Genomic DNA, 57,671 nt, shown 5'->3' with positions numbered 1-57,671 from the left:
TACCCGCATATACCTGCTGGGTATTGTGCATTAAGGGTTCTGAGGTATCCTGCTTTGCGACCTCGCAGAAGGCCTGATACAAACCTCTCAGAACTCTTTTTGCATGGGCAATGCCGTCACCGTTCTGCTGATACATACTGCGCATCAGCTCTCTTCTGCAATAGGAATAAAGCGGATAGAGCTGTGGGGAAAGTTCATATTGAAAATTCAATGCCGCCTGAAGTTCTCCAATCACTGCATCAGCTTTCCGGACGGCTTCTTTGTATACATCAAAATCTTTTTCCTTCAGATTTTTTTCTGCTTCCTCAAGGTAAGAAAAACAGATATCATATAAAACCACTACCAGTTCACTGCGATTACTCTGGGTAATCCTTCTGGTAAAGTCCTGCTTTGTTCTACTATCCATGACAGTCTCCTTTGATTACTGAAGTAACTGCAATACCTGCTGTGGAATGTCATTTGCCTGGGACAATACGGAAATTGCTGCCTGGGACAATACATTCTGCTGTGTATAATTGGTCATTTCCTCTGCCATATCTACATCTGAAATACGGGAAAGTGCAGATGTCATATCCTCGCTGGTCTCATCAAGACTTCCTACAGTAGAATCCAGACGGTTCTCACAGGCTCCAATGGCAGAACGTACGGAAGATACTCTTGCCAGTGCATTATCTAATGCAACGATTGCCCGGTCTGCTCCGGTTACAGTTGTTACATCTAAATCATCCAGATATAAGGTCTCGGTATCAATCTCCGGAATATCTACTTTAATGGTCTGGTTTTCATTGGCTCCTACCTGAAGATCCATGGTTCCAATGTCGGTCACTTCTAATTTAGCAGTACTTCCTGCGGCAAGTCCGCTCTTGGTAAGAAAAGACATTTCAAATCCATCACGGTCTGTAATAGTTACTTTATTGCCATCGACTGCGGCAGTTGCAGTGGTTGAAAATCCGCTTCCTGCAGCATGAATATCTACCTCAGCATTGGTTCCGTAAGATACTGCCGGTGTCATGGAATTAAATCCAAGCTGTGCTGCCAACGCAGCATCGCTGATTGTGATTTCTACTTTGCCTGTCTCTCCATATGCAGTGGATTCAAAGGAAAGCTTACCGCCATCTGCTTTTACGGTAGTCTCGCCTAACTCACCGGCTGTTCTGATTTTCTCAAAGACCTGCTCATAGGTATCGGTTGCTTCTATTTCTACGGATGAACTGTTAATTTTCATTTTACCGGACGCTCCGATTGTTGCTGTCATATCATTAAATGCAACGGTATCTGCATCCTTCTTTGCAGTCTCAGCTGCCTGATTGATGGTTACGGTATAATCTGCTGCGGTTACATTACTGGATACTGCCATTCTTGTAGCGTTGGTTCCATATACTCTTCGCTGGATGCTGCCATCCAGTAAGGATTTGGTATTGAACTCGGTATCCTTGCTGACACGGTTAATTTCTTTCTTTAATTCTTCTACTTCCTGCTGAATTGCTTTCTTATCATCCGGTGTATTGGAATCACTGGCTGCCTGTACAGAAAGCTCACGCATTCTCTGTATCAGGGAAGTCACTTCATTTAAGGCTCCATCGGTTGTCTGTAATACGGAAATACCATCAGACGCATTCTGGGATGCCTGGTCAAGTCCTTCAATCTGTAAATTTAATTTATTGGAAATTGCCATACCTGCCGGATTATCTTTGGAATGATTAATCTTTAATCCGGAGGACAGACGCTCCATTGCCTCGGTTACTTTATTTTCTGTACGCAATAACTGTTTATTTGTAATTACCGCTGACATGTTATGGTTTACTTTCATTTATCTTAATTCCTTTCTTCCATTCATGCCCGCATCCTTGCGGTCTATTGACGTTCCATGTCTTATGTATTGTATATCGGACTACCTTTCTAAGGACTTAACCGCTTTTAGGAAACTTTCTGCCATTCCATAAAGCGTCTTTGTCTGGATTTCCATATCCGAAGGATTTTTTTCTTCCGGCTTGTCTGGATTTTTAGAAAAAGCTTCTGTGTTGTGACGGATTCCGTCTTTCTTTATTTCTCCGGTCATATAGCTGATGCTGACTTCCTGTCCCGGCTCCTGTGCAAAAAGATTTTCCCACTCTTTCGCATGGCTTTCAAATAATGCCGTTGTCTCTTTGGATTCTGCTGCAATATAACCGGAAATCTTTTCCTTGCCGGCACGAAGCTGCGCTGCCACTCTTCCCAACCGGTCTGTCTCAAAAACAACATCCACCAGACCTTTCTTTTCTTCACCACGGACAATCTTAAGCGAAACGTTGCAGGTCTCGCCCTGTACCAGTACCGGAACTGCATATTCTTCTTTCTTTGCCGCCGCACTTCCCAATGCAATCTGGGTATGCATCATTTTCAGTTCCTGCAAATCAAGGCTTGTAAGATTATCCTCCGACATCATCATGGTCTTCATGACATTCTCTGCGGTATCCGCCAGCTTCCGCTGGGCCTCTGCCATTTCCTTCGGTGTCTTAACTGCCTCTGCAAAATCAGAAAATATTTTTTCTTTGATATTTTCCAGTTCCTCTGACAGATTTTCGCTCCGGTCTGCCATCTTAAACAGACGGTTAAATACCTGATTCCGGTTATTCATATAATCTGCCGCTGCAAGCACCCGGTTGACGGTTGCCGGCATATCAAGCTGTTCTAACCACTCATAGACTTCCTGTGGTGCTGCTGCTGCCCGGGACAGCTCCTGTACCTGTTCCTTCCGGTAAGCTGCCTCTGTTTCTTCTTTCTGCTCCACTTCTTTCATGGCATCTGCAAGTTCTTCCGGTGTCATGGAAAGCCATTTTTCATCTTCCATAAATGGTGCAATCTTCTCCGGTACCAGTCCATCTTTCACATCAGAAATCCTATTCTTCTGGTACGCTCCCTCAATCTGTTCCGTAATGGAAATGCCGGCTCCTTCTTTGGTCTGTACGCCTCCAAAATCATCATCTACCTGATAATCCATTGCACCGTGCTTTGCGGAACGAACCTGGGTCAGAAGTCCACGCAATGTAATATCTCCGCCCTGCTGCAGCAAGGCTCCGATTGCTGCGCCGTCTGTCTTTTCTACCTGACGGATCAGCCGGTATACACCGATATAAGCACTTCGTTCTTCTTCGCTGATTTCCTTATTCTGCTCTAATTTATAAAGGTATTTACTGAATTTTTCCTCTTCGGTAATGCCCTGTTCTTCCTGAATCTGCTCAGATACGGTATTTATCTCTTCAAAGCTCATATCCAGTGGATTCATGCCTTCTTTTATCATGGTACGAACAACTGCCGGTTTTAAATGGTCAAATGCCCGCTGCACTTCTTCATCCGCAGCTTTCATTTCCGCAATATTTTCCGGTGTCAGCTCCATCTGGTTATAAGCTAAGATTCTGACGGCACGCTGATTTCCATAGCTTGTTTCCAGGTCTAAATCCTTTAAAATATCATCCACATTGCGGAATGCCTTGGAAATGGAATCTCCCATGTCCTGACGTGGTGCTGTCATCATGGTCTCATATCGTTCCCCTGCCTTTTCAAAGGTATCCTTTAAGGCAGCTCCATCTTCATAAAGACTCTGCAATGTTGTTTCATCTACCGGATGGATTCCAAGGGCATATGCCGGCATCGCTTTTAAAGCTTCAGATGTGTCCATGACATTCCGGAACAATGCCACATCCGCTTCCTTTGGTGCAATGCCATCCCCGGAAAGGAGTCTGCTGTAATATTCATTTTCCTGTGTTTTCAGTTCTTCCACCAGCTGGGACAATTCCATGGTATCAATGGAAATTCCTTTTTTCAGTAAAGAAAGGTTCGCTTCACTGGTCATTTTCAGTCTGGTTTCCTCTAACTGTCTTCTTGCAGTCAGAAGGTCTAAGCCGCTTTTCGTATAAGCTGTTTTATCCGCTGCCGCTGAAACTTTTGTGTCCTTGTTCTTTATCTCATCCGCAGCTTTTTTCAGATTCTCAATAGTAAGCGGTTCTCCGGAATTTACCACATAGGCAAGTTCATCATCCGTTACATTGGTAATGACGTCCAATGCATCCTGTGCCTGATCCTTGAAATCATTTCCGGAAAGTACGACATCCTGCGGACGGATTCCATCGGAAATTGCCTCTGCCGATACCGTTATGATTTCTTCTTCGCCAAGCGGAAGCTGTAACTGCTGTAAAGTGGATAACTTTTCCAAATTCTCTGCAGTCAGTGGAATACCATTTTCAATGAGCCATCTGCCATCTGCCATATTCTGCTCATTGACATCCATGCCGCTTTCGGATATTACGGCTTCTATCTGCTGCTTTAACGCATCATAATCAAGGTCTGTCATCTGCTGGATTCCGGCATAGGTTGCACTTCCGGAAAATTCTGCTTTGTACAAATTGGCAGTGGTAACCGGCAGTTCATTATCCAGTATATATTTCATGCTTCCTTCATCCGGTGTATGAAGTTCTTCCATCATATTGGCAGTCTCTGTAATATCTTTTACATTATTCTCTGTCACCGGGATATTTACGGTATTCAGGGCTGATTCTATATGCTGTGCCATTGCAGTGCTTCCTGCCATCGCTTCAATCTGGGCATCACTGAGTCCGTCCCCGAAATAGCTGATGTCTTCTCCTGACTTTGCCAGACGCATCTTCATCTTATCGGTCTCGGTTACTACCGTTGGAATCTCCGTATCCGTCAGGGAAAATCCATCTTCTTCCATTGCTTTTACATCTTTTCCCGTAGTATGGTCTGATGCAAAAAGCATCTCATTTTTCATCTGGGTTGCGTCCAGATTGGATGCCTGCTCCTTAATCTTCTCTAAGGCATTTCCCTCTTTTTCCGGCTTGCCATAAGTCGGCTGCTCTAACAGACGATCTGCCTTTCTGTCTTTTTCTATTCTTACAATGGATGCGTCCTTCTTCGCAGCTGCCACATTGTCCTGTCTAGCGTTTCCTGTCACCACTACATTGGCATCCATTTTCTGATTCTGTTCTATCCGCATGAAGTTCCTCCATTTTCACGGTCTTATCAAATGTCCTGCTATTTTATTATGTCGGCTGATTGAGCGAAAAACTTAAGTAGGCAGTGAAAAACCAAATGTCATTAAGTTAAGACCACTTACAGGTCTTGACAGCTAAAATGATATTGCTATCAACTAAATCTCTATTTAGTTAAGACAGTCTAAAAATTAAAAATACCTATCACAAGAGAAATTCTTCGGTAGGTATTTTATTTTGCCTAAATATAGGCATGACAATAAAAAAGACCGTCACTTTTTCTTAAATGTGAACGGTCATCTTTTTATTTAGACATCAGTTTTATCATATCCATAATGCATTTCTGTTGTTCTATGTCCATATGATTTATCATTTCCTGTAATTCAGGTATTAAGTTAAGCTCACTATATCCTAAAATATCGTTTGGAGTAATTCCAATCTTCTCACAATAGCCAAGCAGCATACGGATGCTTGCTTTTGACACACCACGCTCCACAGCCGAAATGTGATTTTTAGTAAGCCCTGTTGCTTCACATAATTCTGACTGTAAAACCCCATGGCTTTCTCTTGCATTTTGTAATAATCTGCCTATCTTTACATTTTCCTCATCTATGATTCGATTTGCCATGACAACCACCTTTTCATTCATAGTAAATCCATTATAAATGCTGTCGTTACAAGGTTCAACACAAGTCGACAAAAATAATGGCAATTCATTATTTTCATGTCGAAAAGTAACGACAATAACGATATAATATATGTAGGCAGTAAATCAGTTATTTACGCATTTTGAAATTAGATATATGGTATATATATATTATACAGGTATTGAATATATAAGGAAAGAGGTGTGTTACTTGAAAGCTGTATCGAAATCTGCAAAGGTAAGTCCTGATGCAAAGCGTATTATTAAGGAATTGAAAAGCGGAGAATTGGAAGTGAGAAATGTTCCAGAAGAATTTGCTTTAGATTCTAATGTTGTAAAAGCAGAACGAAAATTGGGACTGAGAAAAAGTGGTCATCGAGGTTTTGATGTAATCACACAAACATTTTTTGTAGAAGAAGATTGGTTTCATAAAGATTTGTCAGGTAATCTTGTTTCAAGATTGCATAAGATGACATTTGATTCTTTTGAGGAATATTATGGATTTTTGGATGGTGATATATACGAAGATGCTTGCTATTATCAGTATGCATTTGAAGATGAATTTTCCAAAAATCTTAATCTTGATATAGACCGATTGAAAAAAGTGAAAAGTTTTGTGACAGAAACTGTAGATGATTATTCGTGTGAACGGTCACAGGATGAAATTGAATTATATGAGCATTGTGAAAAAACAAATAAGAAATGTGTAAAACAGTGGTTGGATAAATTCATTGCTTGTGATACATATGAACAATTCAGAAAGGTGTGCAGTAATTATGAAAAATCAACGGTCTCACAATATAAACGTGTAGAATTTTTCTTTTTCCAGTATGCTTTTGATGCTCAGTGTCACAAAAAGCATTTGGATGTGCTTATGGAATATTTGTCAAAAGACTATTATTTCGGTGGTAATGCTGTACAGGGATTATGCTTGATTCATACACCAGAAGTCATTCTTGATAAATATGATTTTTCACAAGCATCTGTTGCAACCAATAGGAAGCGAAAAAAAGAAGTAAAAGATTTTGTGGAAGACTTGAAAAATCAGGATATTGAGATGACTGTAGTAGGTTATTTTGATAAAGTGACACATTTTTATTGTGAAGAAACAAAAGTGTATCGCTATTATAACAATCAAGGAAGAAAGACTTTGAATCGCTGGGGTAGTGTATATGTATGTCGAGCTTTTGAGACATTTGATGAATTTATCAAGTATAGAAATGGTAATTTGAAAAATTGTGACTTATCAGGAGCCATTGATTTGGATGTTGATTTTTCAAAATATATGACAGATGATACGACAAAATTACCGATTAGAGAAGATGAAAATCTGAGTTGCAAGGTGTTGAAAGTATATAAGAATGGTAAATTTGCAGTATGTCAATTTTGGAGTAATGAAGATAAAGAAATTGTAAAACAGCAGGTACATAGATTTTCATATTTCTTTGATTTCGTGGCATTTTTGAAAGGGGATTTATCTGGTGCAGATTTATTATTCTGTACTGGCATGAAAAATCTTTCCAACATAGACGGAATCAATTTGAATGACGTGAAAATGACCAGTGAAGTATGCGAACAATTTAATGTTCAATATAAATCGTATGATTATGATAAAAAACTCATTGGTGAGTTTCCAGTAGTTGAAAAGAATGAAGAAGAAACAGCATTGATATTACAATCGTCAAGGGAAATTGTTTCATCTGATAGCAGTATGCTTTTCGGAAGTTTTGGAAATATGTTTTTATGGGATTCTAATAGAATTAGCTATATTTCTGATTTACATTTAATGCATAGAATTAAAAATGCAGGATGTAAATCAAAAGAAGATGTCATTTTTACAATACACAAAATCATTGATGACATTTTAGCTGAAAGTACGAGTTTGACACTTATCGGTGGAGATGTGTCATCAGAATTTTCAATATTTGAACTGTTTGTGAAAATGCTTAGAAAGTTAGCAGGCTCAGGAAGACGGGATTTTGTATTTGTTCTTGGTAATCATGAACTTTGGGATTTTCCAGGATTGTCCGTGGATGAGATTGTTGATAAATACAGAACTGTATTAAAGGAAAATGGAATGTATTTATTGCATAATGATTTGTTTTATAGAAATGAATCTGATGACATGGGAATTATTCCATATGATGAATTGATACAGTCAGATAATCAGGCTATTCTTGAAAAATTAAGATGTACAAGATTGGTGATTTTGGGCGGTCTTGGATTCTCAGGTTACAATGAAGAATTCAATGCAAATGACGGTGTGTATCGAGCAACTGTTGATAGAAATACAGAGATTCAAGAGAGTAAAAAGTTTGAACAGCTGTATGATAAATTGACAGATGTATTGGCAAAGAAACATACAATCATCTTTACGCATACACAAAAAAAAGATTGGTGTGTGAATGCAAATTGTCATGATAATTTTGTGTATGTTAGTGGTCATACGCATAGGAATATGTTTTTTGATGATGGTGTAAAAAGAATATATGCTGATAATCAGATTGGTTATAGAAACGAAAGTCCGCATCTGAAAAGTTTTCTGATGGATGGAGAATATGATTATTTTGAGGACTATGAAGATGGCATATATGAAATTACATCTCAGGAATATCAAGATTTTTCTCGTGGAAAGAACATATCAATGGCTTTCAATAGGCAGGTTAATATTCTTTATATGTTGAAAAAGAATGGGTATTACTGTTTTATTCATAAAACAAAGACAGGTTCGCTGTCGATGTTGAATGGTGGAGCATTGAAAAAATTAAATGCAAAAGATGTGAATTATTATTATGATAATATGGATTCAATGATTGCATCTATTGAAACACCTTTGAAAAAATATACAGCTTATCAGGAAAGCATTGCCGATGAAATTAGCAAAATTGGTGGAAGTGGAAGGATTCATGGCTGTATCATTGACATTGATTATTATAATCATGTATATGTGAATCCAGTAGATATGACAGTACGAAGTTATTGGGCATCTGATATTATTAACAAGCTTGTATATCCAAATGTACCGGCATTGTTGAAAAATGAATGCCCGGAATTATATGCTAACTATTTAAAGCTAATTGAAGGTGAAAAATCAAATCCTTTAGCGGTGAAACAGACAAAGAATGAAGTATCATTGTTGCCACAAGAATATTTGGAAACAGACATTTACAAAGCATCTCGTGAGATAAAAAAGATGCAGAAATTGAATTCAAATGTGCTGACAACATGGTATGATATTATTCCAGAGAGGAATGAATTGCCATATAAAAATTAGTATCTAATAAGGAGTGACGATTATGGCAAATAAAGCATACAAGAACCTGAACTGTAAGATTGATAAGTCGGTATCAGATAAGCTGGAGAAATTCATTGCTGATACCAAACTTTCAAAGACGGCTACAGTAGAGAAAGCATTGGAAGAATATATCAACAAGTACTATAAAACTGGTAAAAGATTTAATAAAAAAAGACAGCCACTTTTCCGTTTTAATTTGAAAGGGAGCTGTCTTTTAATTTGTGCTGTCAAATTCTTAACTTAATGACATTGGAGAAAACCAGATAGCCATTTCTTATGAAAGAACTATCTGGTTTTATATATTTTTTTATTACTATTTTTCTATAAATTACTTTTGATTTACAACTCTTCTGGCCTTGTCACTTCATGGTCAGACCAGTTAGCAAGTGTGCCTGCTCCGGACATGTCTGCGCTGTCATTGTAATTTTCTACTGTGATGGTATAGGAACTGGTTCCTTTTACATATACGGTTCCGTCCTCACCCCGAATGGTGACGGTATTTCCATCTTCATCTACAATTGTTCCTGCATTGGAAAGGGTGGTCAATGTACTGTCACCGGTTACAATCCAGGTGCTTCCTTTTTCAATGAAAAGAGTACAATAACCGTCGCCGCCATTTCCGGCATAGGTCCCATCATCTATAATTGCGCCGGTTAAGGTACTATTATCCATCATATAGAAATCAAGCTGGCTGATGCTGTCCCAGATGATATCGCCTTCCATTTCCTGGCTGCTGGCAGTAAAGAGACAGTCCGCTCCGTTTGCACCGCTTTCTCCCCAGCCACGCTGGTTATTATTTCCGGTACATCTTAAGAAGAAATCATTGTCCAATGCATAAGTGATATCCACATCGGAAAGTGTAATGGTAGATTCTGTATTGGTAGTATAGAACATACCGCCATTTTTTGCGGTAAGGCTGCCGCCCTGCATTTCAAAAGTGCTGTTACCTACTTCAGAATCACCGGACATGCTCTGGTATAAAATCACATTCCAGGTGCAGTCATTCTGATCATCATCACTCATACTTCCTTTCTGTGTGCTCTTCTTTGTTTCTGTACACAGTATAGGAAACGAACTTTAGTTATACCTTAGTTTTCCTAAGGAAATTTGTGAAGTTTCTGTGTCTTTTATTTTTTTATGGAAGTTCCAATCTTAAAATTCTACGATTACAGTCTCGCTCTGTACTGCATCCATTCCGGTATGAAGCTTCATATCCGGGTACTCATCTCCGTTGGTAAATACCAGAATGCAGGTTTTCTCATATCCCTGGACTTTGATTTTCTCCGGGTCAAATTCTAAGAGCTTGTCTCCCGCTTTTACTTTCTGTCCCTGTTTTACAAAGTAGCGGAAACCATCGCCCTGCATATTTACGGTATCGATTCCTTCATGAATCAGGACTTCTGCTCCGTTTGATAAGGTTAATCCAACCGCATGTCTGGAATCATCCATTAATAAGGATACTGTTGCGGCACATGGAGCGGTAACAATATTTCCTTCCGGCTCAATTGCCAGTCCAGCACCTAACGCCTTTGAGGAAAATACCTCATCCTTTACTTCTTCAATCGGAATTACTTTTCCCGACAGATATGCTTTCAGAACCGGTGTCTGGTTCTCTTCTGCAGAATTTTCTTTATTTTTAAAAATGGAAAACATCTCTATTTCCCGCCTTTCTTTTCTTTTTTCACTTCTATGCTGCCAAGCCTGGTTGGTTTACATAACTATAGACAACATCCTTGTCTTTCTACTGCTCTTTGCTTTCTTTTATGAAATACGCCTTTTCCTTTGTCTCCTTTTCATTGCTTTCATAATCAAGCTGATACAAAAATGAAAACATGCAATCCAATATAAAATGGAATGCGCTATATACCGCAAACGTATCTATTTTCTCTTCATAAGAGCCCTGCTCCTGGATGTCCACCAGAATGACTTCCTGACACATTTTCGCCACGGAGCTGTCCGGAGTTGCCGTAATTCCTACGCAGTATCGTTTATTCTTTTTCAAAAGCTTTAAGCTTTCTACCACATCCCGGTTTTCGCCGGACTGGGAAATTGCAAGATTGATGGTGTGCTCCGTTGCTGTCAGCGCATAGCCCGGCAGGAAACAGGAACTCATCGTCAAGTTTACTATTTTACCAAAACGCAGCATTTTCTGTTGAAATTCCAGTGCTACGGTAGCAGATGTACCCACACTGAAAACATTAATCATATCAGCTCTGCTCATCCGCTGTACAATGCGGTGCAGCTGGTTATAATCAAATCCAGACACTGTTTTTCTTATAGTCTCCTTATTTAATTTTGCAAGTTTCCTTGCTATCTGTTCAAAAGAGTCATTCCCTGAAAAAGGATAGTTTGCATCTACTACGCCCTGATTTGCAAATGCTTCATATTCTGAATAAAACAGAATCTGAAATTTTTTATATCCATCCAGTCCCAGCTTTCTACAAAATCTTGTAATAGTAGACGGCGACGAAAAAGTCGCACGTGCCAAGGACTGAATGGACATATTCTTTACATCAAACCCATTTTTCATCAAATAAGCCGCAATACTTTTTTCAACATCTGTAAAGTCTGCCTGCTTCATCAGTTTTTCTATAATCATAGCATTTCCCTTTCTTCCGGCAGCCTTTGCCAAATAATTTTACATTTATTTTAGCAGAGAATCCACCGGAAAAAAAGGGAAGATATTGTAAATTACCAGGAATATGCTTTGCGGGTTCCCCGCATCAATTATATTCTAGTCATATTCTTTTACTTTACCGCTCTTAAGCAGGAATGCTGTAATTCCGAATCCCAAAACAATGGATACGATAATTCCTACGCAGTACATCGGGAAGTTGACACATCCAAACCAGCCACTGAAAGCAAGCAGTCCTGAAAAGGAGAAGTTTGTTGCTGCAACACCGCCGATTCCAAGAACTAATCCTGCTGCTGCACCGGAAACAATCATTGTTCCAAGCAACCATTTGCTTCTTAAAATGATACCGTAAAGTCCAGGCTCTGTAATACCGCAAAGTGCATTGGTAAATGCTGCTGAACCTGCAGTTGTCTTGTCTCCTGCATTTTTTGCAAATACTGCCACTGCAAGGCAGATTCCAAGTGCTGCGTAGTTACCCATTCCACCTGCTGCCAGCGCCGGCTCAAAGCCCTGCTCTGCCATAATTCCAAGGAGAATCGGAGTAACTGCCCAGTGCATACCAAGAAGGATTACCAAGGAGAATAATCCACCAAATACAATGCCTACAAGAATCTTGCTTGCGCTTACTACACCGTATACGGCATTAATTCCGTTTGCAACAAGTCCGCCCAGCGGTCAAAATACAAGAATGCTAAGTGGAACAAATACAATCAAACATAAGAATGGAACAAGGATAAACTGCACTACCTGTGGCAAAATCTTTTTCAGCCATTTTTCAAAATAACTCATGCAGAATATTGCCAGTAAAATCGGGATAAAGGAACCGCTGAAATTATATGCGGTAAAGTTAATTCCCAATAAGGAAGCTTTCTCACCGGTTACCAGAAGGTCTGCTACGCCAGGATACATAATGGATGCACCCAGTGTTACGGCTACATAAGGATTACATTTAAAATGCTTTCCTGCTGTAAATGCCAACAGAATCGGGAAGAAATAAATCAGCGAATAAAAAATAGAATAAAAGGTCTGGTAAGTAAGACCTGTGCTGTCTACTACGCCAAAGTTTGCCAGTAATCCAATTAATCCGGATGCGATACCACCGGTTGCCAGAATCGGAATATACGGTGCATATACATCGGACATCATTTTTGTAAATCTGTCTAAAAGTCCGACTTTCTTCTTCCCTTCATCCACAGCTTCTGCTGGATTTTCTGCTTTTAATTTGGATTTCAGTGCCGGAACTTCTGCAAGCTGTGCATAAACATCACCTACATTTGGTCCGATTAATACCTGATAATATCCGGAGCCGATTAAGGTTCCCAGTACACCTTTTACTTTCTTTAAGGAAGCCTGATCAAATTTTGCTCCATCCTTTAATGTAAAACGGAGTCTTGTTGCACAGTGAATACAACTTTCAATATTATCTGTGCCACCCACGCCGGCGATAACCGCCTGAATTAATTCTGAGTAGTCTTTCATTCGTATTACCCCTTTCTTTTGTGTAATTCACATTTTTCTTATATATTTAATCCTGCTGCAAACCCTTCAAAATTTGCATTCATAATGTTCGATGGACTGATACAGTCCCCAATTGCTATGGTATCTTTACAAATTCCGTAAAATGCTTCTACAAGCTTTTTCTGTGCCGAAAGTCCGGTAGAAAGAATCAGGTTGTCATAGGAAATACTCTTCTCTTCTCCCTTTTCATCCTTATAAACAACAACATCTTCTTCGATTCTGCTGCAACCGCATTTTAACAGGCTGTGAAGATTCTCATACTGCAAAAACTTTTGACGTAATGCTTCCCGGTATAAAGAGTTGGCATTTGCTGCCAGTGTATCGGTCAGTTCCAGAATGGAAACATTCTTTCCCTGCTCGGCAAGTTCCAATCCTATCTCGCATCCAATACTTCCTCCACCGAGGATTACTATCTCCTGTCCTAGCTGTTCCGGATATGCAATTGCTTTTGTTGCAAGCTGTACCTTGGAACCGTCAATTCCCGGAATCGGAAGAATCCTCTCTACGGCACCAAGGGCAACTATCAATGAATCCGGCTGAAGCTCTTTTATAGACTCCGGTGTTGCTTCTGTGTTCAGACGAACCTCTATCTTTCTTTTTGCCATCTGAGTCCGATAGTAATTTAACAGCCGCTTAATTTCTTCCTTGTGTGCTTCCTTTTCAATGAAACGAAGCATGCCGCCCAGTTCACTTTCCTTTTCCAGTAATGTAACCTGATGTCCCCGGTCATATGCTGTCATAGCAGCTTTCATGCCTGCCGGTCCTCCGCCAACGATTACCACATGCTTTTTCTCTTTTACTTCCGGCAAATCCAGTCCCGATGGAACAAATTCCTCATTGTGATATCTTGGATTTACGGAGCAGCCTACATTCCAGTGGTCTGTGGAAATGTGATAACAGTTGGAGCATCTGAGACACGGAACAATGTCTTCCGGATGCCCCTCCAATGCTTTCTTCGGCCAGTATGGATCAGCCAGAAGTGTTCTTCCAAATGCCACCATATCCACATAACCCTTTGCAATAATTTCATCTGCCATTTCCGGCGTCATAACGGCGCTGACCACAGAAACCGGAATCTTAAGCTCCTGTTTTGCAATTTTTGCCCATTTGAGATTCGGCATTTCTTCTTCCAGATTGGTTGTGATGCAATGCACATTTGCTTCAAACACTTTATCAATTCCAGATGAAATCTGAACGGTATCCACATACTGCTCTGCCTGCTTCAGGAAGTACATCACATCCTCAAAGCTTATGGAATCTTCAATCCATTCATAGGCACTGACACGCATATCAATCGGATAATCTTTTCCAACTGCTTTCCGGACGGTTTCTAATATCCGAAGTGGAAAACGGCTGCGGTTTTCGATGCTTCCGCCGTAGGAATCTGTCCGGTGATTGTAATGTGGGGAAAGGAACTGTGCCGGAAGCCAGCCATGTCCGAAGTGAAGAAAAATGGAATCGAAACCAATTTTTCTTGCACTTGCTGCGGTCTCGGCATACCACTGCAACGTTTCTTCCATCAACGCTTCATCCATTTCCTTTACTTCCACTCCATCCGGGCGGATAAATCCAGACGGTCCTTTCGCATAATCCACCGTTCTTGCATCCTGTCCTGCGTGAAAGATTTCGATAGAAGCTTTCGCTCCGCCTTTGTGAATCTTCAACACTTTCTTTCTGGTGGCTTCTCTTTCATACTTGGCAAATGGATACGGTTCTTCCGGACTTGCAAAACTGGAACGTCCCGGTTCTACTATTGCATGTCCCGCAATTACAAGTGCTGCACCGCCCAATGCTTTTTCTTCAAAATCATCACCTGTCGGTGTTGCCACAATTCTATTTTTTAATATCATTCCATTAATAGAAATTGGCTGAAATAAATGATTATACACGTTCTTCTCCTTTCTGCTGTATTTTATTTACCTTCATCTTAAGGCACTTAAACCGCAGAAACAAGCCACTGAAAACAACTGGAAAATATTTTTCACAATCTCTATTTTTCATCATTTATTTATGAAATTTATTATCTTTTTATAATTTAGGGCTTCACTTTTTGTTTTTTTTGTTTTTTAAGTCAAAAAAGCACGTTAACCAACCTGGCTAACGTGCTGCTTTGTTTTCTTATTATTCTTTGCTTCCTACATTACCCGGAATACTGCGACGCCAAACGGTGGCAGCGGATAGGAAATGGAATATTCTCTTCCATCACATTCCGACTTCACCGCCTTATAGCTTGCCGGTCTGCTCTTATCTGCTTCTGTTCCGCCGAAACGCTCTTCATTGCTGTTCAGCAGAAGGTGATAGGTGCCTTTCTTCGGTACACCCACACGGTAATCATCTCTGGCTACCGGAGTCATGTTACAGACAAAGAGAAGTGAGTTCTTGCCATTCTTGCTCTTGCGGACAAAGCTGTAGATGCTTCTGTCTGCATCATCTGCATTAATCCACTCGAAACCGTTCCAGTCGCTATCCTGCTCATACATTGCCGGATATTTGCGGTAAATATGGAGCAGTTCACGGAAGTATTCATTCATCTGTCTGTGACGTGGTTCTTCCATAAGATACCAGTCTAATTCCCGTTCTTCACTCCATTCACGAAGCTGTCCGAAATCCTGTCCCATAAAGAGAAGCTTCTTACCCGGATGTCCCATCATAAAGGAGTATGCGCTCTTTAAATTGCGGAACTTGTCTTCCTCATCACCTGGCATCTTCTCCCACATGGATTTCTTCAGATGCACAACCTCATCATGAGACAGCACCAGTATGTATTTTTCAGAGCTGTTATAGCTCATGGCGAAAGTCATCTTGTGATGATTATTTTTACGGAAATACGGGTCTAAAGACATATAATCCAGGAAATCATGCATCCATCCCATATTCCATTTGTATGTGAAATTCAATCCACCCTTGTCTGCCGGTCCGGTTACCATCGGCCAGGCGGTAGATTCCTCTGCAATCATGACAGTACCGTGATTTCTTCCGGTGATTAAGGTATTGATATGGCGGAAGAATTCGATGGCTTCTAAGTTCTTGTTCTCACCATATTTATTGGCAATCCACTGTCCGTCTTTCTTGCCATAGTCAAGATATAACATGGATGCCACCGCATCTACACGGAGTCCGTCAATGTGATAATGTTCAATCCACATTAAGGCACTTCCGATTAAGAAGTTCTTTACTTCGGATTTGCCATAATCAAAAATCTTAGTACCCCACTCCGGATGTTCACCCATCCGTGGGTCAGAATATTCATATAACGGGCAGCCGTCAAAATCAGCCAGTCCGTGGGCATCCTTCGGGAAATGTGCCGGTACCCAGTCTAAGATAACGCCAATGCCATGCTTATGCAGGTAGTTTACCAGATAAACAAAATCCTCCGGCGTTCCATACCGTGAAGTTGGTGCATAGTAGCCGGTTACCTGATAGCCCCAGGAACCATCGTATGGATATTCGGAAATTCCCATTAATTCTACATGGGAATATCCCATGCCTTTAACATATTTTGTCAGTGCTTCTGCCATTTCACGGTAGGAATAGAATCCCTCATCTTCTCTTCCCGGATGGCGCATCCAGGAACCCAGATGTACCTCGTAAATTGCCATCGGCTCTGCATAGACATCTTCTGTCTGTTTCCGTTTGTCCATCCACTTATCATCTGTCCATTTGAAATGCTCAATATCAGCAATACGGGAAGCTGTTCCCGGGCGTACCTCTGCATAATTGGCGTATGGATCGGCTTTATACAATTTCCGTCCATCTGGTGTGATAATCAGATATTTGTATAGGTCTCCTAATTTTGCCTTTGGAATAAATGTTTCATAAATTCCAATTCCTGACGGCTCTAACCGCCGCATCGGATTTGCTGTCTCATCCCAGTCATTAAAAGTTCCAATGACATAGACTTCTGCAGCATGTGGTGCCCAGACATCGAAAAGAATCCCCTTTTTCTTCCTTATCTCTGCCGGATGAGCTCCCAGTTTCTTATAAATGTCATAGTGTGTTGCCTGGCCAAATAAATACATATCCAGTTCTGTGAAGTTCCCCATTTATACTACACCTCATTTCTTTCTTTCCTATTCTTCGAAATCCTTTTCATGAAGGATGACATAATCATCATCTTTGTATTTCTTTGAGAAAAATACCTTCTTAATGCTGAATTTCTCGGAATTGGCAATTGCTTCGTCCACGATTTCTTTCACCTCGGTCAGTGTGGTCGCTCTGTCTAAGCGTTGAATGTTACTAATTCTGTTGTATAGAGCAAGAACTGCCATCTCATCTATTTCATAGGTCAGTTCGTGGGCATACGATTTTGCAAAGGATACCAGCTCATCACTGGTAAATATCGGAAGTGTAATCTTCTCGGTAAATCTTTTTGCAAAAGATTCATCCCGTCCCATTGCTTTGGTGATACCCTCTCTGGTATCTTCCGCGATTACAAGGATTCCGGTGTCATCCGCTTCTAATGCCAGTGATAATTTCACAGCTGTCTCCCGGCTGATTCCTCCGATTTTTTCTATAATAAGACATCCACCGGCAACTTTCTTTAAAAGCTCCGGGATATTTTTCTGATTTAATGAAACGGCATCTATCTTTCCGACACGCTTGCCCGGCTTTCCGATTTCATTCTGGATTGCCTTCACCAGTGCGGTGGCAAGTACGGTCTTACCGCTTCCTCTTGCTCCCTGAATCAGGATGTTGCCACCTTTAATTCCCTTTTCTAAATGTTCAATGGATCCTTCCATTGCCTGACAAATCTGCGGCTCCATTCCGGATACCGGAACAAAATAAGTAAAGATAGCTTTCTGTTCCTTGGAAAGATGGGTAATCGGTTTTCTCTCTCCGATGTTATCCTCATCTAAATCCGGCTCTGCAATCTCCGGAAGTTTCTCCTCCGGCTTTGCATCCTCTGTCTCAGCTTCCGGTTCTAACTGTATATTCGGTAAGACTTCTTCTGCAGCATCGGATACTTCCTCTGCTTCTGTTGCTGCCACTTCTTCTGCTATATCGTCCGGCAGTGCAATCTCTGGGAGTTCTTCTTCCGGAGAAAGTTCTGTCATTTCTTCTGTGCCAGCCGGTTCTTCTTCATCGGCAACTGCAATACCTTCTCCTTCCGGAATCTCCATCGCATCTGCTGCATCTACAGCCAGCTCTCCGTTTTGTCCCGGTACACCGGCAGCTAGGAATTCATCGATTTTCGCATTTGCCTGGCTGATAGAATCAATCTGCTGCTGCAAAATATCATTCATATTGGCAACAAGCTGTCCGGCTTCTTCCTCCGGCAGCTTGCCTAAGTATTCTTTTTCTAATAATTCTTTGGAGGTAAGTCCTGCATCCAGCTGCGGAATTACATCTGCAAGACGTTCCATGATATCTCCGGCTTCTGCTAATGCCTTTGCCTTGGCAGATTCTAACTTCTGCTGCTCCGCTTCCTGTAATGCTTTCTCTGCGGCACGCTTGGTCTTCTCCCACTCCTCTAAAATATCCTGTATGCTCATCTGTCCGGTAATCTGTGCTTCTAATGCACTCTTCTCCGGGACTACCATACGCATCTGACCATCATAATCTTCGCCTAACATCTCCTGGAAATTAATTTTCAGGGAGCCATCGATTTCTTCATCGGTTGGGATATCCGCAAAACGCTCTTTCTGTGCTTCTTCATCCTGTGGGAGCTGTAAATAAGGAATCTCTTCTACAATTTTCTTGATGCCCTGCATGGTATCTGCCACTTCTTCCTTCTCTGTGGCATTCATAATCTGCTGCATGCTGCGGGCTAATTCTTCCTGCAGGTTTACCGTATTAAACTTCTCTGCATTGGTGGTTACCGGTTTAATCTGTACTGGCTCCTTGATAATCTCACCGGATTCCAGATAATCCTCCGGCCGCACTTCCACGATTCCGTCCTTACGCTGTTTAAACTGGCGGTACTTGTCCTCCTGTGCCCGGTTTAATGGCTGATAAAGCATCTTTAATTCCAGTGCTTTCTCTACATATGGACCATCGCCAAACCAGAGAATCAGTTCATCACAGGCATTGATACATTCTTCGCTGCGTCCCGCCTGATGATATAAATATGCCAATTCAAATGCCCATTTCTCGGTATATTCCTGTTCCTTTAATTCTTCGAGAATCTGAATTAAAACATCCAGTCCTGCACCCTTTGCTTTATTCATCTCATAACGGAGAATATATTTCAAATTATCATGGGGTGCAATCTCTACAAACTCATCATAATATTCCTGTGCTTCATCAAATTCCTTGGTTTTAATGGCAATCTCTGCCAGCTTATAGATAATCATTCGTCCGATAGGAGAACGGTCATATGCCATCAGAAGGATCTCTTTTGCTTCATCATAACGACCAATCTGTGCATAAATATCTCCGGCTTTCATCAGTGCGTTGACATTACGGACCTTTCGCCAGTTGATACTGTCAGCAATTTCAGCAGCTTCTGTATACTGCTTCTTCGCCATCAGATTTTTTATTTCATCTAGTTTTAATTTGTATTCATATTTATCCAAAATATGTCACCTCAATATCTATTTCAAGTAAACTTAAATTCATCTTTTTTCGTCAGGGTATACTGACCCCAATTATTGTTTTAAGTGTACCATAAGGGGTGCCTTCTGTCAAAAATAATCGAACCGGCACGACGGACTTTTTCATGTTTAAAAAAGAATGTGCCTTGCACATTCTCGCGCCTGCGGCGGTCGCTTGCGACATCTACCTTATACGCCGCAGTGCTCAGCCTTGCGGAGCGTTTTTTACTTTACAGGAAAGCAATTTCCTATAAAGTAAAAAATCCGAAGAATCATAACATTTTATCTGCTATGATTCTCCGGATTATTTATTTCCTTACCAGAATTTACTTTTTCTCTTTTTTCTTTAAGGATGGAATATGAAGTTCCTTTTTCTCAGAGGCTTCCTCTACCGGCCCCTCCAGATGTACGATTTCATTGGTCTTTTCATCGACTTTTTCCAGGCGGATATACTCATCCGTATCCTCCGGCAGTTTTCGTTTCCGCAGACAATAATCCACGGTCTTATCGATAATATAATAGATGACCGCAAAGGTCGGAACGCCCAGTATCATTCCGCCGATTCCAAAGAGTCCGCCGCCTACCATGATGGCAAATACCACCCAGAAGGAATTCAGTCCGGTGGAATCTCCTAAAATCTTCGGTCCGATAATATTTCCATCTACCTGCTGCAAAATAAATATAAATATCAGGAAATAGATTCCCTTAATCGGATCTGCCAGTGCGATGATAATAACGCTCGGTATTGCTCCGATAAAAGGGCCAAAAAACGGAATAATGTTGGTCAATCCCACGAATACGGAAACCAGCAGGGTATATGGCATCTTCATAATCAGAAGACAGATATAACATAATACGCCGATAATGGCGGAATCCAATAATTTACCGGAAATAAATCCACCGAATATTTCATTGCTCTTCCGGAATGTGTCAATAATTACATTGCCCCGCACCGGTTTGAAAATGGCATATACAATCTTTTTGGACTGACCGATAAATTTCTCCTTCGTCATCAGCACATAAACGGATACGATAAGTCCGATGATTGCATTCATCAGCACCTTAACCATATTGATTACACCACTGGTAATGGATGTAATGTAGGTCTGGATGTTTGGCAGGAAAGACTCCTTTACCCAGTTTTCAAGGTACGTTACCATATCCATCATGTTCGTTTCTAAGGACTGTATGATTTCATTATCTGAATTTGTCAGTCCATTGAACCAGTCAATAAATGAATCCACCTGCTTTGGCAGGGAATTTACCATTCCAGAAATACTGCTGATTAACTGCGGAATCATCATGGCAAACAGCAGGATTACAATTAATACAAAGACAACTACCGCTCCACCGGTTGCAATACTCCTTGCAATCTTCCTGCACTTCTTCTCTTTCTGCACTCTTGGTTCTAAGAAATGCAGCAAATGCTTTTCAAAGAATTTCATAATTGGATTAATGAGGTATGCAATCACAAGTCCGAAGGTAATCGGCTGTAATACCCTCATTATAGTGTCCCAGCCCTTTGAGACACCATTGTACCGGTATATCATAAAGAAAAACATTGTGCAGCAGCAGAACAGTACAAATACCAGCACTGCAAGGCTGATGTACCAGCGCATCCCATGTTCTGTTTTCCCGCTCTTTTTCTTATCTTCTTCCATTCCGTTCTCCTTCTTTTTCCGGAATTTTATTTCCGGTTATAGTTAATGAGGCATCCTTTACGGATAATCTCTCTCTCCTCGTCAGTAAGGTCACCCAAGGTTAATGAGAACTCGGTTAACTGTCCGTCTTTTACGGCATACGCTTTTACTTCCGGAGCTTTCTCTTCTACTGCTTTGCGGATTTCCGGTACAAAGAGATAGTCTCCGTTGGCAAATGGCAGTTCTCCTTCTTTGATGATAAATGGAAGCATACCCCAGTTAATCAGGTTGGAACGATAACGCTTGGTTGCATATTCGTTGGCAATGTTTGCCCAGCCGCCTAATACTTTCTGGCAGGATGCTGCCTGCTCACGGGCAGAACCGTCGCCTGGTTTTACTGCAAAAATGGTACTTCCGATTCCGGTATTCTCTTCATTGATATCCGGGAACTGTGTACGGATTGCATCTACAGCTGCCTTTAATTCCGGCAGCACTGCGTATGGCTCTTCGCCTGCTTCTCTTGCCGCTTCTGCCTTCTGTACTTCTTTCGCACGTCCAACGTATGCAGGGTCTTTTCTGGAAAGTGTGAACTCTGCCAGTCCCAGCGGGTTAGAACGGTAAGAAGATGTCTCTCCGGAAGGAATCAGCTCATCGGTTGTAGTTACCGGATCATGAATCTCGGATACTACCTTTAAGATGAGGTTATCGGTTAATGCTACCATCTTTGGCCAGTCTTTGATGTTTGGTCCCATCTGGATTTCTACAGATGGATCTGCTACACCATGGCTGTCAAAGACACGGTTCTCATATATGGTCTTATCAAAGAAATATTTCGGCTTGCTGAAGTTTACATCCACATCAGTTGCTGCGGTTAAATATCCCTTGTTTGCTGCGGTTGCTGCAATAGAACGGGCATCCATCAATGCTACGGATGCAATCTGGCCGTTCTGTACCTTGGAACCTTCACGATTCGGGAAGTTTCTGGTAGAGTGACGGATGGAGAATGCATTGTTAGCAGGTGTATCTCCTGCGCCGAAACATGGTCCGCAGAATGCAGTCTTAACGATTGCTCCTGTCTCCATTAATTTCGCTACAGCTCCGTTTTTCACCAGTTCCATGTAAATCGGGGTACTTGCCGGATATACGCTTAGGGTAAATTCATCCGGTCCGATGCTGCTTCCCGCTAAGATGTCTGCTGCATCACAGATATTTTCAAATCCACCACCGGCACAGCCTGCGATGATTCCCTGGTCTACATATAGTTTTCCATTGCGGACTTTATCCTTAAGATTTAAGTCTACTGCTCCATTGAAGCTTACCTGTGCTTTCTTCTCGCAGTCATCCAAGATGTCCATAAGGTTTGCATTCAGTTCTTCAATGGTATAGGTATTGCTTGGGTGGAATGGCATTGCAATCATTGGACGGATGGTGCTTAAGTCAATTTCAATCATGCCATCATAGTAAGCAACCTGTCCCGGATTTAATTCTTTGTATTCTTCTACTCTTCCGTGAATGTCATAGAATTCTTTCACTTTCTCATCAGTTGCCCAGATAGAGGAAAGACAGGTAGTCTCTGTGGTCATTACGTCTACGCCGATACGGTAATCTACGCTTAAGTTTGCAACACCAGGTCCTACGAATTCCATTACTTTATTCTTTACATAGCCATTGGCAAATACTTCACCGATGATTGCCAGTGCGATATCCTGCGGCCCAACGCCTTTTACCGGTTCTCCGGTTAAATATACGGCTACAACGCCCGGCATATTGATATCATAAGTCTGCTCTAAAAGCTGTTTTACAAGCTCCGGTCCACCTTCGCCCATTGCCATGGTTCCCAGTGCTCCGTAACGGGTATGGGAATCAGAACCAAGAATCATTTTTCCGCCGCCTGCAAGCATTTCACGGGCAAACTGGTGAATAACTGCCTGATGAGGTGGTACATAGATTCCGCCGTATTTCTTTGCACAGGTCAGTCCAAACATGTGGTCATCTTCGTTGATGGTTCCACCTACTGCACAAAGGCTGTTATGACAGTTGGTCAGTACATAAGGAATTGGAAACTTTTCCAGTCCGGATGCTCTGGCTGTCTGGATAATTCCAACATATGTAATGTCATGGGAAGTCAGCTTATCAAATTTGATTTTCAGCTTCTCCATGCTGCCAGATGTGTTGTGGTCCTTTAAAATACCGTATGCAATGGTATTTTTTGCTGCTTCTTCTTTGCTTACCGCAGTGCCTGTCATGGATGCAATAGCTGCGGATGCTTCGCTATTGTCTTCTACTACGGTACATCCGTTTACGAGATATGCCCCTGTCTCATGTAACTTCATGAATGTTTCCTCCTGTTTTCTGAACTGATTACTATTTTATACCTCTTCCTATATAGGAAGAAATCGGCGGGGAAAAAGCCACCGCCGATACTCTTTTTCTAATTCGTTATTATAAAGAAACGTCTGTTAAAAATCAACCCTTTTCAAGGATTCCCCACGGTTTGCAAGGTTCCTTATTATGCCAGCGGAAAGGTAATGGTAACAGAGAATAAATCACCGTCCAGAGTTACTTCAAAGGTTCCGCCCATAATCGTGGTAAGATTCTGGGCAATGGAAAGTCCCAGTCCGCTTCCTTCCGTGGTTCTGGATTCGTCTCCTCTTGCAAAACGCTCCGTCAGCTCTGCCGCACTTCCATGCAGTGGCTGCTCGGAAATATTTTTAATAGAGAAGATTACCTTCTGCTCTGATGTCTCCATGGTCACATAGACTCTGGTGTGTGCCATGGCATATTTTGCCACGTTGTTATAAAGATTCTCTACCACGCGCCAGATTCGTCTGCCGTCCGCCATAATGACAACGGATTCCTTCGGCAGCTTTGTAATCGTAGTCAAGTCCTTCGTTTCAAACTTCTCATTAAATTCACCTGCAGTCTGGTAAATCAGTTCCACAAAATTAATTCTTGTCATCTGAAGTGTTATATTTCCAGAGCTGATTCGCGATGCCTCTACCAGATCTTCTGTAAGCTGCCTTAACCGCTGGGATTTTTCTTCCAGTACATTCAGATAATTCTGCATCCGCTCACTTTCCGGCTTCTCCATTTTCATGAGGTTTACATAATTCAAAATAGAAGTCAGCGGTGTCTTGATATCATGGGATACATTGGTGATTAAGTCTGCCTTCATACGCTCGTTTTTGGTATTCTCTTCCACCACAAGATGCAGGCTGTCTCCAATGCTGTTTACTGCCTCTGCCAGCTTTTTGCTGTCGCTGTGAAGATTCTCTAACGGAATCTTATAGGATAAATCTCCTTCCGTAATCTGTCTGATTCCCTTCATGATTTCCTGCTTCTGTACTACATCCCGGAGATAGATTACACCGATAACAATAATCTGAAGTGCCAGAAGAATTCCACCTAACAAATGTCTTCTTGTAAAGAACTGATACGCCAAAAACAAAAATAACAACGCATTAAATACAAAGGTAACAATGACACGCACCGATGCTTTCCATGTTCCAAGTACTCGCAAAGTGCTGACATATACCCAGTTGGTAAAGCTGTATTCCCAGAACACGCCGGCTTTCATACGCCTTATAACACTGGTATAGAAAATCTGGAACACGCCGTCATAGATAAAGGAAATCACTCCTACTACCACAAGCATTCCCGGAATATCCCACTCATAGGATGCCGCAGAAAAGCTTAAAACCAATATCAGCACAGAAAATACAATAAATATCAAAAAGAAAAATTCCGTCTTAATATGGTCAATCCAGTTTAAATGAATCTTATCATCCTTATGATTACGTCCTGCTGCAAGAGTCAGATAAACCAGTGTTACAATCCAGCCCAAAAGACTTACCACAATGGTTACAATCGAAATCATGCCCCAGGGATGCAGCGTCATAAATTCCGATTTTGCTATTGTAAATCCATCTTCATTTGGGAATGTGGTATCTACTGCCACCAGAAAGACTGCATTATTTCCTATGCCGGACATGGTTCCATCAATGTATTTGTAATAATAATCTTCCATTCCCTTTACATTGCTGCGGAATTTCAAATCTTTATCATTACAGTAGAGATAGCTTCCCTTTTCTTTTCCGTAATCCAAAAGGTTATGTGCTTTGTCTCCGAATACATAAGAGGTAATATCTTCTTCCGTATCCTCTAACATATTTGTGTAGATAACCTGCTCATTTTCAATAAAGACATAAGATAAATTCGTCTCAGAATCATCAAATTCATTCAGTGCTTTCCGGTAGGCAGTTTCTTCCTGGCCGATACGATCCAAGGTCTTTGCCAGTGCCTGATACAGCTCCTGGCCTTCCTCTTCCGTAAGCCTGCCCTCCTGTATGCCCTGGGCAATGGAAATACCGCTCTGTGGCAGGTATTTTTCCTCGATTTTATCGGCATACTGCACATATCCTTCCTTCGACCATGCCACCAGGTCACTTAAGGTATAATTTTCAAACTGTGCCTTGTCATTTTCCCCGTCATATTCTTCTGTGCCGGAGATACTGCTGTCATCATACATCCAGTATGCTGAAGCACCATTCCTCACCAGTGTCATGGTATAGCTTTCTTCTGTATCGTTACGGATAATGCCGCTTCTTGCGTATTTGATAACATTGACCGGTTTCTCTGAATCGTATTCCCCGTTGGTCTCAAAATTTTTCCGGGTCATTAAGAAATTAGTCAGTTCCGTTACCTTCTGCTCATAGACATAGCTGTAGTAACTGGAATCCACATAGCTCTGATTCGTCAGATTATCCATGTCTATCATGTGCTTTCCGTTTAATGCCGCTACCATAAAGACGGACATCAGCAGCAGGACAGAAAACAGTAACTGCAGGAGAATAATGGTATTTTTCCATACATTTCCATAGTGTCTGTTCTTCATATTTGCTTTCCTTCGTTAATTCTTCTCAACTTTATATCCAACGCCCCATACTACTTTTAAGTATCTTGGCTCCTTCGGATTAATTTCAATCTTTTCACGGATATGACGGATATGAACAGCAACGGTGTTATCTGCACCAATTGCATCTTCATTCCAGATATTTTCATAAATTTGTTCAATAGAAAATACTTTACCCTGATTCTTTACCAGAAGCAGAAGAATATTATATTCAATCGGAGTAAGCTTCACTAATTCACCATCCACGGTGACTTCTTTCAAATCATCATTAATCATAAGACCGCCAACCTGATATACTGTCTCATTGCTTTCGCTGACATTGCCAAGCTGGGTATAACGGCGAAGCTGTGATTTTACTCTTGCTACCAGTTCCAGCGGGTTAAATGGCTTGGTCACATAATCATCAGCACCGATGTTAAGTCCTAAGATTTTATCAGAATCCTCGGATTTTGCTGATAAAATAATAATTGGAATGCTGCTTTCCTCCCGAATCTTTAAAGTTGCCCGGATACCATCCAGTTTCGGCATCATGACATCAATAATCAAAAGATGCACCTCATTTTTCTTAAGCATATCCAGTGCCTGTTCTCCATCATATGCTTTCAAGACATGATAGCCTTCCTGTTGCAAGTAAATCTCGATTGCTTCTACAATTTCTTTATCATCATCACATACCAGTATATTCATTTCGTCCTCCTGTCCTCATGCTCTATCTTTACTGATTTTTGAATACTTCATACTGCGAACACATAAACTACCTCATAATTATCTATAGCGTATCAGATTTTTCTTAATAGGAAAAGCGTACTTTTCTTAAAAAACATTTAAAATTGTGTTATACTATATTAAATTCGTATCTTTCATAGCATTTTGTTGTGAAAATATCTGTTTTATGATTGATTATTTTTGAAAGGATTGTTTATGAAGAAGCATTATACCTTTATTCCTTTAAAGGAAAAAGATTTATCCTCCTTCCGGAAAGCATTAATCAGCAGCCTGTGGTTCCGCCCCTGTGCCTGCCTGCTTGCCCTGATTGTCATTGGCATTATCGGTTACCGGAAGCTTGCGGTGCTCACCAGTGAGATGTATTTTCTCATTCTCTATGGAATTGCTGCCGGTTTCATTCTCTACCGCATGATACGAGAACTTGCCAATCTGCATCAGGTCAGCACCCTGCGTAAATCCAGCCTGCTTCCTTTTATTCATACTGCCAAAGAAGACGATACCTTCTATTCGGAGGAATTATCCGGCGGGTTTATTATCCAGACCGAGCCAATTAATCTGGTAGAGTTATCTACCAGCAAAGAAGTACTCGCTGAACTTGCCGCCAACTGCGAAACTCAGAATCCACTCTTTGCTTATCTGGAATCCTGCATCAACAGCGGTGATGAAAAATTAATAAACAAAGGCGTCATCTATATTGAGATTATTAAAAAACAATTGGAAAAAGGAAATGTGGATATTCTTGCCACATATGACAAATTAAAAAATTGCAGGGAGGAACTTCTCTAAAGTCCTTCCTGCAATTTGGTTTACGTAGTTCTATTTCTTTTTGTTATCTTTTTCTTTTGCTTTCCACTTGAAGTACTCTGCATCCAGATCCACCGTAACTTCCGGAATCTCTTTCTTTCCTTCGGCCGCATCTTCCTCCGGTTCTTCATCCTCTAAAGGAATTCCGGCTTTCTTAAAGTATTCCGGATTAATCCGGATTTCCGGCTTGATTGCCTGATATGAGGATTTCTTTTCTTCCCTCGGCTCTTTCTTCTCTTTTTCACGTTCCTTTTCCAGTTCGTGGTTACGTTCTTCGATTAATTTCAGATACTTTTCGGTATCTACCATATCCTGAAGCTGGCTCTTAAGCTCTGACTGGTTCTCCCGGATAACCACCTTCTGGGTCTTCATATCATCCTGGGCCTTCTTCAGAATATCCTGAAGGGCATCTGTTGTATCCTGCATAATATGCTGTACCCGCTGAAGGGCATCATCGGTATACAACACAGCGGCTGCATAGACATCTTCAGCATTCCGGCTTGCTTTAAAAATCATGGCATCGCCTTTTTTGCGTGCCTCCCGTTCTGCCTTGTCCCTGCTCTGCTGCGTCACTTCATATTCATCCATCATCTCGTAAATACAGGCATTCAGATGATTGAGATATTCAAACATTTTCTTCTTCTCAACAATAATCTTCTCACCGGTATTGTCATAAAGTTCACTTCTGGATATTAATACATGTATATCCCGTAATACCCTCTCCAGTTTGTCCTGTGTACTCATGATATTCTCCCTTCACCTTGGCTATATATATCGTACAATGTCCGAGCCTGTCTCTGCAAGACCTAATTCCACCGGTTCTTCTCCCGCTGCTTCTAACAGTTCTACCACCCGGTCTGTATCTTCTTCTGCCACCAGTATCAGCATTCCAATTCCCATATTAAAAATATTTCTCATCTGCTCTTTGCTGATATTACCATCTTTATGCAGCATATCGTAAAGTGGTGGAATATCTTCTTCCCGCTGCTTTATCACTGCACCGGCAGCATTATGCATCAGAGTATGTACTGCCTTATCAATACCTCCATGAGCCACCTGTACGCAGGATTTGATTTCTATCTCACTCTGAAGCAATGCTTCCATGGCATCCCGGTACATACGGGTCGGTGCCAGAAGCAGATCTCCTAACGTAGAACCCAATGATTCATAATAGATTTCCATAGAAGTCTTCGTCAGATATAATTTTCTCCTGGCTGCCACATAGCCGTTATTATGAAGTCCATTGGATGGAAGTCCAATAATAACATCTCCAGCTTTCACCGGTGCTATTCCTATTTTCTTCTTTTTCTCTACAACTCCGGCAATAAAGCCAACCAGATCATACTGGTCATAGGAGAAAATATCGGAAAGCTCCTTAATTTCACTTCCGGCATAAGTCACATTTCCCTGCCGGCAGCCATTTTCCATACCCTCTTCCATGTCCCGGATATATTCAAACTTGGGACGGGCACAGGAAATATTGTCATAAAAAAGAAGCGGTTTTGCTCCCATGGCATACATATCATTGATACAGACAGCTGCACAATCATAACCTACCGTGTTAAATCTCGACATTTCCGAAGCCAGCAGCAATTTTCCACTTACCGCATTAGTTCTTGATACCAGAATCGGCTCATCATATTTTAAGAACTCTCCCAAAGGTATTTCATTTGTCAATTCTTTTAAGTCAAACTTATCTCGCACTCTCTAACTACTCCAAACTTTTTTCATCTGTTCTATAGCATACCACACTTCCACTCATGTGTTAACTTTTTTTCAATTTTCTTCTGCGGATGCGGCGTATGACCTTGACAATCAATACAATTATGAAAATCAGAACAAGGAGTACCACAAGAACAACTCCCACAATCATTGCTGCATATTTATTCGGATTTTTCAGTCTTGCGCCAAGGCTCTTATCATCATCTACCACCTTGCGGTCATGAAGTCCGTTATAATATTCCGGCATCTCTGCAATACCATTTTCTCCTTCTTCAAAGGATTCCATATAGCGGGCAATGGATACCCATGCCTTTAATTCCTGGTCACCATCATAAATAATGCAGTCTTCAAAATCTTCTACTTTACTTCCATCTGCATTCTTTGGCACAATGGAAAGCAGTCCATATGACATATCCGTTACTGCACTAAGCATCTGGCCGCTGTAAAGGTCAGCTACGACGCAGTATAATTTGTCATCTTCAATTTCTTCTCTCTTATCATCCTTCGTCAGATATACATCTGTTACCCGGTTTAGTATCAGACGGTTCGGATTATAGGTCATATTCAGTCCGGAGCAGTAAAGTCTTGCTGTTGTCATATAATCGGAAATGGAAGCATCAATCTCTGCTACCGTTTTTAATTCTTTTCCGGTCAGGTATACCTTAATCAGCGGGTAACCCGGCACGCCATCTGCCCCGATTCCAAGGGAAAAGGAGTTAAAGACATCTGTTACCGTAACATCCCCCGGCACATAGGTATCACGGACAGTTCCGCTTGGAACGACTGCCACATCAATTTCTTCGCCGTCATAATCCTTCGTATGGGTTGCCCCATAAATATAAGCATCCGCCATGAGATCCCCCAGATTGTGCTCCGTATGTTCCTCATACAAATCATCTACAGATGCAAATTCATATTCATTCTCACATAATACTTCCGATGCAGTATATCCAAACTGTTTTAAATATACTTCATCAATATTGGCTTCGAAAGTATCTATCTTCTCCTGGGCTGCTTCATCTGCCTCTATATCCGGCCGGATTGGAATAAGCTTATAATCTTCTACCTCCCAGCGTCCTTCCTTATTCTGTGCTAAATGCATGGTTCCAACATTAATTCCATACTCTCCGGCAGAAACAATCGCAGTATTTCCCTGTATAATCGGCTCTTCCAATGTGGTATGGGTATGTCCGCTGATGATAACATCCAGCTCCGGCACTGCCTTTGCAAGAAGTTCATCCTCGGATTTCTTTGGGTCTTCACTGGTTCCACTGTGGGAGAGGCAGACAATCATATCCACATCTTCTTTTTCCTTTATGGCTGCCACAGTCTCCCTCACCGCCTCAATTGGATCTTTAAACTCAAGCGCGCAGGTTGGTGCACAGGAAAGGGAATCCTTGCCAAATACTCCAAGCAATGCGATTTTTACACCGCCCTTCTCGATGACTTCATAATCCTTTACACCATAATGATCAAAGGCATCTTTTAAAAGCTGTCTCTCATCATTCATCTCTGACCAGTCAACGTTACAGACCAGCAGGGACGGCACTACATCACCGCTGGCTGCCGCTATATCAAGCATCTGCGCTAAGCCTTTGCTTCGATAATCAAATTCATGGTTTCCAAAGGTCGTTGCATCATAGCCAAGATAGCCTAACATCCGAAGCTCAGATGCCTCTTCTTCATAAACTGTCTGGAACAGTGTTCCCATGGAAAAATCTCCACCGTCTACCACCAGCGTATCCGGATTTTCTTCCTTCTTCTCATCAATGACTGTTTTGATTCGTGCAAATCCGCCTGCTTCCACATTTTCTCCATCTACTACCGTACGGAAGCTGTTCAAATGGGAATGGGTATCATGGGTAAATACGATATCCACCGACTTCGGCTTTTCTTCTGCTGCGGATGCTGTTGTTACCTGCAGACTGCATACCCCCATACATGCTGCCAGTAATAGTGCTTGTAGCTTTGCTCTTATTTTTTGTCCCCTCATATTATTCTCCTTTTTTTCTATTTTAGATGCGAAAGAAATTTTTAGAGTATTGTAATTTTGTTTTCTGGATTTATCCATTAGATTTTCTTTTAAGCAGAATACGCCTGCTTCTTTCAGACATTTTTGCTTTCTGCCGTTTTGTCTTTCCGGTTGCTTTGACCGGATACTTCCGACTGTCCGTCTGCTACGGATACCAACATTATGTCTGCAAGGGACTCTAAGAATTTCGATATACAATCTATATTTTGCGGCAACCGACGCAAATTCACATCCATGTTCAGTTGCGCCTCGCTGGCACGTCCCTGCGCCAGCGTTGCCGGTTGCTGTCGAAATTCTAAGAGTCCCTAACAGACTGCATAAATGGTATCCGTATGCAGACGAACCGCCGGAAGTATACTGTCAAACATTGGAAAGACAGGACGCTATAAGAAAAATAAAAATGTCTGAATTAGAAGCAGCTGTGTTCTGCTTTTAAAAATCGTTGGATAAATCCAGAAAACGAAAACAATACATAAAATCTCTTCCGTATCGAAATTCGTTTAAATACGGATTAACTCGTAGTTACGGGTTCCAAGTCCGATTTTTTCTGCATGCTCTACACAGGATTCCCAGTTGGTATCCGGATGCACCATATGAAAATGGTCTTTCTCATGAACATGCTGCATCTGTTCTTCCAATACACTGCCGTGTACTACCGGCTGCTTATTGCAGGCATCTGCACATGCCATGTCCAGTGCTACCGGATCGAAGGATGCAAACATTCCTACATCCGGGATAATAGGAATATCATTTTCTGGATGGCAGTCGCAGTTCGGTGACACATCACATACCAGCGAAATATGGAAACACGGGCGGTTCTGGCAGACTGCCTTGGAATACTCTGCAATCCGGTAATTCAAAAGATTGGATGCATCCCAGTTGGTTGGATTGACTGCGTCTTTTGGGCATACGCCGATACATCTGCCACAGCCCACACATTTATTTTCATCAATACTTGCCTTGCCATCTGTGATATGTGGTGCATCATGGGCACAGATTCTTACACAGGCTCCACAGCCTACACACAGGCTCTGGTCTACCGCCGGTTTGCCGGAGCAATGCATTTCCATTTTTCCGGCACGGGAACCACAGCCCATTCCAATATTTTTTAAAGCACCGCCAAATCCGGCCCCCTCATGTCCTTTAAAATGTGTCAGGGAAATAAATACATCTGCATCCATCACGGCTCTTCCGATTTTGGCTTCCTTCACATATTCTCCGTCTACCGGAACCAGTGCTTCGTCCGTTCCTTTCAGTCCATCTGCGATAATCACATGGCATCCGGTGGAAAATGGTGTAAATCCGTTTTCATATGCTGTATCCATATGATCCAGTGCATTCTTTCTGCTGCCTACATAAAGGGTATTGCAATCCGTAAGAAATGCTTTTCCTCCACATTCTTTTACAAGATCCACCACTACTTTGGCATAATTCGGACGCAGAAATGCAAGATTTCCTAACTCTCCGAAATGAATCTTAATTGCTGCATATTTATCTTCAAAATCAATATTTTTCATTCCAGCTGTAATACAAAGGCGACGCAGCTTCTGCAACAAATTTTCTGAGCCGCTGGTTTTAAAACTGGTATAATATACTTTGGACGCTTCCATACGTTTTCCTCCTACTTGTTTTTGCTTATTATTTACACACTTTTTATACTTCATATCATAATATAATCCGCCGCTTTTTTCAATAAAACGCAGACTGTTTTGTATCTTTGTGCGTTCCTAAAATTATTTCAGCACTCGTTAAATCTGCATGCAGGTATGAAATTTTTTCTTCTATATTTCACCAGAAAAAAAGCAGCATCCGGTTTCGTGGGATAAAACTTTCGCTTTTCCTCAATCGTGACGCTGCTTCTGTTATTTTTATATTGGCTACATTGCTTTTCTCTGTTCAAAATGTACTTCTGTCATCATTTCCGGATTCAGCACATGCTCTAAATCTGCTTCGCTCATCAGTTTCCGTTCCAGAACGATTTCTCTTACACTCTTGTTCTCCCGGAGTGCTGTCTTTGCAATGTCGGCAGATTTCTTATATCCAAGATACGGGCAAAGTGCTGTGGAAATACCAACACTCTTGTCTACCAGACTGCGGCAGTGTGCCTCATTGGCTGTGATTCCATGTATACAATTCTTTGTCAGTGTCTCAACCGCTTCTTTTAAAGTATCGATGGAATCAAAAAGGCTGTAAAATACCACCGGCTCAAAAGCATTCAGTTCCATCTGTCCTGCCTCTGCCGCCATGGTAATTGCTGTGTCATTTCCAATGACATGGAACGCTACCTGGCTTACCACTTCCGGAATAACCGGATTTACTTTGCCCGGCATAATAGAAGAACCATTCTGTCTTGCCGGAAGGTTAATTTCACCAAACCCGGTTCTTGGTCCGGAGGATAACAGTCTTAAATCATTACACATTTTTGAAAGGTCTACGGCGCATGCTTTCAGTGCACCGGATACCATCACGAATCCATCCAGATTCTCTGTAGCATCAAATAAATCCTCTGCCTGCTTCAGTGGATAACCGGTTATCTTTGCCAGTGTCGGCACCACGTTAGATAAATATGCCGGAGAAACATTGATGGCAGTTCCAATTGCGGTTCCCCCCAGATTTACAGTAAACATTTCACATCTTACTTCTTTCAGCCGCTCATAATCACGTTTTACCATGGTTGCATAGGCATGAAAGGTCTGTCCGAGGCGCATCGGCACTGCATCCTGAAGCTGCGTTCTTCCCATTTTTAAGATTCCATCAAATTCTGCTGCTTTAATCCGAAGCTCCCTCTCCAGTTCATCCAGTTCTGCCAGCAACGGTTTTAACAGTTCCAGCACCGTAAGTTTTCCGGCTGTTGGAATCACATCATTGGTGGACTGGGACATATTCACATGGTCATTCGGATGAATCCGGCTGTAATCACCTTTTCTTCCTCCCATCCATTCATTAGCACGGTTTGCCAGCACCTCGTTCATGTTCATATTGGCACTGGTTCCGGCGCCACCCTGAATAGCATCTACAATAAATTCATCGGCAAAACATCCACGAATCACTTCATCACAGGCTCTTATAATTGCTTCTGCCTTATCTGCCGGAAGAGCCAGCGCATTCCGATTACTCTGTGCCGCTGCCTTCTTTACTTTTGCAAGGTTGCGGATAAATACAGGATGCAGACTCTGTCCTGTAATCGGAAAATTCTGTTTTGCCCGCAACGCCTGTACGCCATAATAAGCCTCCTTTGGCACTTCCATTGTTCCAATTGAATCGGATTCCATACGCATTTCTTCTGTCATGATGTTTCCCTCTCTCTTTCTTATTTTTTTAACCCTACTTAGTAACGCAAATAGCGTCAAGACAGTCTTATCCTGTCCTGACGCCATTGTCACAAGGGTTTGTTTTCAATTTTTATTTTTTGTTTTTTGGTTCTGTCCAAGACTAGCACTCTTTGACCAGAAGGTAAATAGTTTTAAGTCAAAACATGCTTTATATTTGTTTTTAGTGTAGTTTTGATTAATTATTTTAATATTGTTTGTTGTTTTCTTTATTTTCTTAAGTGTCTGTCTTTTCAACAAAATAGAGGTATGATATAATACTTGAAAATAAGCCAACATACTTGTATGTGTAAAATCCAGACAGTGTATACAGCAAAATATTCTCCTGCCTCTGCGCAGATATGTATTCCACGGCAAGGGGCACTAAGGCATTTTGATAGGAATAGAAAAATAACCGGCAACCGGCACAAATTCACATCCATGTTCATCTGTGCCTCGCTGGTGCGTCCATGCACCAGCGTTGCCTATGTTTCTACAAAATGCCAAGTGCCTCTAACCGTGTCATAAATATATCTGCCCGCAGAGTCAGGAGGATATTTTCTGCAGCTGCCTGCCATTTGATATTCACCGGCTACAAAATTTTATATATTACTTTACCTGCTATTTCATTTGTCATTTTTCAGCATTATATTTGCAGATAAATTCATTTTTTACATCAACTGTATTTTTCAGGAAACGAAAGGAGCCTCTATGGAAAAAGAATTAGACAACATTGACAAAAGCATCATCCGAATCTTACAGGAAAATGCCCGCACTCCGGTCAAGGATATTGCAAAGGAAGTCTTTTTATCTTCCCCGGCGGTTTCTGCCCGGATTGAGCGGTTGGAAAAACGAGGGATTTTAACCGGCTATCATGCCACTGTAAATCCCATGCTCTTTGGCTATCACATTAAGGCTTTCATTAATCTTGAGGTGGAACCGGCACAAAAAAAAGAATTCTACCCTTTCATCGATAGAATTCCCAATGTGATTGAATGTAATTGTGTCACCGGTGATTATGCCATGCTGGTGGAAGTCATGTTTCAGACTACCATCCAGCTTGACCACTTCATCAACGAACTGCAGCATTTCGGACGAACCAAAACACTAATTGTATTTTCTACTTCTGTGGAGCACCGCGATGTGCCCGTGAACTGATGAATTTTGCAATTCCTTCCACCCCGATTGTCAGGTAACGGAACAGTGACTCTGCAGCAAAAGCAAATACAATCATCAGAAGAATACTAATCTTAGACATCTGGCTCATGGCAAATAACTGGTTTAAGCAGATGCCGCAGAAAAGCAGCCCGGCGATATTAAAAATTAAAATTCCATATTTAAACTTATTCATCGGATGGCTGATTTTAATCAGAATCATAAATCCTACAACACATAAAAGCATGGTGGATGCAGTTGCCACATCGGAGGCAGGTATAGAAAATACTTCTCCACAGACTACCAGCGAACCAACGATTAATACATCGGTCAGTCCTGCCGGAAATGCTTTTAATAATACTTTCCGTAAAAACCGTCCTTCAATACGGTTGCGGTTTGGCTCCAATGCCAGTAAGAATCCCGGTGCCCCAATGGTAAACATACTGATGAGGGAAATCTGTGCCGGCTCTAACGGATAAGTAATTGTCGATACCACTGCAAAGATTGCCATTAACAGTGAGAATATATTTTTTACCAGAAACAGGCTGGCAGAACGCTGCACATTGTTTACTACCTGCCGTCCTTCTGATACCACATCCGGCATATGGGCAAAATCGGAATCCAAAAGAACTACCTGTGCCGCCTGCGCTGCTGCTTCACTTCCGGACGCCATTGCCACGCTGCAATCCGCATCCTTCATTGCCAGAATATCGTTAACTCCATCGCCAGTCATTGCTACGGTATGTCCCGCATCCTGCAATGCATGTACCAGCTTCTGCTTCTGTTTCGGAGTTACCCGTCCAAATACGGTATAGCGGTCTGCCGCATCATAAATTTTCTCATCGGTATCCAGTGTGCCTGCATCCACATATTTTTCCGCATGCTCGATTCCGGCACATCGTGCCACTTCGGATACGGTCTCCGGGTTATCACCGGAAATTACTTTCACTGCTACACCCTGAGTCTTAAAATAACCAAAGGTCTTCTTCGCATTTTCACGAATTGGATTGGAAAGAATCACATAACCCAGCGGCTCCGGTTTTTCGGTCAGGGTTCCCTTGATATCACTGCCCGAATATTTTGCCAGCAAAAGCACACGATAACCTTTTTTCGTATATTCCCTGATCTCATCTGCAATTTCTTCAAAGGCATTTCCCATGACAAATTCCGGTGCACCCAGAAGATATTTTCCATCCTCAAATACAACACCACTGTATTTTGTCGCAGAAGTAAACGGCATAACCTCCAGTGCTTTCCGCCGGGCAGTCACAAAGTTCTGTGTCTCCGGAGTTTCATCTATATTACCATTTCTATCGATATCTGTATCTTTATCTTTATCTATATCCTTATCTTTGCCCTTCCGCTCCAGATAATCACGAATTGCTTCCATAGTAGCATTATTATCCGGCACTGCTGACGCATAATCCCGAAGCAGAGACTGAAGAAATGTATTTTCCGCATCCTTCGCCGGAACAATTTTTGCCACTTCCATACCGGCTTCCGTTATGGTTCCGGTTTTATCGACACAGAGCACATCAACTCTTGCCAGTGCTTCGATACTCTTCATGTCATGGAGCAGTACATGCCGCTTTGCCAGACGCATGGTTCCAAGTGCCAGGGCAATGGTCGTCAGAAGATATAATCCCTCCGGTATCATTCCGATAATTGCTGCCACCATGGAAACAATGCTCTTCTGGAAAGTCTCTCCATTTACGATATAGCCCTGCCAGAATAAAATGATTCCAATCGGAATAATCACAATACCAATCCATTTTACCAACTGGTTAATAGAGCGAATCATCTCGGACTGTTCTTCATTTCCCATCGCTTTTGCTTCTGCAGTCAGCCTGGAAATGTAAGAATGCTTTCCTACCTTCTCCAGTCTCGCATAACATTCTCCTGATACCACAAAGCTTCCGGACATCAGCCTGCTTCCCAATGTTTTCTCAATTTCATCGGCTTCTCCGGTCAGCAATGATTCATTTACCTGAATCGTACCTTCCAGAACAACGGCGTCTGCACAAATCTGGGTTCCTGCAGTCAGTAAAATGACATCATCCTTCACCAGCTGCTCCGATAAAATTTTCTTCTGCTCTCCATCCCGGATAACAATGGCATGGGGTGCATTCAGAAGGCTCATCTTATCTAAGACTTTCTTCGCCCGCAATTCCTGAATAATTCCAATCAGCGTATTTCCGATGATGATTGGCAGGAAAGTCAGGTTCCGGAAAGAACCGACCACACAAAGCAGAATCGTAATGACTAAGAAAATAAAGTTAAAGTACGTAAATACATTGGACTTTACGATTTCCTTTGCACTCTTCTCCGTGCTGATGTCTGTTTTATTTACAAATCCTTCTATAAAGCGTTCTTCTACTTCTTCCTTTGATAATCCCCGCAGGATACGTTTTTCTTCCGGCATTCTGTTTTCACTCATAAACTGTTTCTTCATCCTTTTCATTCTGTTTGAAATTCATTATATAGCTTTCCCCTATGGTATGGTATAAATATTTTCTTAAATTATTATAAACTATGTAGAAACCTTTTTTAAAACATATCCCCCTTTTTCACTCTACCGGAAAGCAATTTCCTGTAAAAGAAACAAAGAATGTGCCGAGGCACATTCTCGCGCCTGCGGCGGTCGCTTGCGACATCTACCTTATACGCCGCAGTGCGCATCCTCGCGGAGCGTTTTTTACTTTACAGGAAAGTAATTTCCTGTAAAGTAAAAAATACCCTCTCTACCGTTTTCTACGGTAAAGAGGGTACCTTCCTTACATCATTTTTTATCTTTTGTATACACCGTTTTTAATGTTTCACTTCAATTCGCACCAGCGCCTTACGCAATGCAAATTCCGCACGGAGCATATCTGTATCTGCAGCCTTAGCTGCAATACGGGCTTCGGCACGCTCTTTTGCTGCCTCGGCACGCTTCTCATCGATTTCATCCGGCCACTCGGCAATCTCTGCCAGCAGTGTTACCTTATCGCCCAAAATCTCTGCAAAGCCTGCATGAACCGCAGCTTCTTTTACATCTTCGCCATTGGTAATGGTCACAACACCGGGAGCAAGCACCGTTGTCAGCGGAATGTGGTCCGGATAGACACCGATTTCTCCTTCTGTTGTATTGAATTCTATCATGGTTGCTTCCCCGGTATAAAAGATTCGCTCCGGGGTAATGATTTCTACCTCAAATGCTTTCTTCTCGTCTGCCATGGCTTCACCCCTTACTTCATACGGGCACGTACTTCGTCAATACTTCCGGCATTCAGGAAATAGCTCTCCGGTACATCATCATGCTTTCCTTCTAAGATTTCACGGAAGCCGCGGATGGTCTCGGCTACCGGTACATATTTTCCATCAAGACCGGTAAACTGGGTTGCTACGAAGAATGGCTGTGACAAGAAACGCTGTACTTTTCTTGCACGGCTTACTACCAGCTTGTCCTCTTCTGACAGCTCATCCATACCAAGAATTGCAATAATATCCTGTAATTCTTTATATTTCTGAAGAATCTCCTGTACTCCACGGGCTACTTCAAAATGCTCCTGCCCTACAATACGAGGGTCAAGGATTCTGGATGTAGAACCAAGTGGGTCTACTGCCGGATAAATACCAAGCTCTACGATAGAACGATCCAGTACAGTAGTGGCATCCAGATGGGCAAATGTAGTTGCCGGAGCCGGATCAGTAAGGTCATCCGCCGGTACATAGACTGCCTGAACGGATGTAATGGAACCATTCTTGGTAGAAGTGATACGCTCCTGCAATACACCCATCTCAGTCTGTAAGGTCGGCTGGTATCCTACTGCGGAAGGCATACGTCCTAACAGTGCAGACACCTCAGAACCTGCCTGTGTGAAACGGAAAATGTTATCAATGAATAACAGTACATCCTTTCCACCTTTATCACGGAAATACTCCGCCATGGTAAGTCCGGTAAGACCTACACGCATACGTGCTCCAGGCGGCTCGTTCATCTGACCGAATACCATGGTGGTCTTATCAATAACTCCGGATTCCTTCATTTCATAATAAAGGTCATTTCCCTCACGGGTACGCTCACCTACACCGGTAAATACGGAATATCCACCATGCTCGGTTGCGATATTATGAATCAGCTCCTGAATCAATACGGTTTTTCCTACTCCTGCACCACCGAAAAGTCCGATTTTTCCACCCTTCTGGTAAGGGCAGAGAAGGTCAACAACCTTGATTCCTGTCTCTAACATTTCTGTAGAAGTTGCCTGTTCATCAAAGCTTGGGGCTTTCCGGTGAATCGGCATATATTCCACATCCTGTGGTGGAGCCTCATTATCAATTGGCTCGCCTAATACGTTAAACATTCTGCCTAAGGTATGCTCGCCGACCGGCACGGAAATCGGTGCACCGGTTGCCTCTGCATCCATACCACGGATTAAGCCGTCGGTTGGTCCCATGGCAATACAACGTACGACATCATCTCCTAAATGCTGTGATACCTCTACTACCAGAACTTCACCATCTTTTCTGGTAATACGGATTGCTTCGTTGATTGCCGGAAGCTTTCCTTCGGTAAATTTAATATCCAATACAGCACCTATTATCTGAGTGATTTTTCCAATATTTGTTTCTGCCATCTTTTTCTATCACTCCTTATTCTCTATTCTTATGGATATGATTAAGAAATTGCCGATGCTCCGGCTATAATCTCTGTCAGCTCCTGTGTAATGGAACCCTGACGGGCACGGTTGTACTTCAGTGACAGGTCACTGATCATATCCTCTGCATTGCTGGTTGCAGAATCCATTGCCTGCATTCTTGCACCATTTTCACTGGCTACTGCTTCTACCAGTGCTCCATAAAGAAGGCTCGTTACATACTTTGGTATGATTAAATTAAGCGCCTCCTCCTGGTTTGGTTCATAATTCATCAGCACATTATCTTCTTCCTGCTCCGGCATATCTTCGATATCCACCGGAAGAAGCTTGATTAATTTCGGCTCATGTACCACCGTATTCTTAAAATGTGTATAAGCAAGGTAAATTTCGCCAACTTCACCTTTTTCATAGGCTGCCAGCACTTCCCTTGCCAATGCGGACGCCTCATCATAAGCCGGTGTCTCTATCAGCTCCGGAAGTTCCTTTACAATCGAATATCCCTTATGTTCTAAGGACTCTCTTCCCTTATTACCAACTGCATAAATGGAAAGCTTGTCCTTTGGAAGGTCACTCTCTGTAATCAGCTTTACGACATTCGCATTATAGCCTCCTGCCAGTCCACGGTTCGAGGTAATTACAATCACTGCCTTCTGCCCGGAATCTTTCCCGGTAAGGTAAGGATGATTGATGGAACCGCTCTTTGCCAGCATGGAAGTTACGGTCTGATACATATAATTAAAATACGGATTTGCCTGTTCTGCATGTCCCTTCGCTTTCTGCAGTTTTACGGTAGAAACAAGCTTCATGGCCTTTGTAATCTGCTGTGTGCTGGAAATACTGCTTTTGCGCCGCTTTATATCACGCATGGACGCCATAGTCTCTCACCGCCTTTTACCATATTACATGCCTATTTGAAATCTTTCTTACATGCTTCAATTGCTGTAATTAATTTCTGCTCTGTTTCTTCGTCTAACTGTTTTGTTTCACGAATGGATTCGAAAATCTCCGGATACTTGGTATCAATCAGTTCTAACAATGCTTTTTCAAATGCCAGAATCTCATCCACCGGAATATCCAGTAAATATTTCTTGGTTGCAGCATAAATAATTGCTACCTGTTTTTCCACCGGCATCGGCTGATACTGTGGCTGTTTCAACATTTCACGGATTCTTTCGCCCTGTGCTAATTTCTCTTTGGTATCAGCATCCAGCTCAGAACCAAACTGTGCAAATGCTGCCAGCTCACGATACTGTGCCAGCTCTACTCGGATTGGTGCTGCAATCTTCTTGATTGCCTTAATCTGCGCAGCTCCACCAACCCGAGATACGGAAAGTCCTGCATTGATTGCCGGACGGAAACCAGCGTTAAACATATCTGTTTCCAGATAAATCTGACCGTCTGTAATGGAAATTACGTTGGTCGGAATGTATGCGGATACGTCTCCTGCCTGTGTCTCGATAATCGGCAGCGCGGTCAGGGAACCTCCACCCAAAGCATCGGAAAGTCTTGCTGCACGCTCTAATAATCTGGAATGCAGATAGAATACGTCTCCCGGATAAGCCTCACGTCCTGGTGGTCTCTTAAGCAGTAAGGAAAGGGTACGGTATGCAGCGGCATGTTTGCTCAAATCGTCATAAACGATTAATACATCCTCTCCGTTCTCCATCCACTCTTCACCTATTGCACAGCCTGCATACGGTGCAATATACTGTAATGGTGCCAGCTCACTTGCTGTTGATACAACAACTGTGGTATAGCTTAATGCACCGAATTCTTCTAATGTTTTTACCAGGGATGCTACGGTAGATGCTTTCTGACCGATGGCAACGTAAATACATTTTACGCCCTGTCCCTTCTGGTTAATGATGGTATCAATCGCAATTGCTGTTTTACCGGTCTGCTTATCTCCGATGATAAGCTCACGCTGTCCACGTCCAATCGGCACCATGGAATCAATTGCCTTAATACCGGTCTGTAATGGTGTATCTACGGATTTTCTGGAAATAACACCGGATGCCACACGTTCAATCTGGCGGTATTTCTCCGTCTCAATCGGTCCTTTTCCATCAATCGGCTGACCCAGTGCATTTACTACTCGTCCCAGTAATGCATCTCCGACCGGAACCTCTACTACTCGTCCGGTGGTCTTTACGGTATCACCTTCGTTGATGGAACGCTTATCTCCTAACAGAACCGCACCTACATTATCTTCCTCTAAGTTCAGCACCATTCCATATACTTCGCCCGGGAATTCCAAAAGTTCTCCCTGCATTGCATTTTCAAGGCCGTGAATTCGTGCAATTCCATCTGCCACCTGAATGACAGTTCCTACGTCTGCCACTTCCAGCTGGGATGCATACCGCTCGATCTGCTCTTTGATAACGGAACTGATTTCTTCTGGTTTCAATTTCATGAAGCGGTTTCACCTACTTTCAACTGTATTTTGGATAATTCACTGGTTAGCTTCTGCAGCCTGGTTTTGATACTGCTGTCCACTACCCTGTCTTTTATGCGGATGACCATGCCTCCTATGAGTGATGCATCCACCTCATAATTCATTTCAATTTCTACATAATGTGTGGTTTCTAATAGTTTCTTTACGATTTCATCTTTCTGCTGCATTGACAGCTCCACCGCAGAAATAACATATGCCGTTCCGATATTTTTATATTCTTTTACGGAATCCACAAAGCATGTAAACACACTTTCCATGTCCTTAAAGTGGTCTTTTTCTATCAGCTGGCACATCAATCCCACGATTTCGTCCGCGGTCTTTCCCTTGAATATGTTTTCAATTATCTGAATCTTCTCTTCTTTTACAATCTGCGGATGATTCATCAATTTTGCCAGTTCCTCATTCTCATGGAGAATCTCAAGAAGTGCTTTCGCATCTTCTAACCAGGCATCTTCACATCCCTTTTCCACGGCGAGTTCAAACAATGCATCTGCGTATGTTTTGGAAACTAATTTTGCCATGTTGTATCACCCATCTCTTTCAAGGTTTCTTCCACGAGGGCATCCTGTATTGTTGTATCAATGGATGCGGCTACCACTTTGCCTGCCATCATAGATGCAATTTCTATCATTTCCTGTTTCATCTCATCCATCACGCGTTTTTTCTCCAGTTCTGCCTCTTCATTGGCACGCCGGATAATCCGCGCAGCCTCTTCCTTTGCCTCGCCAATGATGCGGTTCTCATTGCGCAGGGCTTTGGTTCTGGCTTCACTTAAGATAACCTCCGCCTCTTTATCGACGTTCTTAAGCTTCTCTTCATACTGCTGTCTTAATTCTGCTGCTTCTGCCTGGTCGCTTGCCGCAGATTCCAGTTCCGTCTTTATCTTCTCCTGACGTCCCTTTAACATCTTACGAACCGGCTCGAAAAGGTTATAAGACATTACGGTAAACAATACGAAAACGGATATCGCCATAAGGATGGTATCATGCAATAACTGAAAATCAAGATTAAATAATCTGGTCATTTTCTTCCTGCTGTGCCTCCTTTCTTTTCGTAATCATTCCTTCGCCCTTTATACCAGTGGTTTTACGAAAAGCAGAAGCATTGCAATCAACAGACCATAAAGACCGGTAGTCTCTGCTACTGCCTGTCCAAGAAGCATGGTTGACATAATATCTCCTTTTGCTCCCGGGTTACGGCCTACAGCTGCTGCTGCGTGTCCTGCTGCAATACCCTGTCCAATACCAGGTCCGATACCTGCGATAACTGCAAGTCCTGCACCAATTGCTGAGCATGCTAAAATTAAATCCTGTCCTGTAATGTTCATAATTATAAATCCTCCTTATACTGTTCTATTCTGTTTCCATCTGCTGGTTCACATATGTCATAGTCAACATACAGAATACATACGTCTGAATTGCTCCTGAGAACAAATCAAAGTACACATGAAGCGCTGCCGGCCAGACAATTGCAATCTTGGACAACAGTCCATAGACCAATGCCATCATTACGGTTCCTGATAATACGTTTGCAAACAAACGAAGTGACAGGGAAATCGGCACGGCAATCTCGCTGATGATATTGATTGGCAGCCACAGTGGCAGCCATGGTGGTAACGGCGAACACATATCTTCCCAGATTTTCTTTGGTTTCTGGTACTTTATCTGACAGATATGGATAAGCGAAAAGGTGATAAGTCCCAACGCCAGTGTCGTTCCATAATCTGCGGTAGGCGGTCTTAGCCCGAATAATCCAGATATATTACTCATGAGAATAAAGATAAAAATGGTGCTGATGTAATTCACCAGCTTCGGTGCATTTTTCCCCATGACACCGTCAACCACGCCATCTAATTTTTCCACCATAAGTTCTACTACATTCTGGAATCCGCCCGGTACCTCCGTTGCCGCTTTCATCTTATGCTTTACAATAAACGAAAAGGCAATCAGTATCAGCATGATTATCAGAATACATACATGAGAAGTCGTAATCCATACCTCATGTCCGAAAATCTTATAGGAAAACAGTCCATGAATCATAAAATCTATATCCTGGGCACCCGCTGCTAAAATTCCGTTATCCACGCTTTCACCTCCTTATATTATATTTTTCTTCACCCTAAGAAGATTCATCACCTCTCCCTAAAAGTTTTAAAATTACTTTATGTGTAAAGGGTTGAACGTAAGCTCCAACCTTCAATCCCATTACTCCCACAAATGCTACCATCACATTGCCTATTTCAAAGTATGCCGTAACAAAAAAGACTGCTACAACTACGAGATACCGCAGCACATACTGCAATGCGATCCGTCTTGTCCTTCCGGATTCTGCCATATCCATACTGTCCCGCAGAACCACTGCCATATGGACTGCCATTCCGATTGCGGTTGCTGCTCCAATCAGAAGGCCGATGGAATATCCCAATTTGTCCTTTACAAACCAGATACCGGTAAATTCCACCACAATTTCGTATATAAGGATTCCCAGAATCAATTCCGGTAATGCATCATTTATCCTTTTTAACATCTGATTTAACCTTTCCCGTGTCTTTTTTCTGCCAAAGCCTCTGTGCCATCCGGTAGCAATTTTGGAATCCCGCTGCCGCACCAAGGAAAAAGAGCAGAATCACCAGCCAAGGATGCCCGTATCTTCGGTAAATAAAAACCCCGAGTCCAATACACAAAAAAATAGGAACTATCATGTTGATACCGAACTGCATGATTAAAATCAAGGAATCATACACTTTATTTCTGTTCTTCATGAATAGCTCCTTCCCTTACATTTTCGTGAAACACTCTGCAAATACTAAGCTTTTATTTTAGAAACTTTTTTGATATAGAAAGGACTTTTCTTCTGCCCTGAAATACCGCAGTTCTAAGATATATGTTTTGCTTTCTGATATTAAAACAGTCTTTCCAATGTTTGACAGTCTGCACCGGTTGTCCGCCTGCATACAGATACATAAACAAGCCTGTTAGGAGGTCTTGGCATTCTGTTATGCAACCGGCAATGCAGGCACATAAATGTGCCTGCAAGGCGCAGTTGAATATGGATATGAATTTGCGCCGGTTGCCGGAATCATAAACTTATTTGTCAGAATGCCTAGACCTCCTTACGGGTTTGTGGAAGTATCTGTAGCAGACGGACAACCGGGCAGCCGGTCAAAGCAGCGGAAAGACAGTTCACAATCAAGCAAAACACATATCTAAGAACCGCTGGCATTTCAACGCATATCAGACAAATGCCCTTTCTAATCAAAAAGTTTCAAAACAAATCGCTTTCCATTTGCACTCGCTTATGCTCATTATATTGTGAGCAGATACAGCTCACAATCAACATTCGCCGTTCGTCAAACGTGTCAGCACGATGACTCGCTTACGCTCATTATATCATTTTTGAGGAAATTGTCTATAAATATTTTATGAAAAATGTCTATAAATCAGCTTTATCATTTTACAATTTTACATAATTTTAACAAATATTACCAGTGGGTTTTTCCTGCACCTTCGTCATTTGTTCAATTGGTTGTAAACCTCTGCCATTGTTCGTTATTTCTCCAGTCGTTACAGGGTAATATTTATTTCCCGGTTGGTATGGGTGTACTGATAGTAGCGCACGCCTGCCGCATCTAACATCCGTTTGGAAGCAATAACTGCCGGAGTATTCTGGTATTTGTCGCTGTCATATACGATGGTCTTGATTCCAGCCTGAATGATTGCCTTGGCACATTCATTACACGGAAACAGTGACACATACATTTTAGCACCTTCTAATGAACCGCCACGGTAATTTAAAATTGCATTTAATTCGCTGTGGGTAGTATAGAAATATTTATTTTCCAGGGGTGCTCCTTCTCTCACCCACGGAAATTCATCATCGGAGCAGCCCTTCGGCAGTCCGTTGTATCCCATGGAAAGGATCTTGTTATCCTCACTGACAATGCAGGCTCCCACCTGTGTATTCGGGTCCTTGGAGCGCATTCCGGATAACATTGCCACGCCCATAAAATATTCATCCCAACTAATATAGTCTTCCCGTTTCTGGCTCATTTTATTTCCTCCTTGCTGCGGTTTTTTACATTTTCTTTTATTTCACTTTTCATTATTTCTGCTTCGCATTTTATTATCATTACGCTGCTATTTTTCTGTTGCTATTTTACCATATTTTTTTATGGTTTTATACGGTTTCTGTGAGATTTTCATGGAAATGACACAGTTCTTAAATTCAAAGAAGCGATGGACTCGTTTTTCGATAAGCAGATAAACAGTAAGCTTGTCAGGAAGCCTGATGAGTTTCTTAACGGTGCATTTGGCTCAATAGAATATTTGATTGCCACTTGATGGGCGAAGCCCGCTTCCTTCACTTGGGATACATGATAAAGGCTGTTAGGGGCACTTGGAATTTCGTCTGTTTCTAGGCAACACCGGCACAGGGATGTGCCGGTGAGGTGCAGATGAACATGGATGTGAATTTGCACCGGTTGCCGGAATAGACTGTATCTTTTTCGAAATTCTTAGTGTCCCTTGCAGGCTTTATGCCGTATTCAAAGTGAAGGATGTGGACTGCGCCAGACAGTAATGTAAAAAAGGTTCTCAAGCCTTTCAACTTAAGAACCCTTCACATTTCATATATCTTCGAACTTATTTTGTTCCGAATATTCTGTCTCCTGCATCACCAAGTCCTGGTACGATATAGCAGTGCTCATTCAATTTCTTATCTAATGCTCCGATATAAATGTCTACGTCCGGATGTGCTTCCTGCATTGCCTTTACACCTTCCGGTGCTGCAATGATGCACATAAACCGGATATTCTTTACACCTCTGTCTTTTAACATCTGGATAGCTGCTATAGAAGAACCACCGGTTGCCAGCATCGGGTCTACAACAAATACTTCACGCTCATCGCAATCCTCTGGAAGCTTGCAGTAATATTCTACCGGTTTTAATGTCTGTGGGTCACGGTAAAGTCCGATGTGTCCGACTTTTGCTGCAGGAATCATTGCAAGCATTCCGTCTACCATTCCAAGACCTGCACGCAAGATTGGTACTACTGCCAGTTTCTTTCCTTTTAACTCTTTTACAGTTGTCTTGCAGATTGGAGTCTCGATTTCGATATCGGTAAGTTTCAAATCCCTGGTTGCCTCGTAGCACATTAACATAGCGATTTCGCTGATTAATGTACGGAACTCCTTAGAACCCGTTTCTTTTCTTCTTATCCAGCCGATTTTATGCTGAATCAGTGGATGATCCATTACAAATACTTTTGACATATCATTCTCCTTCGTTTAATAATTTCACTAATTTTTTTATACTCTTATTCATGGTCTCAAAGCAAAGCCCGTATGACTGAAGTGTGCCGCCGTAAGGATCTAAGATTTCCAGTTCATCCCCTACTAACTCCGTCAGTACCTGGACATTTTCTTCCTTCGCCTCCGGAAACATTTCCAATAATTTCTGTCTCTGCTGTGCTTCCATTGTAAGCACCAATGTATCTTCGCCAAAATCCCCTGCTGTAATCTGGCTTGACATAAAACCTTCCATGTTAATGCCATTGCTTATCATAACAGCTTCTGCCTTCTGATTCAGTGGTTCCGGGAATAATACCACAAGACCTCTCACCAGCACTTCTACCGGATGATTCAGGGAATATTCCCGAAAAATACCGGCCGCCATGGGTGCCCTGCATGTTCCGCTTTCCGCCACGAATACAATGCGATTGTATGGCTTCATAAAAACCTCCTCTAAACTGTAATCACCTGATGTCCTGCAGCCTTCAGCAGACGATTCATAATTGCCTGCCCAATACGCGGAGTTGCAAAACTCTCAGAGTAAATAATATCTACTTCTTTCTCATCAAAGTCCCGCAACAGTTTATACAAATGCTTTGCAATTGCATCCTCATCACTGCGTGCACCAATACTTACCACTTCGCCTTCCGGATAACGGTCTATCGTTTCGTCTGTTCCGATGATTCCTACCTTCTTCCCCAGTAGAACCGCTTCCTTTGTCAAAGCATTAATCTTTGCTACTACCTTCTCTTCTTCTCCGTCTACCAGAATCAAATCTGCTTTCGGTGCATAATGCTTATATTTCATTCCCGGTGCTTTCGGCTTCTGCAGCGAATCCGAAGCAATAATTCCAGGATCCATTTTCACTTCCCCGATTACCTTTTCTAACATTTTCGGTGTAATATAGCCCGGTCTTAAAATCATTGGTATGTCTTCTGTCAGATCAACAATCGTGGATTCAATTCCAATTCCCACAGGACCCCCATCCAGTATCATCGGAATTCTGCCATCCATATCAAATGCTACATGCTCTGCCAGAGTCGGACTCGGTTTACCGGATGTATTGGCACTCGGTGCCGCAATATATCCACCGCTTCTCCTGATCAGTTCCAGTGCAACCGGGTGATTTGGCATGCGGACTGCCACCGTATCCATCCCCCCTGTAGTTTCATATGGAACCTTATCATTCTTGCGCACAATCATGGTCAGCGGGCCCGGCCAGAATGCATCTGCAAGTTTCTTTGCTTCTTCCGGCATCTCCTGTGCGATTTTCTCCATGTCTGAAAATTCTGCCACATGGACAATCAAAGGATTATCAGATGGTCTTCCCTTTGCCGCATAAATTTTCTTCGATGCCTCTGCACTCAGTGCATCTGCGCCCAGTCCATATACCGTCTCAGTTGGAAATGCCACCAGTCCGCCATCCCGGATAATTGCGGCTGCACGTTCCAGTGCTTCTGTATCCATATTATTCTGGTCTATTTTTATCACTTCTGTTTTCATAACGCCTATTATATCACGTTCCCTTTATGTGTTCAAGAACTGGAATTGTTTTCAAAATCCATTTCCATCGAAAATCGAAAACACCCGAAAACCGCACTTCCTACTTGCTATGTAGACCTAAGTGTGGCATAATCAGTATGTTCACTAGAATATTATGGAAAGGAGTTTCCAGATGAAAATTACAAAAAGCGAATTTGGCATGACCAAAGATAATCAGCCGATTTCCCTTTATACTATTGAAAATGCATCCGGCGCTTCCGTTACACTTTCGGATTATGGATGCCGTATTATTAAGATTATGGTTCCGAATAAAGAGGGAAAACTGACCGATGTAATTTTAGGCTTAATGAATGCCGATGAGTATCTTGCTGATGATGCCAGCCTGGGAGCTGTTGTCGGTCGATGCGCCAACCGTATCGCCAAAGGGCACTTTACCTTAAATGATAAAGAATACAATCTTGCCATTAATAATGGGCCAAACCACCTGCATGGTGGTCCTACGGGATTTGGTCAGCGTGTATGGACCGGAAAAGTTACAGACGATAAAGTTACTTTTACCCGCATTTCTCCGGATGGAGAAGAAGGTTATCCGGGTAACCTTACAGTTTCCGTTACCTACGGATGGTCTGAAGACAATGAATTATCTATTGTTTACGATGCAGCCTGTGATCAGGATACTGTATTTTCTGTTACCAGCCATGGTTATTTCAATCTGAATGGGGAAGGAAACGGTACCGTATTAGATCAGGAATTACGCATTGATGCAGATGCGATTACAGAACTGGATGACACACAGTGTCCTACCGGTGCATTTCTCTCTGTGGAGGGAAGCCCATTTGATTTCCGTGAGATGAAGAAAATCGGTGACGGCATTCACTGTGACAATGTCCAGTTAAAATTAGGCGGCACTTACGACCACAACTTTGTAATCAATGGCGACGGCTTAAGAGAGGCAGCTGTTTTACAGTCTAAGGAAAGCGGCATACGGATGACCTGCTTTACCGACCAGCCAGGTGTACAGCTCTATGTCCCTTGTTATACCCTTCATCAGAAAGGAATTGATGGCAAAGATTATCCGCCATATTCCGCAGTATGTTTAGAGACACAGCATTATCCAAATGCAATTAATATCGAACATTTCCCTTCTGTTGTTTTAAAAGCAGGCGAGAATTTCCGTTCCAAGACACTCTATCATTTTTCTGTGATGGGCTAAACCCGGAAAAAATATAAGAACGCAAAAGATTCCAGACCATTATGGCTGGAATCTTTTTTGTAATCTTTCTTTATTTCTGATGCATTTCAATGCTGTTTCACTTTCTGTTTTTCTGTATCTGCAGTCTCATTACTCATGCCGGCTTCTTCTGTATCTGCTGTTTCATTGCCCAGACAGTCTAGAATTCCATCTGCAATAGCTTCTGCCACTGCCTCCTGATATTCCCCGGTAGATAATTTCGCGGCCTCCTCAGAATTACTTAAGAAGCCGCATTCTACGATTACCGTAGGATATGCCGTTTTTTTCAGGAGATAATAACTCTCATTGGCTTTTGCTTCCCGCTTATTTTCCGTATCCAGATGCGACCGCAGGCTTTCCTGCATAATCCCGGCAATTTTTCTGCCCTCCTCGGACTGTCCAAAATAGAAGCACTGGGCTCCGCTTATGGACTCTTCCGTATAACTGTTCTGATGGACACTTATGGTAAATAACGGCTTCGCCTCATCAATCAGCCGGCAGCGGTTACGCATATCTGCCACCTTTTTGCTGCCGCTCTCCCCTTTATCAAGACTTTCGTCTGTCTCCCGGGTCAGAATCACTGTTATATTTTCTTTTTCCAGACGGGCTTTTACCTTCTTTGCAATGGCAAGGTTAATGTCCTTTTCCAGTTCGCCGTGAATCCCGATTTTGCCCGGGTCATCACCGCCATGGCCTGCGTCCACAACGATACATGGCTTTTCTTCTGCTGCCCGCATGCTGCTTACCAGCACTGCTCCTTCTTTTGATAACAGGCATACTGCCACCAGTAGAAGAACTGCCATATATAATTCCATTCTTTTTTTCAAACCACACTTCCTAATTCTTTTCTTTATAATAAATATGAAAGTGCCGGCTCAATTATCCTGTTTTATCTGTTAATCTACTTTAAACTTCGCAATTTCTTCGGTAATCTCTACTACAATCCGTTTCAGTTCCTGTCCGGCTTCCACTACTTTGTCGCCATCCCTGGAGAATTCTTCGGAAATATCCATAACAACTTTTTCATGGGCCTCTCCGTTGCGGTTTTACACTTTAATTATTTGTATATTTTATAATGGTATCCCAGATGCTGTCTGTCTCAAAGCCAAGCTTCCAGAAAGATATTCCCGCAAGTTTATTTGACTTCATGACTTCTAACTTCTTCTCAAGGGAAGCTGCGTCTTCTATCCAGACTTTATAGGTAACCCCATCATTTACATATTCTGCGTAATTCTGCCCATCTTCTTCCGACCAGGTCGGCGTTGCTCCATTTAATTCCAGACGTTTCTGTACCGTATCCATACCAACAGCTTCGCTGGTCAAATCATATGGTACATAGTCCTCTGCTGCTGCAGCTGTTGTATCTTCTTCATCATCTGCCTTTGGTGTCTCTGCCCATATTCTTGTATAGAACGGACATCCCAGAATGATCTGGTCTGCAGGTACTTCCTTTAAGGTATCGGCTACTCCGTTGGTTACAAATCCAATGGATGCAACAGATCCTTCATCAGAACCAGCATAATGCTCATCATATCCCATAATCACTACATAATCAGCAAAATTTGCCTGTTCTTCCCGGTCATAAAATGCGGTATAAGCACTCGGCACATAGTTGTCCACGGATAATACCACGCCGTTGTTTGCACATTTTAAGGAAAGTTCGCGGATAAACTGGATATAGCTGTCTCCCACTGCTTCACTGTTTAAGGATTCAAAATCCAGATTGATTCCATCCAAATCGTACTGGATTGCTGCTGAAATAATCTGATTGACCAGATACTGTCTGGTAGAGGTATGGGTCAGAACAGCAGCTGTGTCCACTTCTTTATTTTCAAGATTGCTTACCAGTCCCCAGACCTCAATATTATTCTGATGGCAGTAGTTTACATAATCCAGCGATGCAAGGTTTGCAATGTTACCGTTATTATCATTTAAGTAGAACCAGGTCGGTGCGATTACATTGATTCCTTTGGTATTCTGCAATACCGTTGCAATGGTGCTGTTGGCATCCTTTGTTGTCACCTGATGCCATGCCATTTCTATGGTAAAGTCCTTGGAAATATGGGTAAATTCCGGCTCTGTAAAATCATTGTTCAAGGTTTCAGTGGTTACTTTTCCCACAAACTTATTCTTAAGGTATCCGATAACACCATCTTCTGTCATGGCTTTGGTCCAGCTGTCACCTGCATCCAAAATTGTCAGGGTCTCACCTTTTTCTAAGTCTTTCACAATCGGACTCTTGATACCGCCCTTTAAACGAAGCTGTGTTGCCTTCTTCGCCGGTGCTGTATCCACATCCCCCCACACGGTATTGATTACGGTACGATTCGGGTCTTCATATACTTCATGGGTAATATTGGTATACTGCTCTACGAAATCAAGTGCAAGATACATGGTATTGCTGTCATTCCGGACAATTGTATAATCTGCACTCTGGTTTTCCTTGCCTACCTGATAAGTATTGCTGCCTGCTGCCACGGTAACGAGATTATCCGGCAGTGTATAAAGCAATACATTTTCATTGGCATCCCAGTAAAAACGGTCATTGAAGCGGTCATGTACCGTTTCATAATCCACATATACTTCGCCGTCTATATATTTGCCCGGTGTTTCTAACACTTCATGATCCACCACCAGCGAAATATCATCATCCGCCTGTAAATGATAATATTCTGTCATATCCTGATGCTCTTTACTCGGAATATATTTCTGAATAATTTTCGTTCCTACGGCAATCAGCAGCACCAGTAATATCAATACGATTACCACAATAACCGGTGCTAATTTCGTGTTTTTTCTGTTCCGTCTGCGGTTCCTGTTTCTATTTCTATTTCCATTTGTCGGTCTGTTCGTTCGCTGCGTTCTCTCCAAGCCTGCGTCCTCCTGTATTTTACTGTTTTATTTCTATTTTCTTATGGTTTTCCATTTTTGTTTTCTTTGCCATAAGCATACGTCATTGATGGGAAAATTTCAAGTAAAAACCACCTGGAAACACGCTTTGCGAGTTTCCCGCGTAAAAAGAGGCACAGACTATCATTTTTGTCTGTGCCTCTTACCTTTCTTTTTCTTTACATTGTGCTGCATTCTGCAGCGGTGTGAGTAAGCATTCAGGGTAACCTTCTCACATCAAAAGCATATATTTCTATTTATTCATCTTTTTTTTGTTTTTGGTTTCTGTTAAATTTACATGCCTGCTTTCTACTTTCCTTTTCCAAAAGGATAAGCGTTCGTGATATGTTAAACTAAAGTTTTTAAAAACAGGCGCTCTGCTTCTTTTAAATGAAGCGGGTCCTCCATAAAAGGAAGGGTATGGATTGGTATGCGGTATTGTTTCTGAAAATCTTTTTTATCTTTTTTCATCCCAAACTGTGCCAGAAACGTCACGTTATCCAAACACTTTTCCTCTTCCCATATGACGGACATAAAATACTCTAATTCCTTTCGTTTCCATGGACTTAAGGAAACCAGAATCAGCTTCCGGTCACAGCGCAAGAATTCCCGACGAATCCTGTAAAACTCACTTCCGCCGTCTATGATGTAATATTCATAGCCCTGTCGGATATATTCCGGCATATTATCACTTCCCGCATTTGCAAAATAGTGTTTTCTGTCCGGCCGCCCCCATTTACCCTGCTGCTGTTTCTGCAGTTCTTCCAATTCGTGATTTCCACTTAATTCCACCAATGCCGTGTGACTTTTCAGGCAGTCCGCACAGTAATGGGTCAGCGCAGTGCACAGATGCGTCACACCCACGCCCTGCTGCACACCAAATATTCCGATACTTTTTCTTTCTTCCATGGTTTGTTATCTTCTCCCTTCTTTCGAAAGCATTTGTGTGAAGAATGCTTCCTTTTCTCTGCCACCATCAAATGGCATTGTGTCCCTCGGATAACAGTACACTTCTCTTCCGATGAAAGCTGCAAATTCTCTCGCCTCCATGGGGCTGCTGTGATTACAGATAATTTTAAGATTTGGTACACAACGTAACGTTTGCCAGGCTTTCATGGAAGCCTCCCGCTTCCACAAAGACAGATTCACTACGAGTACTGTAATCTCAGCCTCTTCCATGCAGGCTTCTTCCACTGCAGCTCCATAATCGAAAATGAGTGTGTCTTCCCCGCTGCCGATTGACTCACTTCCCCGGAAATTCCGGCAGATGACGATATCTTCTTCGCACTCTGCCTCACGGCTCCGCCCAATTTGTTCCACCACATTACTTATCTTTTCCCTCTTTTCGGACTGAATTTCCCGATACAGGGCATTTGCGCCCCCTGCATTAAAAAATGAAGTCAGTGCAATGGCTATATGGGTGGTTCCGACTCCGGATTCTGCCCCCACAACAGATATGCTTTTTAAGAGATGCTCTTTCCGATTCCCCTTCTGCTTTAACGCACGGGTCAGTGCCTGTTGTAATTCCCCGGCGCTTTTGTAACGCTTGTTTGGATTTTTTCTTGTGGCTTTTTGTACAATATGCCGGAATGCCGGGCTGCTTTTGTGGGAATGCTTCTTAATATAAAGTGAAAAAACAGCCCCGATTGCATAAATATCGCTTGCCGTATGCAGTTCATATTCCCCGTACTGCTCCGGTGCCGCAAAACCTTTTGTTCCATAGTTCTGATAATTTTTTCCACGACTGGTAATATATGATGCAATTCCAAAATCGATTAATTTTACCTGATTCCCACATACTATAATGTGTGACGGTTTTAAATCCTGATGTAATACCGGAAATGGTTTCTGGCTGTGCAGGAATGAAACGATTCCGCAAAGCTGTATACCAATCTGTATCATATACTCCTGGGAAACTGACGTATTCCAAAGCAACTTCTCTAACGATTCCCCTTCAACATATTCCTCAATGATATAATAAAAGGCTTCATCTTCCTCTATATCATATACAATTGGAATTCCGGGATGTCGTAACTTAGCGAGAATGTTCGCTTCAGAAAGAATTGAAGACGGCATAGAACGTGTCTTTGAAATACACTTTATTGCACGATATGTCTCCAACTTCAGATGTCTGGCAAGATACACCTTTCCTGCTGCGCCGCTTCCTAACTCCGACAACAGCTCGTATCTGTCAAACAAAATTTGTGTTTCTATATGTTCCGCCCCTTCCTTCTTTCAAAGGAACCGGAACGCATCTCTTGGAATAGTTTATAGCACAAAGCAATTATGCTTTGCAATAGAAAATCTGTTTTTTTAGACTTTTTAGAAAACTTTAATATTTTTTACCGGTTTACAAGTATTTTTGATTCCATTATAATATAGGCGTAAACTTCATACAATTTTCTATAGATAAGGAAGTGATTTTTATGAAAATTGAAAAAGTGAATGACAACCAGATTCGCTGCACACTTACCAGAGCAGACTTAGATGACCGCCATCTGAAGCTGAGTGAGTTAGCATATGGCACGGAAAAAGCAAAGTCCCTGTTTCGTGACATGATGCAGCAGGCGAATTATGAATTTGGATTTGAAGCCGAGGATATGCCTCTTATGATAGAAGCCGTTCCCCTGACACAAGATACAGTATTGCTTATTATTACCAAGGTAGAATACCCGGAAGAGCTAGACACCCGGTTTTCCAAATTTTCAGAGCCGGACGAAAATGAATATCCGGATTTTGCAGATGCAAAGAACACTCCTGCAGCCGGAGCCGATGATATTTTAGGCTTCTTCAAACAGCTTCAGGAGAAGCAGAAGAGCGAACTTGCCAAGTCAGTGAAGGCTGCTGCCCCGGCAGAAGCTCCTGTCAAGAAGGCTGCCTCTCCTGCTCCGAAGCCTGTCGTAGAACCGGTGGTAGATATTACCCGGCTGTTCGTCTTCGACAGCTTAGAGAAAATCAGCAATCTTGCCCGTATTTTAAATGGCTTTTATAACGACCGGAATTTCCTTTACAAGAATCCGAATAAGAGTGCCTTTTATCTGGTACTGCACAAGGGACACCATTCTCCGGAAGATTTCAATAAGGTCTGCAACATCTTATCGGAATACGCTTCCACTGAGAAATACAGCCGTGCTTCGCAGGCTTACTTCGATGAGCATTTCCTGCCTCTGATTAAAGAGCAGGCACTGCAGGTACTGGCGGAAATTTAAAAACGATAAAAAGGAATTGCTTTGAGTTTCACTCAATGGCAATTCTTTTTTTGTTTATCTTTCTAATTTATGTAACCGGCCATGCTCCATCTCATATACTTCATCACATAATAATTCTATATCCTCTCGATTGTGACTGGCCAGTAGTAAAGTTTTTCCCTCTTCTTTAAAAGAAAGAAACAATTTTCTCATTTGTTCAACCCCATCTTTATCTAATCCGTTCATTGGTTCATCTAAAATAAGAATATCCTGGTTCTCCATGGTTGCCTGTGCAATTGCAAGACGCTGCTTCATACCCAAAGAATATTTTCCTACCGGTTTCTTTAGCTCCGGGTCAAGTCCGACTTTTCTCATACTTTCTTTTACATATTCCCGATTTTTCTTATGATTAATCATATATAACAGTTCAAGATTTTTAAGTCCGCTGTACTGCTTTATAAATGCCGGTTCTTCAATAATTGTTCCCAAATTTTGAACCACATCCATATCTTTTCCAACCATTTTCCCACGAACTGTTATTGTTCCTTTTTCTACAAGATAAA

General features: G+C 42.1%; 46 protein-coding genes and 1 pseudogene (2 of these 47 cut by a window edge). 7 read left to right on the top strand and 40 right to left on the bottom strand.

From position 1 onward, the window contains the following. The 4 genes from DXB43_RS08015 to DXB43_RS08000 all read right to left on the bottom strand — a co-directional run. Positions 1-406: the 5' portion of a flagellar export chaperone FliS gene (locus tag DXB43_RS08015; protein ID WP_117947299.1), read on the bottom strand. 71 nt of this gene lie to the left of the window's left edge; 406 of the gene's 477 nt are visible here — the first part of the coding sequence; it begins with the start codon at positions 404-406; its stop codon lies beyond the left edge, outside the window. Between the two features lie 15 nt (positions 407-421). After that, positions 422-1,810 carry a flagellin N-terminal helical domain-containing protein gene (locus DXB43_RS08010; protein WP_117841879.1) on the bottom strand — a complete coding sequence of 463 codons (1,389 nt, stop codon included), beginning with the start codon at positions 1,808-1,810 and terminating at the stop codon, positions 422-424. 81 nt (positions 1,811-1,891) lie between these two features. Then, positions 1,892-4,993, bottom strand: coding sequence for a DUF6240 domain-containing protein (locus DXB43_RS08005; RefSeq protein WP_117947298.1), 3,102 nt, complete (start codon positions 4,991-4,993; stop codon positions 1,892-1,894). Between the two features lie 299 nt (positions 4,994-5,292). Beyond that, the gene (locus DXB43_RS08000) at positions 5,293-5,616 is read right to left on the bottom strand and encodes a helix-turn-helix domain-containing protein (protein WP_158567207.1); all 324 of its coding nucleotides are present in this window, start codon (positions 5,614-5,616) and stop codon (positions 5,293-5,295) included. 229 nt (positions 5,617-5,845) lie between these two features. Here DXB43_RS08000 and DXB43_RS07995 point away from each other — a divergent pair, with 229 nt between their 5' ends. Beyond that, positions 5,846-8,908, top strand: a complete 3,063-nt coding sequence (locus DXB43_RS07995; RefSeq protein WP_243006660.1) for a metallophosphoesterase — start codon at positions 5,846-5,848, stop codon at positions 8,906-8,908. 22 nt (positions 8,909-8,930) lie between these two features. Beyond that, positions 8,931-9,173: a hypothetical protein gene (locus tag DXB43_RS07990; RefSeq protein WP_117947295.1), complete on the top strand. Its 243-nt coding sequence runs from the start codon at positions 8,931-8,933 to the stop codon at positions 9,171-9,173. A gap of 95 nt (positions 9,174-9,268) precedes the next feature. On the opposite strand, the gene DXB43_RS07985 is transcribed toward DXB43_RS07990, so the two are convergent. The 11 genes and pseudogenes from DXB43_RS07985 to DXB43_RS07935 form a co-directional block, all read right to left on the bottom strand. Next, a complete protein-coding gene (locus tag DXB43_RS07985) occupies positions 9,269-9,952 on the bottom strand; it encodes a hypothetical protein (protein ID WP_117947294.1) in 684 nt (227 codons plus the stop codon). Between the two features lie 129 nt (positions 9,953-10,081). Beyond that, positions 10,082-10,582 (bottom strand): PTS sugar transporter subunit IIA, encoded by a 501-nt coding sequence (locus tag DXB43_RS07980; RefSeq protein WP_117947293.1) that lies wholly within the window; start codon positions 10,580-10,582, stop codon positions 10,082-10,084. Positions 10,583-10,670: 88 nt separating this feature from the next. Then, the gene (locus DXB43_RS07975) at positions 10,671-11,528 is read right to left on the bottom strand and encodes a MurR/RpiR family transcriptional regulator (protein WP_147326046.1); all 858 of its coding nucleotides are present in this window, start codon (positions 11,526-11,528) and stop codon (positions 10,671-10,673) included. A gap of 135 nt (positions 11,529-11,663) precedes the next feature. After that, a pseudogene (locus DXB43_RS15455) lies at positions 11,664-13,043 on the bottom strand (PTS transporter subunit EIIC). Between the two features lie 38 nt (positions 13,044-13,081). Continuing rightward, complete coding sequence (locus tag DXB43_RS07965) at positions 13,082-14,971, bottom strand: oxidoreductase (RefSeq protein ID WP_199534948.1); 1,890 nt, start codon at positions 14,969-14,971, stop codon at positions 13,082-13,084. A 246-nt stretch (positions 14,972-15,217) separates the two neighbouring features. After that, complete coding sequence (glgB, locus tag DXB43_RS07960; RefSeq protein ID WP_117947292.1) at positions 15,218-17,125, bottom strand: 1,4-alpha-glucan branching protein GlgB; 1,908 nt, start codon at positions 17,123-17,125, stop codon at positions 15,218-15,220. Positions 17,126-17,152: 27 nt separating this feature from the next. Next, positions 17,153-19,597, bottom strand: a complete 2,445-nt coding sequence (locus DXB43_RS07955; protein WP_117947291.1) for a tetratricopeptide repeat protein — start codon at positions 19,595-19,597, stop codon at positions 17,153-17,155. Between the two features lie 344 nt (positions 19,598-19,941). Beyond that, a complete protein-coding gene (locus DXB43_RS07950; protein ID WP_242997863.1) occupies positions 19,942-21,276 on the bottom strand; it encodes an AI-2E family transporter in 1,335 nt (444 codons plus the stop codon). Between the two features lie 26 nt (positions 21,277-21,302). Beyond that, positions 21,303-23,588 carry a hydratase gene (locus DXB43_RS07945; protein ID WP_022242856.1) on the bottom strand — a complete coding sequence of 762 codons (2,286 nt, stop codon included), beginning with the start codon at positions 23,586-23,588 and terminating at the stop codon, positions 21,303-21,305. Between the two features lie 176 nt (positions 23,589-23,764). Beyond that, complete coding sequence (locus tag DXB43_RS07940; protein ID WP_117947289.1) at positions 23,765-26,149, bottom strand: HAMP domain-containing sensor histidine kinase; 2,385 nt, start codon at positions 26,147-26,149, stop codon at positions 23,765-23,767. A 15-nt stretch (positions 26,150-26,164) separates the two neighbouring features. Further along, positions 26,165-26,854: a response regulator transcription factor gene (locus DXB43_RS07935; RefSeq protein WP_022242854.1), complete on the bottom strand. Its 690-nt coding sequence runs from the start codon at positions 26,852-26,854 to the stop codon at positions 26,165-26,167. A gap of 234 nt (positions 26,855-27,088) precedes the next feature. On the opposite strand from DXB43_RS07935, the gene DXB43_RS07930 reads away from it, so the two are divergent. Next, positions 27,089-27,679 carry a hypothetical protein gene (locus tag DXB43_RS07930; RefSeq protein ID WP_022242853.1) on the top strand — a complete coding sequence of 197 codons (591 nt, stop codon included), beginning with the start codon at positions 27,089-27,091 and terminating at the stop codon, positions 27,677-27,679. A gap of 30 nt (positions 27,680-27,709) precedes the next feature. On the opposite strand, the gene DXB43_RS07925 is transcribed toward DXB43_RS07930, so the two are convergent. The 5 genes from DXB43_RS07925 to DXB43_RS07905 form a co-directional block, all read right to left on the bottom strand. Continuing rightward, complete coding sequence (locus tag DXB43_RS07925; RefSeq protein ID WP_117698888.1) at positions 27,710-28,441, bottom strand: hypothetical protein; 732 nt, start codon at positions 28,439-28,441, stop codon at positions 27,710-27,712. A 21-nt stretch (positions 28,442-28,462) separates the two neighbouring features. Beyond that, complete coding sequence (gene purM, locus DXB43_RS07920; protein WP_117947288.1) at positions 28,463-29,401, bottom strand: phosphoribosylformylglycinamidine cyclo-ligase; 939 nt, start codon at positions 29,399-29,401, stop codon at positions 28,463-28,465. 61 nt (positions 29,402-29,462) lie between these two features. Next, positions 29,463-31,412: a bifunctional metallophosphatase/5'-nucleotidase gene (locus DXB43_RS07915; RefSeq protein ID WP_117947287.1), complete on the bottom strand. Its 1,950-nt coding sequence runs from the start codon at positions 31,410-31,412 to the stop codon at positions 29,463-29,465. A 539-nt stretch (positions 31,413-31,951) separates the two neighbouring features. Then, a complete protein-coding gene (locus DXB43_RS07910; RefSeq protein WP_117947286.1) occupies positions 31,952-33,061 on the bottom strand; it encodes a DUF362 domain-containing protein in 1,110 nt (369 codons plus the stop codon). A gap of 267 nt (positions 33,062-33,328) precedes the next feature. After that, positions 33,329-34,741 (bottom strand): aspartate ammonia-lyase, encoded by a 1,413-nt coding sequence (locus DXB43_RS07905; RefSeq protein WP_117947285.1) that lies wholly within the window; start codon positions 34,739-34,741, stop codon positions 33,329-33,331. A gap of 729 nt (positions 34,742-35,470) precedes the next feature. On the opposite strand from DXB43_RS07905, the gene DXB43_RS07900 reads away from it, so the two are divergent. Continuing rightward, the gene (locus DXB43_RS07900; protein ID WP_022242847.1) at positions 35,471-35,917 is read left to right on the top strand and encodes an Lrp/AsnC family transcriptional regulator; all 447 of its coding nucleotides are present in this window, start codon (positions 35,471-35,473) and stop codon (positions 35,915-35,917) included. Here DXB43_RS07900 and DXB43_RS07895 read toward each other — a convergent pair. The 11 genes from DXB43_RS07895 to DXB43_RS07845 form a co-directional block, all read right to left on the bottom strand. Next, positions 35,880-38,351, bottom strand: a complete 2,472-nt coding sequence (locus tag DXB43_RS07895; protein ID WP_243006659.1) for a cation-translocating P-type ATPase — start codon at positions 38,349-38,351, stop codon at positions 35,880-35,882. The genes DXB43_RS07900 and DXB43_RS07895 overlap by 38 nt on opposite strands. Before the next feature lie 371 nt (positions 38,352-38,722). Continuing rightward, the gene (gene atpC / locus DXB43_RS07890; protein ID WP_022242845.1) at positions 38,723-39,130 is read right to left on the bottom strand and encodes an ATP synthase F1 subunit epsilon; all 408 of its coding nucleotides are present in this window, start codon (positions 39,128-39,130) and stop codon (positions 38,723-38,725) included. Between the two features lie 11 nt (positions 39,131-39,141). Further along, positions 39,142-40,533 (bottom strand): F0F1 ATP synthase subunit beta, encoded by a 1,392-nt coding sequence (gene atpD / locus DXB43_RS07885; protein ID WP_117947284.1) that lies wholly within the window; start codon positions 40,531-40,533, stop codon positions 39,142-39,144. A 41-nt stretch (positions 40,534-40,574) separates the two neighbouring features. Further along, a complete protein-coding gene (atpG, locus tag DXB43_RS07880; RefSeq protein ID WP_117947283.1) occupies positions 40,575-41,429 on the bottom strand; it encodes an ATP synthase F1 subunit gamma in 855 nt (284 codons plus the stop codon). A gap of 32 nt (positions 41,430-41,461) precedes the next feature. Further along, positions 41,462-42,967, bottom strand: coding sequence for a F0F1 ATP synthase subunit alpha (atpA, locus tag DXB43_RS07875; RefSeq protein ID WP_022242842.1), 1,506 nt, complete (start codon positions 42,965-42,967; stop codon positions 41,462-41,464). Beyond that, a complete protein-coding gene (gene atpH / locus DXB43_RS07870; RefSeq protein ID WP_117841864.1) occupies positions 42,964-43,530 on the bottom strand; it encodes an ATP synthase F1 subunit delta in 567 nt (188 codons plus the stop codon). The genes atpA and atpH overlap by 4 nt, the downstream gene beginning before the upstream one ends. Next, complete coding sequence (atpF, locus tag DXB43_RS07865) at positions 43,518-44,033, bottom strand: F0F1 ATP synthase subunit B (protein ID WP_117698877.1); 516 nt, start codon at positions 44,031-44,033, stop codon at positions 43,518-43,520. The genes atpH and atpF overlap by 13 nt, the downstream gene beginning before the upstream one ends. Positions 44,034-44,081: 48 nt before the next feature. Beyond that, on the bottom strand, positions 44,082-44,336 hold the full coding sequence (gene atpE, locus DXB43_RS07860) for an ATP synthase F0 subunit C (RefSeq protein WP_007890533.1): 255 nt from the start codon (positions 44,334-44,336) through the stop codon (positions 44,082-44,084). 25 nt (positions 44,337-44,361) lie between these two features. Then, a complete protein-coding gene (gene atpB, locus DXB43_RS07855; RefSeq protein ID WP_117698891.1) occupies positions 44,362-45,048 on the bottom strand; it encodes a F0F1 ATP synthase subunit A in 687 nt (228 codons plus the stop codon). 79 nt (positions 45,049-45,127) lie between these two features. After that, positions 45,128-45,535: a hypothetical protein gene (locus tag DXB43_RS07850; RefSeq protein WP_117698876.1), complete on the bottom strand. Its 408-nt coding sequence runs from the start codon at positions 45,533-45,535 to the stop codon at positions 45,128-45,130. Further along, entirely contained in the window at positions 45,516-45,770 is a 255-nt protein-coding gene (locus DXB43_RS07845; RefSeq protein ID WP_117947282.1) for an AtpZ/AtpI family protein, read from the bottom strand. Before DXB43_RS07845 ends, DXB43_RS07850 begins: the two co-directional genes overlap by 20 nt. 262 nt (positions 45,771-46,032) lie before the next feature. On the opposite strand from DXB43_RS07845, the gene DXB43_RS07840 reads away from it, so the two are divergent. Then, on the top strand, positions 46,033-46,218 hold the full coding sequence (locus DXB43_RS07840; protein WP_117947281.1) for a hypothetical protein: 186 nt from the start codon (positions 46,033-46,035) through the stop codon (positions 46,216-46,218). A 354-nt stretch (positions 46,219-46,572) separates the two neighbouring features. Here DXB43_RS07840 and DXB43_RS07835 read toward each other — a convergent pair whose 3' ends face one another. The 4 genes from DXB43_RS07835 to DXB43_RS07820 form a co-directional block, all read right to left on the bottom strand. Beyond that, complete coding sequence (locus tag DXB43_RS07835) at positions 46,573-47,058, bottom strand: deoxycytidylate deaminase (RefSeq protein WP_022242836.1); 486 nt, start codon at positions 47,056-47,058, stop codon at positions 46,573-46,575. Between the two features lie 591 nt (positions 47,059-47,649). Further along, positions 47,650-48,279 (bottom strand): uracil phosphoribosyltransferase, encoded by a 630-nt coding sequence (gene upp / locus DXB43_RS07830; RefSeq protein WP_022242835.1) that lies wholly within the window; start codon positions 48,277-48,279, stop codon positions 47,650-47,652. 1 nt (position 48,280) lies between these two features. Then, positions 48,281-48,739, bottom strand: coding sequence for an arsenate reductase/protein-tyrosine-phosphatase family protein (locus DXB43_RS07825; RefSeq protein ID WP_117698873.1), 459 nt, complete (start codon positions 48,737-48,739; stop codon positions 48,281-48,283). Between the two features lie 11 nt (positions 48,740-48,750). Continuing rightward, positions 48,751-49,800 (bottom strand): L-threonylcarbamoyladenylate synthase, encoded by a 1,050-nt coding sequence (locus DXB43_RS07820; RefSeq protein ID WP_117698872.1) that lies wholly within the window; start codon positions 49,798-49,800, stop codon positions 48,751-48,753. 172 nt (positions 49,801-49,972) lie between these two features. Between DXB43_RS07820 and DXB43_RS07815 the strand changes: the two genes are divergently transcribed. Continuing rightward, a complete protein-coding gene (locus DXB43_RS07815; RefSeq protein WP_117947280.1) occupies positions 49,973-51,013 on the top strand; it encodes an aldose epimerase family protein in 1,041 nt (346 codons plus the stop codon). Between the two features lie 86 nt (positions 51,014-51,099). Here the strand turns inward: DXB43_RS07815 and DXB43_RS07810 are convergent, their stop codons facing one another. From DXB43_RS07810 to DXB43_RS07795, 4 genes are all read right to left on the bottom strand, one after another. Continuing rightward, positions 51,100-51,858, bottom strand: coding sequence for an N-acetylmuramoyl-L-alanine amidase (locus DXB43_RS07810; protein ID WP_117841858.1), 759 nt, complete (start codon positions 51,856-51,858; stop codon positions 51,100-51,102). Positions 51,859-52,084: 226 nt separating this feature from the next. Next, the gene (locus DXB43_RS07805) at positions 52,085-53,902 is read right to left on the bottom strand and encodes a glycosyl hydrolase family 18 protein (RefSeq protein WP_199535085.1); all 1,818 of its coding nucleotides are present in this window, start codon (positions 53,900-53,902) and stop codon (positions 52,085-52,087) included. A gap of 366 nt (positions 53,903-54,268) precedes the next feature. Further along, positions 54,269-54,829: a hypothetical protein gene (locus DXB43_RS07800; RefSeq protein ID WP_117698869.1), complete on the bottom strand. Its 561-nt coding sequence runs from the start codon at positions 54,827-54,829 to the stop codon at positions 54,269-54,271. A 6-nt stretch (positions 54,830-54,835) separates the two neighbouring features. After that, a complete protein-coding gene (locus DXB43_RS07795) occupies positions 54,836-56,119 on the bottom strand; it encodes a serine/threonine protein kinase (protein ID WP_158565801.1) in 1,284 nt (427 codons plus the stop codon). 227 nt (positions 56,120-56,346) lie between these two features. On the opposite strand from DXB43_RS07795, the gene DXB43_RS07790 reads away from it, so the two are divergent. Further along, a complete protein-coding gene (locus DXB43_RS07790) occupies positions 56,347-57,129 on the top strand; it encodes an adaptor protein MecA (RefSeq protein ID WP_022242827.1) in 783 nt (260 codons plus the stop codon). A 54-nt stretch (positions 57,130-57,183) separates the two neighbouring features. On the opposite strand, the gene DXB43_RS07785 is transcribed toward DXB43_RS07790, so the two are convergent. Further along, positions 57,184-57,671 carry the 3' portion of an ATP-binding cassette domain-containing protein gene (locus tag DXB43_RS07785; RefSeq protein ID WP_117698866.1) on the bottom strand. Its footprint extends 157 nt past the window's final position, so 488 of the gene's 645 nt are visible here — the last part of the coding sequence; its start codon lies beyond the right edge, outside the window; its stop codon occupies positions 57,184-57,186.

Origin of the sequence: Roseburia sp. OM04-10BH (assembly GCF_003462605.1) — a bacterium.
Taxonomy (GTDB): Bacteria; Bacillota; Clostridia; order Lachnospirales; family Lachnospiraceae; genus Roseburia_C; species Roseburia_C amylophila.
This window is presented reverse-complemented; position numbering and strand designations above follow the sequence as displayed.

Bases quoted from the DNA above. Each gene is read 5' to 3' on its own strand.
- DXB43_RS07925 (WP_117698888.1), bottom strand. From the start codon at position 28,441: ATGAGTACACAGGACAAACTGGAGAGGGTATTACGGGATATACATGTA.
- DXB43_RS07850 (WP_117698876.1), bottom strand. From the start codon at position 45,535: ATGTTAAAAAGGATAAATGATGCATTACCGGAATTGATTCTGGGAATC.
- DXB43_RS07915 (WP_117947287.1), bottom strand. From the start codon at position 31,412: ATGAGGGGACAAAAAATAAGAGCAAAGCTACAAGCACTATTACTGGCA.
- DXB43_RS07815 (WP_117947280.1), top strand. From the start codon at position 49,973: ATGAAAATTACAAAAAGCGAATTTGGCATGACCAAAGATAATCAGCCG.
- atpH (WP_117841864.1), bottom strand. From the start codon at position 43,530: ATGGCAAAATTAGTTTCCAAAACATACGCAGATGCATTGTTTGAACTC.
- DXB43_RS07895 (WP_243006659.1), bottom strand. From the start codon at position 38,351: ATGAGTGAAAACAGAATGCCGGAAGAAAAACGTATCCTGCGGGGATTA.
- atpE (WP_007890533.1), bottom strand. From the start codon at position 44,336: ATGAACATTACAGGACAGGATTTAATTTTAGCATGCTCAGCAATTGGT.
- DXB43_RS07820 (WP_117698872.1), bottom strand. From the start codon at position 49,800: ATGAAAACAGAAGTGATAAAAATAGACCAGAATAATATGGATACAGAA.
- DXB43_RS07905 (WP_117947285.1), bottom strand. From the start codon at position 34,741: ATGACAGAAGAAATGCGTATGGAATCCGATTCAATTGGAACAATGGAA.
- atpG (WP_117947283.1), bottom strand. From the start codon at position 41,429: ATGGCGTCCATGCGTGATATAAAGCGGCGCAAAAGCAGTATTTCCAGC.
- DXB43_RS07825 (WP_117698873.1), bottom strand. From the start codon at position 48,739: ATGAAGCCATACAATCGCATTGTATTCGTGGCGGAAAGCGGAACATGC.
- atpA (WP_022242842.1), bottom strand. From the start codon at position 42,967: ATGAAATTGAAACCAGAAGAAATCAGTTCCGTTATCAAAGAGCAGATC.
- upp (WP_022242835.1), bottom strand. From the start codon at position 48,279: ATGTCAAAAGTATTTGTAATGGATCATCCACTGATTCAGCATAAAATC.
- DXB43_RS07980 (WP_117947293.1), bottom strand. From the start codon at position 10,582: ATGTTTTCCATTTTTAAAAATAAAGAAAATTCTGCAGAAGAGAACCAG.
- atpC (WP_022242845.1), bottom strand. From the start codon at position 39,130: ATGGCAGACGAGAAGAAAGCATTTGAGGTAGAAATCATTACCCCGGAG.
- atpB (WP_117698891.1), bottom strand. From the start codon at position 45,048: ATGATTCATGGACTGTTTTCCTATAAGATTTTCGGACATGAGGTATGG.
- DXB43_RS08010 (WP_117841879.1), bottom strand. From the start codon at position 1,810: ATGAAAGTAAACCATAACATGTCAGCGGTAATTACAAATAAACAGTTA.
- glgB (WP_117947292.1), bottom strand. From the start codon at position 17,125: ATGGGGAACTTCACAGAACTGGATATGTATTTATTTGGCCAGGCAACA.
- DXB43_RS07790 (WP_022242827.1), top strand. From the start codon at position 56,347: ATGAAAATTGAAAAAGTGAATGACAACCAGATTCGCTGCACACTTACC.
- DXB43_RS08005 (WP_117947298.1), bottom strand. From the start codon at position 4,993: ATGCGGATAGAACAGAATCAGAAAATGGATGCCAATGTAGTGGTGACA.
- DXB43_RS07910 (WP_117947286.1), bottom strand. From the start codon at position 33,061: ATGGAAGCGTCCAAAGTATATTATACCAGTTTTAAAACCAGCGGCTCA.
- atpF (WP_117698877.1), bottom strand. From the start codon at position 44,033: ATGACCAGATTATTTAATCTTGATTTTCAGTTATTGCATGATACCATC.
- atpD (WP_117947284.1), bottom strand. From the start codon at position 40,533: ATGGCAGAAACAAATATTGGAAAAATCACTCAGATAATAGGTGCTGTA.
- DXB43_RS07800 (WP_117698869.1), bottom strand. From the start codon at position 54,829: ATGGAAGAAAGAAAAAGTATCGGAATATTTGGTGTGCAGCAGGGCGTG.
- DXB43_RS07950 (WP_242997863.1), bottom strand. From the start codon at position 21,276: ATGGAAGAAGATAAGAAAAAGAGCGGGAAAACAGAACATGGGATGCGC.
- DXB43_RS07845 (WP_117947282.1), bottom strand. From the start codon at position 45,770: ATGAAGAACAGAAATAAAGTGTATGATTCCTTGATTTTAATCATGCAG.
- DXB43_RS07840 (WP_117947281.1), top strand. From the start codon at position 46,033: ATGTGCCTGCAAGGCGCAGTTGAATATGGATATGAATTTGCGCCGGTT.
- DXB43_RS07835 (WP_022242836.1), bottom strand. From the start codon at position 47,058: ATGAGCCAGAAACGGGAAGACTATATTAGTTGGGATGAATATTTTATG.
- DXB43_RS07975 (WP_147326046.1), bottom strand. From the start codon at position 11,528: ATGATTATAGAAAAACTGATGAAGCAGGCAGACTTTACAGATGTTGAA.
- DXB43_RS07990 (WP_117947295.1), top strand. From the start codon at position 8,931: ATGGCAAATAAAGCATACAAGAACCTGAACTGTAAGATTGATAAGTCG.
- DXB43_RS07900 (WP_022242847.1), top strand. From the start codon at position 35,471: ATGGAAAAAGAATTAGACAACATTGACAAAAGCATCATCCGAATCTTA.
- DXB43_RS07940 (WP_117947289.1), bottom strand. From the start codon at position 26,149: ATGAAGAACAGACACTATGGAAATGTATGGAAAAATACCATTATTCTC.
- DXB43_RS07930 (WP_022242853.1), top strand. From the start codon at position 27,089: ATGAAGAAGCATTATACCTTTATTCCTTTAAAGGAAAAAGATTTATCC.
- DXB43_RS08000 (WP_158567207.1), bottom strand. From the start codon at position 5,616: ATGGCAAATCGAATCATAGATGAGGAAAATGTAAAGATAGGCAGATTA.
- DXB43_RS07945 (WP_022242856.1), bottom strand. From the start codon at position 23,588: ATGAAGTTACATGAGACAGGGGCATATCTCGTAAACGGATGTACCGTA.
- DXB43_RS07935 (WP_022242854.1), bottom strand. From the start codon at position 26,854: ATGAATATACTGGTATGTGATGATGATAAAGAAATTGTAGAAGCAATC.
- DXB43_RS07985 (WP_117947294.1), bottom strand. From the start codon at position 9,952: ATGAGTGATGATGATCAGAATGACTGCACCTGGAATGTGATTTTATAC.